Here is a 57,671-nt window from a genome sequence, read left to right as displayed (position 1 = left end):
CGCCGGCCAGTTTCAAGCGCAGATCGAGGGCGCCGAGGTTGAGCGGATCAGTCAGCGTGCCGGCCAGGTCGATGCGAGTGTCGCCGATCTTCGCTTGGGCCTGCAGCGGGAATGGCTTGCGCGCATCCTGCAAGGCGAGCAGCCCGCCGATCTTGCCTTGGCCGGAGAGGTTCTGACCGTGGTATTGGCCTTTGACCTTCAAGGCAAATGCATAATCCTGCGGCGCACCGCCCTTGTCCTGCGCAGTCTTCGCCGCTTTGGCTCCGACGATGTCGCTGTAGGGGATGGGTTTGCCCAGCGGATCGATCAGCACATCAAGATTGGTTTTGAGCGTTTGATCGTCGAGGGTGACATGGCCCTTGTCAAAACCGATGGCGCCGATGTCGACCACCCAGCTCGAGGGTTCAGCGTTCGGATCTTTCGGGTCAAACTTGAACGTCCAGTTGGCGCGGCCATCGGCCAGACGCTGCAACTCGGCATTGGGTTCGCTCAGGTCGATGCGCGGAATCACCACGCGTTGCGCCAGCAATGCCAGCGGCGAGATACGCAGCTCAACGCGTTTGAGCGTGACCATCTGCTGCTTTTTCGACCAGTCCGGGTTGCCCAGGCTCAAATCCTCAGCGACCACGTGCGGCCACGGCACCCAGGCGCGCCAGCCACCCTCGTCCGGCTCGCGCTGCCAGATCACCGCGAGGTTGCCATTAATAGCAAACGGTCGGTGCAGTTCTTCCGAGACTTTGGCGTTGAGCGGCGGTTTGATCCGGTTCCAGTCGAAGAACACGATGATCAACACCAGCACGGCCAGTAACAGCACGAGGATGGCGAAGGTCCAGCTGAAGATTTTTCCAGTGCGCGTCATGCACAAAGCTCCTGATCACGACCGCACGCAAAGACTGCGGCGTACGGCTGAAACGGCGGGCCAAAGCGGCCCTCATGAAGTCTACGACTGGCAAACCAGCCGCAGGTTTAATCGAAAGGCCGATTGGCGCGTAAAAAGTCGCGCGAAATCTGACCAATCAGTCGAACAGTGTTACCGCGACCCGCACGTTTGCGAGGCGCGAGTGAGTCGGAAATACCCACCTCGGTGCAAAACCGTCGCCCGGAAAGCCGCGATCTAGAGCCTCCCGGCAGAACAATCAATTCTGTTGATTATTACCATTGCGTTTATGAACTTTTATATCGACTTATCGAGAGTAGCATTGCCCTCGTACCCACTTTATCGCCCTCCCAAGGAGCAACCCATCATGAAACGCCAATTACTGCTCAGCCTTACCCTGTCGATGCTAGCCAGCACTGCTTTCGCCCTGCCCGCTGCCGATCAGGCTACCCCGCAAGTGAAATCCAGCCACTCGGTATTCAGCCAGACCGTAGCAGCTGATGGTTCGGACCGTACCCCACAAGGCCAGACCCTGGCTGAAGGCGGCCGTGATCGCCTGGAAGAGAAAGGCCTGGTTCAGGACGGCTACGACAAGACCCCACAAGGCCAGACCCTGGCTTCCGACGGCAGCGACCGCACTCCACAAGGCCAAACTCTGGCTTCCGACGGCAGCGACCGCACCCCACAAGGCCAGACTCTGGCTTCCGACGGCAGCGACCGCACCCCACAAGGCCAGACTCTGGCTTCCGACGGTAGCGACCGCACCCCACAAGGTCAGACCCTGGCTGACGACGGTTTCGATAAAACCCCACTGGGTCAAGCACTCGCCGAAGGTGGTGGTGACCGTGTGATCGAACGCAACAGTGCCTTGAGCTAAGCCCATGGCGGCCTCGAAAAAAAGCCCAATCACCGGATTGGGCTTTTGACTTTTCTGGCCGGTGAAATCTTCTGCTCCATGTCCTCTCGTTCGACGCCGACAAAGCCGATTTGCTAGAGTGCGGCGCTTGTCCTGCCAAAGAACACACCCTGCGATGCTGCCCCGCGCCGAACAGAAACAACAGACCCGCAACGCCTTGATGGACGCTGCCCGCCACCTCATGGAAAGCGGCCGAGGATTCGGCAGCCTGAGCCTGCGCGAAGTGACCAAAACCGCCGGGATTGTGCCCACCGGTTTCTACCGGCATTTTGCCGATATGGATGAGCTCGGCCTGGTGCTGGTCAGTGAAGTCGGCCAGACCTTCCGCGAAACCATCCGTCTGGTGCGCCACAACGAATTCGTCATGGGCGGCATCATCGATGCCTCGGTGCGGATCTTCCTCGACGTGGTCAGCGCCAATCGCTCGCAATTCCTGTTTCTCGCCCGTGAACAGTACGGCGGTTCGCTGCCGGTGCGTCAGGCAATCGGCCGGTTGCGCGAGAACATCAGCTCCGACCTGGCGGCCGACCTGACGATGATGCCCAAGCTTCAGCACCTGGACGCCGCCGGTTTGAGCGTGATGGCTGACCTGATCGTCAAATCGGTCTTCGCTACCCTCCCCGACATCATCGATCCGCCGGCCGAAGCCCTGCCGGAGCATCTGACGCCGCAGGCGAAGATCACCCAGCAACTGCGCTTTATCTTTATTGGGCTCAAGCACTGGCAAGGGCTGGGCAGTACCGAATAACTCCCCTCTTCCCGCCACACCACAAATCCCCTGTAGGAGTGAGCCTGCTCGCGATAGCGGTCTACCAGTCAAATAGTTGCTGACTGACACACTGCTATCGCGAGCAGGCTCACTCCTACAAAGGTGCGCCGCGTCAGCCTCCATTTGGTGCATAAAAAAATCTTCACGCACCAAAACCTTCCATATTCCCGCAACATCTTGAAACATCCACTACGCTCCGACAGGGATTTCCTACATCTCGTCCGATTGGCAAGGCCCTTGCTCTAGCCTGAGTATTGTCCATAGTTGGAAGCTTTCCGATGCTGGTGATTCACCGCAGAATCGACCCTCAACCCGTCTGGGCCGCCGAGTTGCACCTGACCTTCGAAGCGCGGAGCAAAAGCCGTTTGCGCTGTTTCAGTGCCGAGGGCGAAGACGTCGGGTTGTTTTTGGAGCGCGGTCAGCCGCCGCTATATGACGGCGAATGCCTACAAGCTGAAGACGGCCGCATCGTCCGCGTCTGCGCCCGCCCCGAGCAATTGCTGCACGTCACCTGCGCCAACGCCTTCGAACTGACCCGCGCCGCCTATCACCTGGGTAACCGCCACGTCGCCCTGCAAGTCGGCGATGGCTGGCTGCGTCTGCTCGACGATTACGTGCTCAAGGCGATGCTCGAACAGCTTGGTGCGCAGGTAGAAGCAATCGAAGCGCCATTCCAGCCCGAGCACGGCGCTTATGGCGGCGGCCATCACCATTCTCGACACGGCGACGAAGACTTCAACTACGCGCCGAAACTCCATCAGTTCGGCGTACGCCTGTGAATCCGGCCTGGGCGCTGCTGCGCCTGGCCAGTCCGCAATTGCCGATTGGCGGCTACAGCTACTCGCAAGGCCTGGAAATGGCCGTGGATAACGGCCGCGTGAACAACCCGGACAGTGCCCGGCGCTGGATCAGCGATCAGTTACTGCTCAACCTCGCCCGGTTCGAGGCGCCACTGCTGCTCGCCCATTGCCAGGCAGCCGCCGATGAACAATGGGCGGAGTTGCTGGGCCTCTGCGAAAGCCATCGGGCCAGCCGCGAGACACGCGAGTTGCATCTGGAGAGCCGGCAGATGGGCTATTCGTTACAGCAACTGCTCAATGGTTTGCCGGAACTCGACACGCACGCCCGCGACTTTCTCGATCAATGCCCCGAACCGCATCTGGCCCTGTGCTGGGCGCTGGCCGCGCGCGCCTGGGGCATCAGCCCGCAAGACGCCCTCGCCGCGTGGCTGTGGAGCTGGCTGGAAAACCAGCTCGCCGTCCTGATGAAAACCCTGCCGCTGGGCCAGCAAGCCGCCCAGCGCCTGACCAGCGAACTGCTGCCACTGCTGCAACAAGCGCAGCAGGACGCGAGCCGAATCAATCCCGACCACATGGGCAGCGCCGCGTTCGGCCTGTCCCTGGCGTGCATGGCCCACGAGCGCCAGTACAGCCGCCTCTTCCGCTCTTAGGAGAAACAACCATGAACACACAACCCCTGCGCGTCGGCATCGGCGGCCCGGTCGGTTCCGGTAAAACCGCGTTGACCCTGGCTCTGTGCCTGGCCCTGCGCGAGCGCTACAACCTCGCCGTGGTCACCAACGATATCTACACCCGCGAAGACGCCGATTTTCTCGTGCGCAACGAAGCCCTCGCACCGGAGCGGATCATCGGCGTGGAAACCGGTGGCTGTCCGCACACCGCGATCCGCGAAGACGCCTCGATCAACCTGGAAGCGGTGGATCAACTGAACCGGCGCTTTCCGGGACTGGATCTGATTCTGGTGGAATCCGGCGGCGACAACCTGTCGGCGACCTTCAGCCCGGAACTGTCCGACCTGACCATCTACGTGATCGACGTCTCAGCGGGCGACAAATTGCCGCGCAAGGGCGGGCCGGGGATCTGCAAATCCGATCTGCTGGTGATCAACAAGATCGATCTGGCGCCACTGGTGGGCGCCTCGCTGGAGATGATGGACAGCGACACAAAACGCATGCGCAACGGCAAGCCGTTCGTCTTCAGCAACCAGAAAACCGGTCAGGGCCTTGAGCAAATCATCGCCTTCATCGAACGCCAGGGCCTGCTGACTGCAGCCTGATTCACTTATCAACAAGGAAGCTTATTCATGACACTCAAACGCATTCTTGGCGCTGTGGCGCTGCTGCTGACTCCGGCATTAGCCTTCGCTCACCCGGGGCATGGCGACAGCGGTCTGGTCGCCGGCATCAGTCACCCGATTGGCGGCCTCGACCATTTGCTGGCGATGCTAGCTGTCGGTTTGTGGGCCGCGCAGCAGCAGGGCGCCGCGCGCTGGGCGCTGCCGTGCACGTTTGTCGGCACCATGCTGATCGGCGGCATGCTCGGTTTTGAAGGGCTGGAATTGCCAGCGCTGGAAAGCGGGATTGCCGCGTCGGTGCTGGCGCTGGGTCTGGCAGTGGCCCTGGCGGTGCGGCCGCCGTTGGTCATGGCAGTAGCGGCGACGGCGCTGTTTGCGTTGTTCCATGGCGTGGCGCATGGTTTGGAACTGCCGGACATGAGCAGTCCTTGGGCGTATGCGGCGGGTTTTGTGGCCGCGACGGCTGCACTGCATGCGGCGGGTTATGGCGTGGTGCGTTTCCTGCCTCAGGCTGCGGCACCGTTGGTGCGCCTTGCAGGTGCTGCCTCAGCAATAACAGGCGCCTGGCTGCTGGCAGGCTAATCTCCATCGCCTGTACCGGCCTCATCGCTGGCAAGCCAGCTCCCACAAGGATATTTGGTGTTCACACAATTGTGGACTTACCCAATCACCTGTGGGAGCTGGCTTGCCAGCGATGACGGCCGATCAGACACCAAGACTCTAACGGCCGCCGCTCTGCTACCATGTCGCGCAATCGCCCCAGCCGTGACGACGTCCGCCCATGCCCCACGCTTCTTGCTCCACCTCCCTGCCCGAATTGACCGCCCTGTTCGGCGCTGTGCAGCAGCATTTCGTCAACGTGATCGTGCCGCTCTGGCAAGGCCCGGGCTGGAACGCCGACATGGCGTTGCCCTACGAGGCGCTGGACGCCGCGCATCAGCCGCTGCCACCGCAGCGCTATCGGGCGATGGCCTGTGCACGGCAGCTGTATCTGTTTTCCAGTCTGATCGGGGTTGTGGATAACGCTGAAGTGCGTGCAGCGGCACTGTTCCGCTCCTTGCAACGGCACTTTCATGATGCCGAGCATGGCGGCTGGTTCTACAGCATCGACGCCCAAGGCAAACCGCTGGACCAGCGCAAGGATCTCTACACCCACGCCTTTATCCTGTTTGCCTGCGCGCATTACTGGGCAAAATTCGGCGATCCGCTGGTCGAGTCGACGTTGAATGCGGCGCTGGAAATCATCGGCCGGCGCTTCGCCACCGGCGATGGCCTGTACGAAGCCTGCCTGGAACGCGACTGGATCACCCTGCAAACCGGTCCACTGCAAAACCCGTTGATGCACCTGGCCGAAGCATTCCTCGCCACCCTTGCCGTGCGCGAAGATGCCCAGACGCAGAAAGCGTTACTGGAGTTATGCACAGCCATGCACAAGCAGTTCGTCGATCCGCAATATGGCGTGTTGATGGAAAAACCGCTCGGGGCTGTGGATAACTGGTATGAGCCGGGGCATCAGTTCGAATGGTATTTCCTGCTCGAATCGTCGCCGTTATTGCGTGGTTCGAAACTGCATGCGGCGCTTGACCGGGCGTTTGCCTTCACCGAGCAATACGGTGTGGTGCAGCCATCCGGCGCAGTACGGGCGATGCTCGATCTGGAAACGGACGGACGCCCGCGAGACTCGACCCAGCGGATCTGGGCGCAGGCGGAATATCTGCGCGCACTGACCTTGCGTCAGGGCAGTGAAGCGGTGGTGCTGCGCCAGTTACAGGCGTTGCAGCAGCGGTTTCTGCATGCCGGTGGCTGGCATGAGTGCCGGGATGAGTTGGGCGAGGTGAGCCGTAAGGACATGCCTTCAACTACGCCGTATCACTTGGCGACTTGCTATAGCGGCCTGGCTGAATATCTGCGCTGACGGATAAATGGCTATCGCGAGCAGGCTCACTCCTACAGAGGAACGCATTCCAAATGTAGGAGCGAGCCTGTTCGCGAATGGCCGTTATAAGGTCGCTATGCGATCCACTTCTTGTCACCGGTAAAGCTGATGGTCAACCAGCGCGCCGCATCCGGCTTGCCCAGCTTCGCCGAGATCTCTTCGCGCAACGCATCCAGCTGTCCGACATTGCTCAGCGCATAATCCGCCGGCAACACCACATGAATCTCGATAAACCGCGCCCGCCCGTGCTTCTGCACGTACGACACGTAATCGTCGAAACCATGCTCGATTTTCGCCGCGTCCATCACCTGTCGCACCTGATCATCCAGCGTGTCCGGCGCGATCCCCAGCACATCGCGTAAGGCCGGGCCAAGGATCTTGAACGCCGGCGGCAACATGGTCAGGGCCAGCACGATCAGGATCAGCGGGTCGACATACACCGCCCACTGCCCATAGCCTTGGGACTTGAGCAGCAGCGCCGCGAGGAAACTGATCAAAAGGCCCACGGACAGCATCGCGTCCACCAACCAACTGATGTTGTCGAACTGGATCAGACTGGATTTGAGCTTGCGATTACGGTGCCGAACGTAGAAGAAGTAGGCGAACTCGACAACGGTAAACACCGCGGCATAAATGATCACCAGTCCTAACTCGATGTCGCGGCCACCGTTGATGATGCCGAACACGCCGTTGAGAAACGCGTAGATCGCGATCAGCATCAGGAAACTGCCTTCGATCAGCAGCACCATCGGCTCCAGATGCCAGAAACCGAACTGGAAACGGTGGTTGCTTTGCTTGGCGATCAGCTTGGCAGTGATCAGCATCAGGACTTTGATGAAGGTTGCGATCAGCGAGAAAAAACCATCAAACAGGATGGATTGGGAACCTGAAACAAAACCGGTGACGATCCCGGCAATCGCCACAGCCAACATCAGAATGGTCGATTGTTTGAGCAGTGCCTGCTCACCTCGGTTACTCACTTTGACTCCTCGAAAAACCTTGAAAACCGCGGGGTGCGGTTGGGTTGTTGCGAGGGGAGTTTACCTTATCGGGATTTATTGCCTGTGCTGGCCTCATCGCTGGCAAGCCAGCTCCCACAAGTACCGAGTCGCTCACAAGATTCGTGTGCACCGATAACCCTGTGGGAGCTGGCTTGCCAGCGATTGGCCGTGACGCGGTGTCAGGCCTTGTTACGCTCAATGGCAAAACCCGCCCAGGTCTGGCTCACCGGCATCAATTCCAGACTGTTGATGTTGATGTGCGCCGGCGCGTTCATCACCCAGAAAATCGTCTCGGCAATGTCCTGCGGCTGGATCGGCTCGGCACCAGCGTAGGTCGCGTTGTAACGCTCCTGATCGCCGGCAAAACGCACCAGCGAGAACTCGCTCTCGCACAGCCCCGGCTCAATGTTACTGACCCGCACGCCCGTGCCTTGCAAGTCGCAACGCAGGTTCAGCGAGAACTGTTTAACGAACGCCTTGGTCGCGCCATACACGTGGCTGCCCGGATACGGATAGTTGCCAGCAATGGAGCCAAGGTTGACGATGCCGGCGCCACGGCCATGGGCGATCAGGCGCGGCAGCAGCAAGCGGGTGGCGTACATCAGGCCTTTGACGTTGGTGTCGACCATGGTGTCCCAATCGTCGAGATCGCACTTCGGCGCCGGATCCACGCCCAGCGCCAGACCTGCGTTGTTGATCAACCCGCGAAGCTTTGCGAACGACGGCGGTAGATTGGCAATCGCCTCCTCCATGGCCTTGCGGTCACGCACATCAAGCACCAGACCGTGCACTTCGGTCTGTTTCGACAATTCGGCGCACAACGCATTGAGGCGTTCTTCACGACGGCCGGTCAGCACCAGTTTCCAGCCAGCCTCGGCAAAACGGCGGGCACAGGCTTCACCAAATCCGGAAGTCGCGCCGGTGATAAACAGGGTGTTGGACATCGTGTTCTCCTTGCTTCGGCCGCCGGGGCAGCCCTTGGAATAGAAAATCAGCAGGCAGCATGCCCGCCCGCGCATTCACGGGCAACACCCACAAGCTGTACAAAAAACAACCAGACATGCCAACGCCATAGCGACCGTGGCCTGTAGCCATGTGCACGCATGTTATCCACAGTCCCTTCCACAGTTTCCGGGGGCAACTGGAAACGCGCAAAGCCGCGCCACACAAGGCTTTGCGGGCGAAATAGAAAGTTTTTTGCTTGACCCTGAAGTGGCGGATGTGCGGGAGATGGCATTTTGCACGAACGGACGTTTAGCACAGTGATTGCGCGAGGCCAGTAATTACGGCGCTCAGCGCGGTCTTTCCAGAGTTTAATCACAGACTTATCCACAGCCTTGTTCACCTGGAACCGGCCGATTGGCAATGTCTAGAAAAAGATTGACAACGACGTCTTCAGCCCTCTCAAAAACGCCTGATCAAAAAACAACCACACACTTGCAAGCCACGGTTTACAAGGCGTCCAGCCAGATACACCCACGTTATTCACAGCCAGCTCCACAGTAACCGGGGACAAGTCAAAACTGTGGAAAAACAGCCATTTGCAGCGTCTATATGTCGCGCTTTGGCAGCTTGGGGAATTTGTTTTCCACAATTCCACGCAACACTTGAAATCACTGATCAATTCCCTGTAGGAGCTGCCGAAGGCTGCGATCTCCTGATCTTTAAAGACAACATCAAAAGATCGCAGCCTTCGGCAGCTCCTACACAGGCGTGCGGTATGTTTGAGGAATGAAAAAGCCCCGGGACTTGCGTCGCCGGGGCTGTGCATAACGTCGAGGAATCAGTGCCCGCCCAGATAGGCGTTACGCACTTCCTCATTCACCAGCAACTCTTTACCCGTGCCCGTCAGGCGAATCTCGCCGTTGACCATCACATATGCGCGGTCCGAAAGCTTCAGCGCATGGTTGGCGTTCTGCTCAACCAGGAAAATGGTCATGCCGGTTTTCGCCAATTCCCGCAGGGTCGCGAAAATCTGCTTCACCACAATCGGCGCCAGGCCCAGGCTCGGCTCATCGAGCAGCAACAACTTTGGTCGGCTCATCAAGGCACGGGCAATGGCGAGCATTTGCTGTTCACCACCAGACATGGTCATCGCCCGTTGGTTACGTCGCTCTTCCAGCCGTGGAAACAGCGTAAACATACGCTGCATGTCCTCTTTGGCGTACTTGTCGCCAATCGGGATGGTGCCCATCAGCAGGTTTTCCTCGACGGTCATGTCGGGGAACACTCGCCGCCCTTCCGGCGATTGCGCGATGCCGTTGGAGGCGATGTAGTGCGAGGACTTGTGGGTAATGTCGACGCCTTGATAAAGGATCTGCCCGCCTGCCGCCCGTGGCTGGCCGAAGATCGACATCAGCAACGTCGATTTGCCGGCACCGTTGGAGCCGATCAGGCTGACGGTTTCCCCTTCGTTGATCTGCAGCGAAACACCTTTGAGGGCCTGGATCGGGCCATAGAAGACGTCGAGGTCTTTGAGTTCGAGGATCGGTTGCGTCATACCAGCTCCTCTTCGTCGGCGCCCAAATAGGCTGCGATCACCTTCGGGTCGTTGCGGATCGCTTCAGGCCCGCCTTCGGCGATGACGATGCCGTGGTCCAGCACCACGATGTGGTCGGAAATGCTCATAACCATGCCCATGTCGTGTTCGATCAGCACCACGGTCAGATCGTGCTCGTCGCGCAGCAGCCGGATCATCGCGCTGAGCGCTTCGGTTTCCTGAGGGTTGAGGCCGGCGGCCGGTTCGTCGAGGCAGATGATCTGCGGCCGCGTGCACATGGCCCGGGCAATTTCCAGACGACGCTGTTGGCCGTAGGAAAGCTCACCGGCGAGCCGGTTGGCGCAGTCCACCAGATCGACCACTTCCAGCCAATAGAACGCGCAATCCAGCGCGTCACTTTCGGCCTTGCGGTAGCCCTTGGTGTTGAGGATGCCGGCCAGCATGTTGCGGTTGACCCACATGTGCTGGGCCACCAGCAGGTTTTCCAGTACCGACATTTCCTTGAACAGGCGAATGTTCTGGAACGTCCGCGCCAGGCCTGCCCGGTTCACCAAGTGCGTACCGCCGAACATTTTGTAGTACATGCGGCTGAGGAAAGATTTCGGCGAAACGAAGTCGGTCGGTTTGAACGACTCGCCGAGCAACTGGATGACGTTGGTCTGCTGGCCGCGCACGTTGAGTTCGATCTTGCCACCCGAGGCCTTGTAGAACCCGGTCAGGCAGTTGAACACAGTGGTCTTGCCAGCACCGTTGGGGCCGATCAGGGCGAAGATCGAGTTGCGTTTGACCTTCAGGCTGACATCGCTCAAGGCCTTGATGCCACCGAAATGCATCATCAGTTTTTCAACAGAGAGTACGACTTCACTCATGGCGCAGTCCTCTCATAGTGAATGGCACCTTTGCGTGGAGTGACCCCGGTCCGGCTGATGCGGATCAGCCCGCGTGGTCGCCAGATCATCATCAACACCATCAGGATGCCGAACAGCAGCACGCGGTATTCAGCGAAGCCGCGCAGCAATTCCGGAGCAACCGTCAGCACGAACGCGGCGATCACCACACCGATGGTCGAGCCCATACCGCCGAGCACGACGATGGCGAGGATCAGCGCCGATTCGAAGAAGGTGAACGAGGTCGGGTTGACGAAGCCTTGATAGGTCGCGAAGAACACACCGGCAAGACCGGCGGTCGATGCACCGATGGTGAACGCCGAGAGCTTGACCAACACGTGGTTGAGGCCCATCGAGCGGCAGGCGATTTCATCTTCACGCAAGGCTTCCCAGGCGCGACCGACCGGCATTTTCACCAGACGATGCTTGATGTACAACACGGCCAACACCACGAGGAACAGCACCGCGTAGATGAAGTAGTACTTCACATCCGGGTTGTAGGCGATGCCGAAGAACTCGTGAAACGGCACCCCGCCATCCTTCGCCCGCTTACCGAACTCCAGACCGAAGAACGTCGGCAATGGCGCCGGCATGCCGTTCGGGCCGCCGGTCAGTGACAACCAGTTGTTGAGGACCAGGCGAATGATTTCACCGAAGCCCAGGGTCACGATTGCCAGGTAGTCGCCGTGCAGGCGCAGCACCGGGAAACCGAGGATGCAGCCGGCCAGCCCGGCCGTGATCGCCGCCAATGGCAACACCGTCCAGAAGCCCAGGCCGAGGTACTGATAACCGAGCGCCAGACCGTAGGCGCCGATGGCGTAGAACGCCACGTAACCGAGGTCGAGCAGACCGGCCAGACCGACCACGATGTTCAGCCCCAGCCCCAGCAGCACGTAGATCAAGCCGAGGATGACCACGCCGAGCAGATAGGAGTTGGAGACAAACGGCACGATGACGGCCAGCACAATCAGCAGCGGGATGATCCAGCGCAGCGAGGATTTGTGATCGGCAGGCAGCACGTGCACCCCAGAGCCAGTACTCTCGAATCCGTCGAGAATTTTCAGGCCCTTGGGCGTTTGCAGGAACAGGCTGAGGGCAAAGCGGCCGATCATGACAATGCCGATGATCCAGGCCACCCGGGTCGGTTCGAGGTTGAAGCTGTAACCCTCGAGCACGACGCCGACAATCGGACCGAAAACGATCAGGGCAATCAGGCCGGCAAGAATCGCCTCAACCAGGCTTTTTTTGATATCGATGGATTTTTGAGTGGTTGAAGACATCGCTTACACCTTCGACACAAGAGGACGGCCCAACAGGCCCTGCGGCCGGAAGACCAGAACAAGTACGAGCAGCGAGAAGCTGAACACGTCTTTGTAGTCGGAGTTGACCAGGCCGGAGAACAGCGACTCGGAGATGCCGAGGATGATCCCGCCGAGCATTGCCCCAGGCAGTGAACCGATCCCGCCAAGCACCGCAGCGGTGAACGCCTTGATGCCGATAATGAAGCCGGCATAGAAGTCGAAAGTGCCGTAGTTCATGGTGATCAGTACGCCGGCCAGCGCCGCCATGGCTGCACCGATGATGAACACATAGGAAATGACCCGATCGGTATTGATGCCGAGGATCGAAGCCATCTTGCGATCTTGCTGGGTCGCACGGCACATGCGTCCGAGCTTGGTGTACTTGATGACGTAGGTCAGCAGGCCCATGCCGACGAATGCGGCCACCAGAATGAAGACTTTGGTGTAGGTGAGTTGCACGAAGCCGGTACCGATTTCAACACGCCACGCACCGCTCAGCAGGGTAGGTACGCCCTGTTGTTTGGCGCCCTGGGCGATCTGTGCATAGTTTTGCAGGATCAGCGAGATACCGATGGCGCTGATCAACGGTGCCAGGCGGGTGGAGTTGCGCAGGGGTTTGTAAGCGACACGCTCGATGACCCAGCCATACACCGCCGTGACGACGATGGTGAAGATCAGCGTGCCGAGCATCAGCAGTGGGAAAGATTCGATACCGAAGTACGCCAGCAGAGCCAGACTGATTGCCGCCAGGTAAGCAGAAATCATGTAAACCTCGCCGTGGGCGAAGTTGATCATGCCGATGATGCCGTAGACCATTGTGTAGCCGATGGCGATCAGGCCATAGACCGACCCGAGGGTCAGGCCGTTGACCAGTTGCTGCAGGAAAATACCATCCATAACGCAATCTCACGCAGTGAGAACCTGCACACCTGTGGAGTGCGGTTCTTCTAGGAAAAATACAGATTTACGTCGGAGCAATGTCAGAGCGCGAACGGTTCGATCACCACAGGACCTTGTGGGAGCTGGCTTGCCAGCGATAGCGGTAGAACATTCAACACAGTTGTCGACTGTCAGGCCGTCATCGCGGGCAAGCCCGCTCCCACAGGGCTTTGCGGAGTTCAAAGGGTCGCGTCAGCCCTTACTTCTGTTTTTCCAGCTGGTGATATTTGCCGTCCTTGTCCCACTGGTAAACCACGTAGTCGGAGACTTTCAGGTCGCCCTTGGAGTCCCAGGTTTTTTCACCCATCACGGTTTTCACCGGATTTTTCTTCAGCCAGGCCGCAGCCTCTTCGCCCTTGTTGGACTTGGCGCCGTTGAACGCGGCAGCCAGGGTTTGCACCGAAGCGTAGGCGTACAGGGTGTAGCCTTCAGGCTCGGTACCGGCCTTGCGGAAAGCGTCCACTACGGTCTTGCTCTCTGGCAACAGACGCGGGTCGGCGCCGAAGGTCATCAGCACGCCATCGGTGAATTGCGGGCCACCGGCGGTGGTCACCAGCTCGTCAGTCACGATGCCGTCATCGGACATGAACTTGACGTCTTTCAGGCCTTGTTCACGCAGTTGGCGAACCAGCGGGCCGGCTTCCGGGTGCAGACCGCCGAAGTAGACGACGTCGGCGCCAGCGCCACGGATCTTGGTAACGATAGTGCTGAAGTCTTTTTCGCCACGGGTCAGGCCTTCGTACAACACAGGCGTCACGCCGCGCTTGACCAGTTGGGCTTTGGTGGCATCCGCCAGGCCTTGGCCGTAGGTGTCTTTGTCGTGCAGTACGACGACTTTCTTGCCCTTGAGCACGTCGACGATGTAGTCGCCGGCCACAATGCCTTGCTGGTCGTCACGCCCGCACATACGGAACATGGCGCTGAGGCCACGCTCGGTGACTTGTGGGTTGGTCGAGCCCGGGGTGATCGCGATGATCCCGGCTTCGTCGTAGATTTCCGACGCTGGAATGGTCGAAGAGGAGCAGAAATGACCGACCACGCCGGCGACTTTCTGGTTGGTGAGGTCCTTGGCGACCGTCACGGCCTGCTTCGGTTCGCAGGCGTCATCGCCTTTGACCAGTACGATTTTCTCCCCGTTGACGCCGCCTGCCGCGTTGACTGCGTCAGCCGCTGCCTGTGCACCCTTCATGTACTGCTCGCCAAATGCCGCGTTGGCGCCCGTCATTGGACCCGCTACACCGATTTTCACATCAGCTTGAGCAAACGCAGAAACACCCAACGCAGTAGCCACTGCGAGGGCCAGAAAGCCTTTCTTGTAAAACGTCTGGGACATGAGGTGGTGCTCCAAGGTTTTTTTTAGTTGGCACTGCGACTTCACTTCACTGATTGCTCTGAGCAAGGGCCGTGCCATCGGTTTTTTATTCTTCAAAAAGTCGCTGCTTTCTTGTTATTTCGACTGTTTCGTTCCCATTTTCATTGGGCGTGCAACCGTCTAAACCGCGGAAGGTGAAACCATTTATTTTTTCAGGCGCAACCCGCACGCGCCATCATTGCAACCGCGGCGCCAAACGACGTGCAACCAGCCTGTAACAACCCGCGTCACCGAACTGCACACTGCTGGTGCGGGACTGCTACAACCCGCACCATTACAGGCTAGTCGCTACGTGAAAAAGCGCCGCGTCCGGCAACATATTTCAACACTCAAATCACAATGCGCAGGCACTGGCCCGCGTGATACAGCGAGAACCCGGCCTCGTACAGGCAACTGCGCAAGCCCACACCGGTCAGGGGCTGCATCGGTGCGAAGGGAATCGGCAGCGCTTGAGGATTTCCGTTACACAGGTAATCAGCGAAAGCCTTGCCGACCACGGTGCCGGTGGTGACGCCACGGCCGTTGTAACCGGTGACGGCCACCAGCCCCGGCGCCGGCTCGAACAGGCGCATGAGGTGATCTGGCGTAAAAGCTATACGCCCGGTCCAGGTGCATTCCCACTCGACCGGTTTCAGATTGGGGAAATAATGCTGCTGCACGCGATCGGCCCAGGCCTTGAGAAACCAGGTCGGTTTTTGATTGCCGTTGCCCAGGCTGCCGAGCAACAACCGCCCTTCTTTGTCACGGCGGATGCTGCTCAGCACCTGCCGCGTATCCCATGAACCCTGCCCGCCCGGGAGAATTTCCTGCGCGGCGTCCTCGGTCAGCGGCACCGAAGCGACCTGATAGTAGTAACCGGGGAAGAAGTTGCGCTTGAGTTCGGTCCAGTCGCCCTCGGTGTAGGCGTTGGAGGCGATGACCACTTGCTCGGCCAGCACTGAACCGTGTTCGGTCTGCACCGACCACTTCGCGCCCTGACGCTCAAGGCGAGTGACCGGCGAATGATCAAACATTTGCCCGCCGAGACCGCTCACCGCGTTGGCCAGCCCGGTGACATAAGCCATCGGGTTGAGCGTGCCGGCGCGGCGATCGAGCAAAGCCGCGGCAATCTTTTGCGTGCCGGTGGCTTGCTCGCAGGCCTTGCCGGTCAGCAGTTCAACCGGTGCGCCGCGACGTTTCCATTGTTGCTCGCGGCTGCGCAAATCCGCCTCGCCCTTGGCGTTGTGCGCCATGTGCAACGTGCCTTCGCGGCGCAACTGGCAATCGATGTTGTACTTGTCCACAAGGCTGAACACCAGCGCCGGTGCGCCCCCGAGCATGCGATTGAGCTGGCTGCCCACCGCTTCGCCGAAACCGGCTTCGATCTCGTCCGGCGGGATCCACATGCCGGCGTTGACCAGTCCGACGTTACGCCCGGAACCACCGTGCCCCGCGCGATGAGCCTCCAGCACGCAGACGCTTTTGCCTTTTTCCAACAGATGCAGCGCCGCCGACAACCCGGTGAACCCGGCGCCGATCACGCAGACATCGACTTTGACTTCGCCTTTGAGCGCGGTTTTATCCGGCCTTTGTGGCGTGAGCTTTTCCCACAGACATTCTTCGCGTAACGGCATTGCCAGACTCCAACAGAAACCTGCCAAACACAGTGCTGATCCTGTGGGAGCGAGCCTGCTCGCGAAAGGGGCGTATCAGCCAACATCAATGTCGACTGACCCACCGTATTCGCGAGCAGGCTCGCTCCCACAAGGAGGGATCTCCACCTGTCAGTCGAATGTGATGCCCTGCGCCAGCGGCAACTCCAGCGAGTAGTTCACGGTGTTGGTCTGCCGGCGCATATAGGCGCGCCACGCGTCCGAGCCGGACTCACGCCCGCCACCGGTCTCTTTCTCGCCACCAAACGCGCCGCCAATTTCGGCACCGCTCGGGCCGATGTTGACGTTGGCGATGCCGCAGTCGCTACCGACTGCCGACATGAACTGCTCGGCCTCGCGCACATCGGTGGTGAAGATGCACGACGACAAACCTTGTGGCACCGCGTTGTTCAGGCGCAGCGCTTCCTGGAAATCGCTGTAGCCGACTACATAAAGAATCGGTGCGAAGGTCTCACTGCAAACCACATCACTTTGCTCGGGCATTTCAACGATCGCCGGCGAAACGTAGTAGGCGTTGGGGAATTGATCCTCAAGCTGACGCTTGCCGCCGAACACACGACCGCCCTCGCTCAACGCCTGCTCCAGCGCGTCCTGCATGTTTTCGAAGCTGTGCTTGTCGATCAGCGGGCCGACCAGATTGCCTTCCAGCGGATTGCCGATGCGCACTTTCGAGTACGCAGCTTTGAGGCGAGTAACGATTTCTTCTTTCACAGATTCGTGGGCAATCAGTCGACGCAGGGTGGTGCAACGCTGCCCGGCAGTACCGACGGCGCTGAACAGAATCGCCCGTACCGCCATGTCCAGATCGGCGCTCGGGCCGAGGATCATCGCGTTGTTACCGCCCAGTTCCAGAATGCTGCGGGCGAAACGCGCGGCGACTTTCGGCGCGACTTCACGGCCCATGCGCGTGCTGCCGGTGGCGCTGATCAGTGCGACACGCGGGTCATCGACCAGCGCTTCGCCGGCATCGCGACCACCGATGATCACTTGGCAAAGGTTCGCTGGCGCATCGGTAAAATTCTTCACCACGCGGTCGAACAATGCCTGGCAGGCCAGTGCGGTCAGCGGGGTTTTCTCCGATGGTTTCCACACCACCGGGTTGCCGCAAACCAGTGCCAGCGTGGTGTTCCATGCCCACACCGCAACCGGGAAGTTGAACGCGCTGATCACCCCGACCACGCCCAGCGGATGCCAGGTTTCACGCATATGGTGGCCCGGACGCTCGGAGGCAATGGTCAAACCGTACAGCTGGCGGGACAGGCCGACGGCAAAATCGCAGATGTCGATCATCTCCTGCACTTCACCCAAGCCTTCCTGAGTGATCTTGCCCGCCTCCCAGGAAACCAGTTCGCCGAGATCAGCCTTGTATTCGCGCAGTACTTCACCGAATTGACGCACCAGCTCGCCACGACGCGGAGCCGGCACCTTGCGCCACTGCTCGAACGCATGATCTGCGCGACTGATGTGCTGCTCGACTTCGGCCGGGCCTTCCCAGTTCACGGCGGCAATGCGGCTGCCGTCGATCGGCGAATGCACCGGCACTTTGCCGTTCTGATAAAGGGCCGGGTTCACACCAAGACGATCAAGCAATGCGGCAACCATGGGTCACTCCTCAAGCAAAAAACTGAATGTGTGCGGACGCTTTTTCGCGACCGGGCAGGCCTTTAGTTGTAGCGTCACAATGGCAAGGCAACAAACGACCTTTACGCGAGATATCATTCCGTTTATTCATGCTGCGCTAGAAAGACAAGAAAAGGATCGGCCATGCTGAACAAACGCCACTTGCCCTCGATCACCGCCCTGCAGTGTTTCGAGGCCGTGACCCGGCACCTCAGTTTCACTCGCGCCGCTGAGGAACTGAATCTGACCCAGAGTGCGGTGAGCAAACAGGTCGCGCAGCTTGAAGAGCTGTTGCAGCATTTATTGTTTCGCCGCGTGCGTCGACGTTTGCAGATGACCCCGGCAGGGGATTTGTACTTGGTTGAAGTACGAAAAATCCTCACACAAGTGGAGATGTCGACGCATTACCTGCGTTCCTACGGCGGCGAGACCGAAGTCCTGCGCGTCTCGACGCCCTCGACCTTCGGCGCGCGCTGGCTGGTGCCGCGCCTGAAAGGCTGGCGGCTACGCCATCCGTCGATTCATCTGGACTTGTGCAACGAGCAGGAAGCGGATGATCTGCTGCAAGGGCGCAGCGATCTGGCGTTCTACTTCGGCCAAGGTTCACGGCCCGGCACTGAATGCCTGAAGTTGTTCGGCGAAGAGTTGGTGCCGGTGTGCGCGCCGGGTAGCCTGCCTGATAAGCCGTTTACTGATCCGACGCAACTCACCGATCTGGTCCTGTTGCAAAATGCCTCGCGCCCGCAGGCCTGGCACGACTGGTTCGACAGTCAGGGTTACCAGACCGAACACAGCTATCACGGGCCGCGTTTCGAAACCTTTTATATGTGCATCCGTGCCGCGCAGGTTGGCTGCGGTGTGGCGTTGTTGCCGCGATTTCTGGTGGAAGAGGAATTAGCCGACGGCAAACTGGTCATTCCTTTTGAGCATGCCATGCCCAGCACCGATGCCTATTACCTGGCATACCCGGAGCATGCGGCAGAAGTGCCGAAGGTACGGGATTTCGTGAAATGGATGCTGGAGCAGATCGATAGCCCGAATGACTGATCCGATTGAAAAATGTGGGAGCGAGCCTGCTCGCGAAGAGGCCGGCACATTCAATACCCATTTCGACTGAAATGACGCCTTCGCGAGCAGGCTCGCTCCCACAAGGGTTCTGCGGTGATCTAAAAAATTGCTGGCAATCTTCGTCCCTGATATGCGCCACTAGCGCCATCGAATGAGACCGCGCACAGGCGCGGCGCACCTGGAGACCCCGTTATGAGCGAGAGCGTGTTTGCCGATCGCATCGTGCAGAACCTGCTCGACACCGACTTCTACAAGCTGACGATGATGCAGGCGGTGCTGCACAACTATCCCAACGTCGAAGTCGAATGGGAGTTTCGTTGCCGTAATAGCGAAGATCTGCGCCCGTATCTGGCCGAGATCCGTTTTCAGATCGAGCGTCTGGCCGAACTGAGCCTGAGCGCCGATCAACTGAGCTTTCTCGAGCGCATCAGTTTCCTCAAGCCGGACTTCCTGCGCTTTCTCGGGCTGTTCCGCTTTAACCTGCGGTATCTGCACACCGGCATCGAAAACGGCGAGCTGTTCATCCGTCTGCGCGGGCCGTGGCTGCATGTGATTCTCTACGAAGTGCCGCTGCTGGCGATCGTCAGCGAAGTGCGCAACCGCTATCGCTACCGCGAAACAGTGCTGGAACAAGCGCGCGAACAGCTCTATCGCAAGTTCGACTGGCTGACCGCCAACGCCTCGGCCGACGAGTTGTCGCAACTGCAGGTCGCCGATTTCGGCACCCGCCGCCGCTTTTCGTATGGCGTGCAGGCTGAAGTGGTGAATGTACTCAAACACGACTTCCCCGGGCGTTTCGTCGGCACCAGCAACGTACACCTGTCCCGCGAGCTGGACATGAAACCGCTGGGCACCATGGCCCACGAGTGGATAATGGCGCACCAGCAACTCGGTCCACGGCTGATCGACAGCCAGATCGCCGCGCTTGATTGCTGGGTTCGCGAATACCGTGGCCTGCTCGGGATCGCGCTCACCGATTGCATCACCACCGATGCGTTCCTCGGCGACTTCGACCTGTTCTTCGCCAAGCTGTTTGACGGCCTGCGCCATGACTCCGGCGATCCTGTGGCGTGGGGCGAAAAATGCATCGCGCACTATCACAAACTCGGCATCGATCCGATGAGCAAGACCCTGGTGTTCTCCGACAGCCTGACCCTGCCCAAGTCGCTGGAGATCTTCCGTGCGCTGCACGGGCGGATCAACGTCAGCTTCGGCATCGGTACCAACCTCACCTGTGACATTCCGGGTGTCGAACCGATGAGCATCGTGCTTAAAATGACCGCCTGCAACGGCCAACCGGTGGCAAAGATCTCCGACGAGCCAGGCAAGACCCACTGTAAAGACCCGAATTTTGTCGCCTATTTGCGGCACGTTTTCCAGGTTCCTGCCGATTCCAGTCTATCTAGCAAGGAGTGAATTCATGCAAGCCGTACAGCGTGAGATTGCTGAACAGCTCAAGGTGCAACCGCCGTTCGCCGACCACAAGGCCCTGCAGGCCGAAGTCGCCCGGCGCATCACCTTTATTCAGGATTGCCTGGTCAATTCCGGGCTCAAGACGCTGGTGCTGGGCATCAGTGGCGGCGTCGATTCGTTGACCGCCGGCCTGCTGGCCCAGCGGGCGATGCGCGAGTTGCGTGACCAGACCGGCGACAACAGCTACAAATTCATCGCCGTGCGTCTGCCTTACGAAACCCAGTTTGACGAACACGACGCCCAGGCCTCGGTGGATTTCATCGCGCCGGACGAGCGCCATACCGTAAATATCGGCCCGGCGGTGAAGTCGCTGGCCAGTGAAGTGGCGGCGTTTGAAGGCAAGCACGCGGTGTCGGTGGATTTCGTACTGGGCAACACCAAGGCGCGGATGCGCATGGTTGCTCAGTACACCATCGCCGGCGCGGCGCACGGTCTGGTGATCGGTACCGATCATGCGGCGGAAGCGGTGATGGGTTTCTTCACCAAGTTCGGTGACGGTGCCTGTGATCTGGCACCGCTCAGTGGTCTGGTGAAAAATCAGGTTCGTGCGATTGCGCGCAGCTTTGGTGCGCCGGAGTCGCTGGTCGAGAAAGTGCCCACGGCGGACCTTGAGGATTTGTCGCCGGGCAAACCTGATGAGGCTTCGCATGGCGTGACGTATGCCGAGATCGATGCGTTCCTGCACGGCGAACCGGTGCGTCAGGAAGCGTTCGACATCATCGTTGCGACCTACAACAAGACCCATCACAAGCGCGTGATGCCGTTTGCGCCGTAAGCGCTGATGGAATGAAAAAGCCCGCTGAGGAGTGATCCTCAGCGGGCTTTTCTTTGGCCCAGACATCAGTTGATGCAGATGGCCCCTTCGCGAGTAGGCTCGCTCCCACATTGACGGCGCAAACCTGTGGGAGCGAGCCTGCTGGCGAAGAACGATAACGCGGTGGTCCTGATTACTTGACAGTAATCGTGCCTTTCATCATCGAGATGTGGCCAGGGAACGAGCAGAAGAAGCCGTAGCCGCCATCAGCAATCTTCGCTACGTCAAAGGTCAGCGAATCGGTTTCCTTGGCGCCGATGATCTTGGTGTGAGCGATGATGCGTGCGTCACCTTCCGGCAGGTAGTTCTTGTCGATACCGGCGGCCAGGCCAGCGGTGGCGATCGGCTGCATGTCAGCTTCTTTGCTGATCACCAGGTTATGGCCCATGACGTTCTTCGGCAGGTTGCCGGAGTGAGTCAGTTCGATAGTGAAAGTCTTGCAGCTCTTGTCGATTTCGATGGCTTTGGTGCTGAAGGACATCTGATCGGTGGAGTCAACGGTGGTTTTGCACTCAGCAGCCATCAATTGGCTGCTGGCCAACGCCAGCAGGGATACCGCAACAACTTTGGAAAACATGGTGAATCTCCAAGGCAGGGTTAACAAAAACACGAATGATGGAAAGACTGCCTGAAATCTTCGCAAGTTCCTATGACTTGAGTCAAAAATTGTATACAACTTTCAGGCTATGACATTCATCGAAACAATCTAACGGCCAGATGCAACGGCCGGCCGTAAGATCGGCGCATCTACTGAGACGGAGTGCCTATCATGTTCTTTAACGGTCTGTTGTGCAGTTTGCTCGCTGCCTACGCCTGTGGCGCCAGCGGTACCTTTGAATCTCCTGAACGCGAAGTTTAGGCCTTGGATCGAGGCTTGCCAGCCATTACCCTGTGACGGATTGACCCAGGAGGAAGGCATGTCTCTGAAATCCGTGTGTGTATTTTGCGGTGCCAACGCCGGCACTGTTCCGGCCTACACCGAAGCCGCCGTCGCCCTTGGCCGGGCCTTGGCCGAACGTAAATTGACCCTGGTCTACGGCGGTGGCGCCGTGGGTTTGATGGGAATTGTCGCCGATGCCGCGCTGGCTGCTGGCGGTGAAGTCATCGGGATCATCCCGCAGAGCCTGATGGACAAGGAAATCGGCCATAAGAGCCTGACGCGCCTGGAAGTGGTCGACGGCATGCACGCGCGCAAGGCACGCATGGCCGAGCTGAGCGACGCCTTCATCGCCCTGCCCGGCGGCCTCGGCACGCTGGAAGAACTATTCGAAGTCTGGACCTGGGGCCAGCTCGGCTACCACGGCAAGCCGTTGGGTTTGCTGGAAGTGAACGGTTTCTACAGCAAACTCACCGCATTTCTTGACCATATCGTCGGCGAAGGCTTCGTTCGCGCGCCACACCGTGACATGCTGCAAGTGAGTGAATCAGCGCAAACGCTGCTCGATGCCCTGGATAACTGGAAGCCGACCGTCACGCCAAAATGGGTCGACCAAAAACCCGGCTAACCACGAGGCACCGATACAAGGCAGAATATGCGCCGCTCAACCTCACCTTCGACCCAAGAGGATCGCCCATGGCCAAACCCAATTACTCCTTCGCCAAACGTCAACGAGACCTGGCAAAGGAACAGAAGAAAGAGGAAAAGCTTCAGCGCAAGAAACAAACCGCTGAGGAAGCGGCACTGAACCCTGACGGTGAAGTGGCGACGCAAGATGATGTTGATGCAACCGAAGCGACTGAAACACCGAAAGATCAGGCGCCCGACGCCTGAACCCCACCGGGTTTGATCATCGAATCAGACCCTGCGGATTTGTGACGGGGCTGGCGGTTCCACTGCCGGCCCTCACAGCCCTTCCCCTCCCCAATACACCAAAATCCCCTGTGGGAGCGAGCCTGCTCGCGAAAGCGGTGTATCAGTGTAAATATTTGCTGCTGACACACCGCTATCGCGAGCAGGCTCACTCCTACAGTTTCATCGTCGTTAATCCAGGGGCATCACGGTGACGCGCACTTCCGGGTCATGATTGCCGCCGCCCAGAATCACCCCGCGCAACGGTGACACATCGGAAAAATCCCTCCCCCACGCCAGCGTGATGTGTTCCTGCGCCGGCTGCACATTGTTGGTCGGATCGAAATCCACCCAGCCCAGCACCGGACAAAACACCGACACCCAGGCGTGCGACGCATCAGCGCCGATCAGGCGTGGTTGCCCCGGCGGTGGCTGGGTCAGCAGATAGCCGCTGATATAACGCGCTGCCAGCCCTCGCGAGCGCACGCACGCCAGCATCAGGTGAGCGAAGTCCTGACAGACCCCGCGCCGCCGTTCCAGCACTTCCACCAGCGGTGTCGCCACCTGGGTCGCCTCGGCATCAAAGGTGAATTCACTGAAGATCTTCTGCATCAAGTCCTGCACACCCAGCAGCAACGGCCTGCCCGGCGGAAAACAACTTTGCGAAAACTCGACGAAGCTGCTTTTCAAATGCACGTAAGGGGACTGGAACCGGTAGCGACAAGCTTCGAGCAACTCAGCGGAAAGCGGTTGACTACTGTAGGTCAGCGCATCGCGGGTCAGCTCCCAGGCGGGCGACTGACTGAAGTCCAGCACCGGCCGCGCCAGCACCTCAACAGTCAGCCGAGCATTGACCTGCAATTCATCGTGAGGCCGTTCGAAGGCCAGCCGGGTCAGCGGATTGCCAAACACGTCGAGTTCATCACGGCGGGCTGTCGGGTCCGGGCTGATCAGCAATTGCTGTTCGGTGCAACGCTGCCAGGCACATTCACGCGGCCACAAGTGCGCCAGTTGCTGCGCCAGGGACACCGGACTGTCGTAGTGGTAACAGGTGTCGTGGAGGATCTGGTAGCGAGCATTCATCAAACGGACACCGTGCGCTGGCTGACATCATCGACATGGGCGAAATGGCGCAGGGCCAGACGATCCGACACCTGCCCGCTGGCCTCGGCAATGTCCTGCAGCAGATCCGCCAGACCATTCAGAGCGGCTCGTACGCTGGATTCCCCGAACAGCGGATTCTCCAGACATCCCAGATCAAACCGCGCCAGACGCTCGACCAGTTGCGACAATGCCGCTTCCCGCGGCGCCGCGAAATCATCGTTCAAACGTTTCAAGGTGCGGGTCACCAGTTTCAACTGAAACAACACCGCGTGCGGGTTCTGCTCGTCCAGCAACAACAGGTCGAGCACCGGAATCAATTGCGCCACGGCCAGATAACGCGAACGGTAGGTGATACTGCTGTTGCCCAGTTCCAGCAGCCATTCGAGGCCCGCTTGATCGAACGCCCCGGCGCCGCGCAGAAATGCCGCCAGACTGCTGCTGAGAAACTGCAGACGCTCAATGCGCCGGCCGATCATCAGAAAGCGCCAGCCTTCGTCGCGGGTCATGTCGTCGAGGGCAAACCCGGAAAGCGCCGCCAGCGACATCACCAGCCGGTTGAGGAAGTCCAGCAGTTCGCCAAAGTCGGGTTCGTCGGTATCCAGTTCCATCGCTTCGCGCTGCAACTCCACCAGCGCCTGCCAGTTCTCCCGCGAAAGCTTGCCACGCACCTGCGAGGCCGCCCACTGCAAACGCTGCAAGTTGGCGCGCAGGCTGAACGACCAGTCTTCACCGAGCAATGCAGCGAGCAAGCGCTCGGGAAGTTCTCCTTCATCCGGCAACAACGTCAACCGCTCACCGAGATCGACCGCCGCCTGCAACGCTTGCGGGTCGTCGCCGTCGACATACCGCGCGAGCATGATGCGCAGCAACCGCGCACTGTCATCACAGCGCTCGCAGTATCGGCCGAACCAGAACAGGTTCTCCACCACCCGTGAGGGCAGATACGGGTCGCGCCGTACCAGATCATGGACCCCAACGCTACGCTGACTCTTCCACTGCTCGCCACTGGGCGGACGATCACCGAGTATCCAAGTGTCTTTGCTCGCCCCACCGCGCTGCATCGACACTACTTCGGCATCAGCCTCGGCGGCCACCCGGGTCAGACCACCGGGCAGCACGCGATAACCGTCAGCACCCGCCACGGCGTACATGCGCATGCCGATCGCCCGTGGTTGCAGTTGACCATTTTCCGCCTGCCAGATCGGTGCCTGGGACAGTTGAGCCAATTCTTGCGCCACATAAGCATAAGGACGCGCCTGCATGCGCTCGGCAAGCGCCTGACGCTGTTTTTCACTCAGATCACGGCCAAAGACCGGCGCGAAGCTCTGCGAAGGAAATGCTGGTTTGATCAGCAGTTCGGGCAGTTTTTCCAGGGCTTGGGCCAACACCGGCGCCTCACCGCACCACCACGTCGCGATCGACGGCAAAATCAGTTCTTCGCCAAACAGGTATTGGTTGATCTTCGGCAGAAAGCCCAGCAATCCCGGCGACTCCAGCACGCCGCTACCCAGCGCATTGGCGACCAGAACGCGCCCTTGGCGTACTGCCTCAAGCAACCCGGGAACGCCGAGTGCCGAGTCCGTGCGCAACTCCAGCGGATCGCAGAAATCATCATCGAGCCGGCGCATGATCGCATGCACCCGACGCAAACCACTGAGGGTTTTCAGGTAGACCGTGGCGTCGCGCACCGTCAGGTCACCGCCCTCGACCAGCGGATAACCAAGTTGCCGAGCCAGATACAAATGTTCGAAATAGCTTTCATTGAAGCGCCCCGGCGTGAGCAACACCACCAGCGGCGCGTCATCGTCACTGGGCGCTTGTCGCGCGAGGGTTTCCTGCAATGTGCGGAAGAAGCCGGCCAGATGCTGCACCTTCAGATCCCGGTACAACTCGGGAAAGGCGCGCGACACGATGGTGCGGTTTTCCAAGGCATAGCCGGCGCCGGATGGCGCTTGCGTACGATCGGCGGTGACCCACCAGCGCCCGTCCGGTGTACGCGCCAGATCCACGGCGTACAGGTGCAGAAACGTCTCTTCCGGCAGCGCGACATGCTGACACGGCCAGAGAAAATTGTTGTGGCCGAACACCAGCTCTGCCGGCAACAAGCCTTCGCAGATCAGCCGCTGCGGCCCATACAAATCGGCCAGCACCGCATTGAGCAGTCGCGCACGCTGGGCGATACCTGCCGACAGTTGCTGCCATTCATCCGCAGCAATCACGTGGGGCAGCAGATCCAGCTCCCACGGCCGATCAGCGCCCTTGGGATCGGCATAGACGTTATAGGTGACGCCGTTTTCCTGAATCTGCCGCGCCAGCAGTGCCTGACGCTGCACCAGTTGCGCCGGCGTGCTGCGCTGCAACTGATCGAACAAACGCCGCCAGTGCGGGCGCACCGCGCCACTGCCGTCGAGCAGTTCGTGATAAGTGCCCGCCGTAAGCGGGTAGCGGTCTAGCAGGTCAGGCATGGAAAGCTCGGCAGACAGCAAGGAACGGTCAGACTAACGCAGCCACATGACGCGCGGATATACGAAAAATCCGCGTGTCGCGTAGGCCTTAGAAACGTCGCAAATCGATTGTCATCGGTAGCTCGTCACTGATTTCTATATTCGGTACAGGAAGTTTCCCCGGCGTGTGTCCGACGCGGAAGAATCGCGCCATCCGCCGGCTCTCGGCTTCGTTGGCATTGACCGGCAACGTCTCGTAATTGCGCCCGCCCGGATGCGCGACGTGGTACTGACAACCGCCCAGCGAGCGGCCCATCCAGGTGTCGAGCAGGTCGAACACCAGCGGTGCGTGCACGGGGATGGTCGGTTGCAAGCAGTTGGCCGGCTGCCATGCGCGGTAACGCACACCCGCGACAAACTCGCCAACCCGTCCGGTCGGATGCAACGGCACGGCGATGCCGTTACAGGTCAGCATATAGCGCTGCGGCGGCAGGCCTTTGAGCTTGACCTGCAAACGCTCCAGCGATGAGTCGACATAACGCACCGTGCCGCCAGCCGCGCCCTCCTCGCCCAGGACATGCCACGGTTCCAGCGCCTGACGCAGCTCCAGTTCGATGCCGTTGACGGCGTAATCGCCGACCTTGGGAAAACGAAACTCCAGATGCGCTGCGAACCATTCCGCGCGCAGCGGATAACCGGCGTTGTTCAGTTCGACGATGACATCGGCGAAATCCTGTTCGATAAAGTGCGGCAGCAGGAAACGGTCGTGCAGTTCAGTGCCCCAGCGCGCCAGTTTCGGCGGCGCATAAGGTTCGCGCCAGAAACGCGCGACCAGCGCCCGCAGCAACAACTGCTGGGCCAGGCTCATGCGCGCATGGGGCGGCATTTCAAAGGCACGCAGCTCAAGCAAGCCGAGACGCCCGGTGGCGCCGTCCGGTGAATACAGTTTGTCGATGCAGAACTCGGCACGGTGCGTATTGCCGGTGACGTCGATCAGCAGGTTGCGCAGCAGTCGATCAACCAGCCACGGCGCGCATTCCTCGCCCGGCTCCGGCATCTGCGCAAAAGCGATTTCCAGTTCATATAAAGCATCATTACGCGCCTCATCGACACGCGGCGCCTGAGACGTCGGGCCAATGAACAAGCCGGAAAACAGATACGACAACGATGGATGGTTGTGCCAGTAACTGATTAGGCTGCGCAGCAGATCCGGGCGGCGCAGAAACGGTGAGTCCGCCGGCGTCGCCCCACCGAGAACGAAATGGTTACCACCGCCGGTGCCGGTGTGACGACCGTCGATCATGAATTTCTCGGTGGTCAGGCGGGTCTGGCGCGCCTCTTCATAGAGAAATTCGGTGCGTTCGACCAACTCGTCCCAAGTCGCCGACGGCTGCACATTGACCTCGATCACACCCGGGTCCGGGGTGATGCGGAAATTGCTCAGACGCGGATCGCTTGGCGGCTCATAGCCTTCCAGCAGCACCGGGCAATGCAGCTCTTCGGCGGTGGCTTCGATGGCGGCCACCAGTTCCAGATAATCCTCAACCCGCTCCAGCGGCGGCATGAACAGGTACAAACGCCCCTCGCGGGCCTCGGCGCAAAACGCGGTGCGGGTCAGCCAGTCGGCGGATTCGTCGATTTTCGGCACGCGTTCGTCTGTCGTGGCAGGTTCGCCATGACTGTTGAGCTGCGCGGTTTCCGGCAACTCAGGGAAGTCTTGATTCGGATCCTGAGGATGAATGAACGGATACTCGGCGGCCTTCACCCACGGCTGCGACCCCAACGGCAGGCGATAGCCCAACGGCGAATCCCCCGGCACCAGTCGGCAATGCTCGTCACGCAGGTACCAGCGCCCGCTCTGCCATTGATCACCCTTGGCGGTGCGCGCCAGCGGCAATACCTGGCCGATCACCTTGTTCAGGCCCTGACTGAACACCTTGCGCAAGCGTGCGCGCTCAAGCGGTTCCTCAAGACGTGAATCTTCGGCGCTGACATTGCTCGGCAACGTGCCCTCGCGCCAGAGGTAGTAGAAATTGTCTTCGTAGGCCGGGAAGACAAAACGTGTAGGCAATTTCAGGCGCTCGGCGACACTGGCGAGGAAGCGTCCGGCCAACTCGCCATCCGCTCCGTAGTCCTGCTGCTCATCGGCGATCAGTGCGTTGTTGTGCCAGATCGGCACACCGTCGCGACGCCAATAGCAATTGAGCGACCAGCGCGGCAGTTGCTCGCCGGGATACCACTTGCCCTGGCCGAAATGCACCAGACCCTGCGGCGCGTAATGCTTGCGCATGCGCTGGAACAGTTCAGCGGAAAGTCGCCGCTTGGCCGGCCCCAGCGCGGCGGTGTTCCACTCGGCGCCATCCGGGTCATCGATGGAAACGAAGGTCGGCTCGCCGCCCATGGTCAGGCGCACGTCATCCGCCAGCAGATCGGCATCGATCTGCCGTCCCAGCGCCTGAATCGCCAGCCACTGCTCGTCGGTGTAGGGCTTGGTGACGCGCGGCGCCTCCCATATCCGCTCCACCGACATTTCATGGCTGAATTCACATTCGCACGGCTCGACCAAGCCACTGATCGGTGCCGCCGAGGACGGATCGGGACTACACGCCAAGGGGATATGCCCTTCGCCGGCGAACAGCCCGGACGTGGCGTCCAGGCCGATCCAGCCAGCGCCAGGCAAATACACCTCGCACCAGGCGTGCAGATCAGTGAAATCGACTTCAGTGCCGGACGGGCCATCGAGGCTTTTCACGTCGGCGGTCAGTTGAATCAGATAACCGGAGACAAACCGCGCGGCCAACCCGAGGTTGCGCAGCAGTTGCACCAGCAACCACGCCGAATCGCGGCAGGAACCGGAGGCGTGTTCAAGGGTGTGTTCCGGGGTCTGCACGCCCGGCTCCATGCGAATCAGGTAGCCGATGTCTTCGCTCAAGCGCTGGTTGAGCGCCACAAGGAAGTCCACCGCCGGCAGCGGCGTGCGGTCGATGGCGTCCAGATAGGCTTTGAATTTCGGCGTCAGCGGCAGGGTTTCGAGGTACGGCGCCAGTTCCTTGCGCTCATCGGCGGCGTAGGAGAAAGGGATTTTCTCGGCGTAGGGTTCGAGGAAGAAGTCGAACGGGTTGAACACCGCCATTTCGGCGAGCAGATCGACCTCGATGCGTAACTCATTGGTTTTCTCGGGAAACACCAATCGCGCGAGGTAGTTGCCCTGCGGGTCTTGCTGCCAGTTGATGAAATGCTGCTCGGGCGAGACTTTCAGGGCATACGACAGAATCCGCGTGCGGCTGTGGGCGGCCGGGCGCAGACGTACGATCTGCGGGCCGAGTTCGACAGCGCGGTCATAGCGGTAATGCGTGACGTGATGCAATGCGACATGAATCGACACGGCGTGCCTCCTGCGAGCCTAAGCGTATTCGAAAGCGCGCAAAACTTATGCCATGCAGAGGCTTGGGCGCTTTCCCGGAATGCTTAGGACAGTACAGCACCAAAATCGGGCGATGCGGGGAAATGGTTTGGGCTGATTGCACGTAAATGTTGCGAAGAGCCCCTCACCCTAACCCTCTCCCAGAGGGAGAGGGGACTGACCGAGTTGACTAAGCGAGCTACACCGACCTGAAACTTCGAGTCGAACTTCGATTTTGAAAAGCACAGCGATCTGCTCCCCTCCCTACCCCTCTCCCGGGGGGGGTAGGGAGGGGTGGCTGTTGGAGATACGCCGACCTGAAAGTCCTGAGTCGAACTCAAGTTTTGAAAAGCATGGAGATCTGCTCCCTTCCCCCTCGCCCCCTTGGGGGAGAGGGTTGGGGTGAGGGGGATGGATCTTGCGACCTGCATAAATCCAACGGCAGAAACGCAAAACGCCAACCCGAAGGTTGGCGTTTTCTTTAGCGCGGTACGACCGGCTTACGGGTCGGCTTCGGCCCTTTGCCTTTCGCGGCGTCTTTACGCTCTTTCGCAGCCTGCTGGTTACGGGCAAACGCCGCCGCCTTGGCCTGCTCCCGCTTGTCCCAAGGGTTACCACCATCACTGGCACGTGGCGGCAAGCCAGTGTGCTGGGTGAGAATCTTGGTGGTCTTCTCTTTAGCGTCCTTCGCCACTTTATGGCTGCCGGCTGGCGTCGAGTTCTTACGACGGGCGCTCTGGTAGCTGTCGGTCGCCGGTTGATGGGTCGGGATCAACTGATCCTTGCCCGAACCGATCAGATCAGCGCGGCCCATGCGGATCAGCGCTTCACGCAGCATCGGCCAGCCTTTCGGGTCGTGATAACGCAAGAACGCCTTGTGCAGACGACGCTGCTCTTCGCTCTTGACGATGGTCACGCCGTCGCTCTTGTAGGTGACCTTGCGCAGCGGGTTCTTGCCCGAGTGGTACATCGCGGTGGCGGTGGCCATCGGCGACGGGTAGAACGCCTGCACCTGGTCGGCGCGGAAGCCGTTCCCCTTGAGCCACAGGGCCAGGTTCATCATGTCTTCGTCGGTGGTGCCTGGGTGGGCGGCGATGAAGTACGGAATCAGGTACTGCTCTTTGCCCGCTTCCTTGGTGTACTTCTCGAACATGCGCTTGAACTTGTCATAGCTGCCGATGCCCGGTTTCATCATCTGATTGAGCGGACCTTCCTCGGTGTGTTCCGGGGCGATCTTCAGGTAGCCACCGACGTGGTGGGTCACCAGCTCTTTGACGTACTCCGGCGATTCGACCGCGAGGTCGTAACGCAGGCCGGAGGCGATCAGGATTTTCTTCACACCCGGCAAAGCACGAGCACTGCGGTACAGCTGAATCAACGACGAGTGGTCGGTGTTCAAGTTCGGGCAGATGCCCGGGAACACGCAGGACGGCTTGCGGCACGCGGATTCGATTTCCGGTGTCTTGCAGGCGATGCGGTACATGTTCGCGGTCGGGCCGCCGAGGTCGGAAATGACGCCGGTGAAACCTGGCACCTTGTCGCGGATCTCTTCGATTTCGCGAATGATCGACTCTTCGGAACGGTTCTGGATGATCCGGCCTTCGTGTTCGGTGATCGAGCAGAAGGTGCAGCCACCGAAGCAGCCACGCATGATGTTCACCGAGAAACGGATCATGTCGTAGGCCGGGATCTTCTCCTTGCCGTACGCCGGGTGCGGGACACGGGCGTAAGGCATGCCGAACACGTAGTCCATTTCTTCAGTAGTCATCGGAATCGGCGGCGGGTTGAACCAGACGTCGACTTCACCGTGCTTCTGCACCAGCGCACGGGCGTTGCCCGGGTTGGTTTCGAGGTGCAGCACGCGGTTGGCGTGGGCATACAGAACGGCGTCGCCGCGCACCTTTTCTACCGATGGCAGGCGAATCACGGTCTTGTCACGGGTCATGCGCGGGCTGGCCAGGATCTGTACGACCTTGGCTTCCTGCGGATCGTCGACCGGACCTTTTTCCTGCTCGATGGCGCAGGCCTGGGTGTCCTGAGTGTTCACGTACGGGTTGATGATCTTGTCGACCTTGCCCGGACGGTCGATACGCGTCGAGTCGACTTCGTACCAGTCTTTCGGCGTATCGCGACGGATGAACGCGGTGCCGCGCACATCGGTGATGTCTTCGATCTTGTGCCCGTAGGACAGGCGCTGGGCGACTTCGACGATCGCGCGCTCGGCGTTGCCGTACAGCAGAATGTCGGCGCTGGCGTCGATCAGGATCGAGTTACGCACGCGATCCTGCCAGTAGTCGTAGTGGGCAATGCGGCGCAGGGACGCTTCGATGCCGCCGAGCACGATCGGCACGTGCTTGTAGGCTTCTTTGCAGCGCTGGCTGTAGACCAGGCTCGCGCGGTCCGGACGCTTGCCGGCCATGCCGCCGGGCGTATAGGCGTCGTCGGAACGGATTTTCTTGTCCGCGGTGTAGCGATTGATCATCGAGTCCATGTTGCCCGCCGCAACCCCGAAGAACAGGTTCGGCTCGCCGAGCTTCATGAAATCGTCTTTGGACTGCCAGTTCGGCTGGGCAATGATCCCGACACGGAAGCCCTGGGACTCCAGCAGCCGGCCAATGATCGCCATGCCAAACGACGGGTGATCGACGTAGGCATCACCGGTAACAATGATGATGTCGCACGAATCCCAGCCAAGCTGATCCATCTCCTCCCTGCTCATCGGCAGGAATGGCGCTGGCCCGAAACATTCGGCCCAATATTTTGGATAGTCAAATAACGGCTTGGCTGCTTGCATGTCGACGACCGGTGTTGAAGTGAAAATTCGCGGGCGCGGAATATAGCACAAAAAATGACCAATTCCGACGGCAATGGTCGGTTTCTCTTACAACCCGCGTCGAGCCTGCCCGATACCCCGTAACAGGCAAAAAAATCATCGTTCAAACTTAACATTCATCAGTCCGGTGCCTGCGCCGACTGATGTGGCAACCCTTCAAGGATGAAGCAATGTCACCCAAACAGCCCGCCAAGGGCAGCATCAAAGTCAAGACCCCAACCAGCCCGGATGCGCCGCAGCAAGGCAATACCGGGCGAGCGCCACGGACGGGGCCTGAACCGTCCCTGCCTGTCTCCTCTGCGACGCGTCCGGGCGGCACTCACGGCACTGCCAGCCCTGAGGTAACAAGACCGTCTCCCGTCGTCATCACGCACACAGCAACCGCCTCGGTGAAAACGGGCGCAACGGGAGCAAAATCGCTGGAGAGTTACCGTATCCCCGCACCTGACCGTTTGCCCCAGGCCAATACCGAGGGCTTGAGGATGTACAAGGGCCGCGAATACGTCGATGTCGCGCACGGCAGCATCGTGATGGTCGGCATCGATCCGCAGACCGGCCTCTACCGCGCCCAACTCGCAGCCGAGCGGGTTGCCACGGGTCCGCTACTGCTGCGCGACACCGACAGCGGTCTGTGGCATTCGCTCAAGGACGGTGACGCCGTGACCTTGATTGACCCTCACCTGCAGACGTTGCGCACGGATCTCGAAATCACACGCGCCAAGGCCGACAGCGACGGGTTATTGCGCCACGAGGGCCGACTGTACCTGTCCCTGCACAACCACGTTTATCAGGTCATGCACGATGTGAGTGCCTCCACGGCGACACAAAAAGCGTGGCGTATCGTCAACCCGAAAGACCCCGTGGCAACCGATATCGCAAATATCTACCGCGCCAGCCGCAGCGGCGAAACGCGGACTGTGCGGCGCGATGAGGGCAATCGCTGGGTTTATCATTTGCCAGAGCTGAAGGGAGGTATTCAGGACGCGGAGATTGCCCGCCTGAGTAAAGACACGTTGTTGCAGATGCATGAGCCTTTTCAAAAGGCCCACACGGAATTGACGAATTCGTCGGAGCGCCACAACACGCTCTGGGCAGAAACCCAGAAACTGCCGCAGGGCAGTGCAGAGCAAAACGCAAAACTGCTGAGCCTGGAAGTGCATTTGCTCAAGCATGTGCAAAAACAGGCGGATTTCGTAGAGTCGCTGGTGCTCAACAGAAAATGGCTGACCCTTGCGAAAGCCAGCGGGCTATTCAAGCAGGAACTGCAGACTTTCCGCATAGAACGCGCCGAATTTCTGAACCGCCTCATGGCGGCCATGGACCTGCGGGTCAAGCCTACCGTCTCCAGTCTGGATGCCGACAGTTGCAAGCGGATCATCCCTCACCTGAACAAGAAGCTGAGGTTTATCGAAGAACGTGAAGTGGTGTTGGCAGAAATCAGAAAAGCCGACCCGGGAGCGGCACCGATACTCGAAGAAATCAGGCAGCAAGTGCCGTCGCCCGAGCGCATCAACTTCAACAAGCTGACCCTCTACGTGCACCTGTATGCGGGCACGCCCGACCATTCGCCCAATACCACCATGCCGTCGCTTTCCTGCGTCGATCTGGTCACCGGAGACCTGAAAAACATTCCGCAACACGAGCACCCCATGACACTGCTTTTGAGCCTGGATCAGATCAGGGCGGACAAATCACGATTTGAAATGCAACTGGCCACCCACGCTGACAGCGATGCCTCTCGGGCCGGGTACCTCAAGGAAATCCTCAGTTTGATCGACCCACTCGAGAGGCGAATCGATAACAGGCTCAGCGACATTCTGGAGTCGATCGGGCGCGACCGCGAACTGCCCAACATCGACCACGATATCGATTTTGACTTCCTTCCAACGCTCCCCGACCCTTCCGAAAGCTCCCGCCCGTTAACGCCCAGGAAAGTTTTCCGGGTCCGCCAACACGGTACTTACCGGGTTCTGGTCGGTGAAACGGAAACGGCTCAGGACGGCAATGTCATCGTCAGGGTTCCGGACCCGTTGCGCCCCGGCTCTCCATCCGCTCGCTACGAAAAAAGACAAGGTGAATGGCTGCCAGTGCGCCCGCCCATCACCAGTACACCCAGACCACAGCTGGTCGTCGAGGCCAACCGGTTACTGGCCGACGTCGAACAACACGTTGCCAAGGCCAGGGTGGACGAGGCGAGAAAAACCAATCCGACCGATATTGTCGAAGACCTGAGTAAAGAGACTGAGCGACTGAACGAGCAGGCAAGGCGCCTGGAAAGCCATGAAGACGCGGACACCGAAATCCTCGACCTGGCTACGCGCTTGCGAAGCGCTGCCGAGTCACTGGACGCGCATGGCCAAAGTGTTCTGGTGCGCATGTACAAGAACAGGGACGTGCTCGACATCATGCGTTTGAACTATCTGATGGATGCCGACGAAGTCAGCGTGAGCAAAACCGTTGATCGCAAGCCATCGGGCAAAGGCAAGGGCAAGTCGTTTCTCGACGTTTATTCGATCACTGATCGCGCCGACGACGCCCCCTTGTGGGAGGCACATTTCCACTACGACCAACACGACGCCGCGCCGCTGAATTTCACCACAAGAGGCGGTCACCTCAAAACCCTCGAACAGAGCCGACGCGGCATCGAGTCTCAGCGCCGCGATGAACAGGCTGGCTTGCCGCACGTGGCCATCTGGCGCCAGACCTTCGATGGCAAGACCGCGAGCAAAATATTTGCACTGGCCAGCCTGGTTGGCGTGCCTTCCAGGCCTGAGTAAAGGACTCAGGGCCACACGATCAATCAGGCAATGACGCCGCCCCTGCCATCAGCTCCCGTTCAGGCGAACTGATGCGCAAACCTGCAAGGATAGAAAGACATGCCCGTTAAATCGCCCCCCAGAGGCAACAATTCCGGCAATCCCCCGGTTCGCCAAAACGCTGTGCCAGACGTGGACACCACGCGCCTCGACCTGCCACCGCGCACAGATTTAGAGGTCTCGATACCCGGAGGGCAAACACCACGACCGGGCCGCTTACCAACGCCAGCCGATATCGACGCGATCGAGCCGGCTCCGAGCATCACCATTCATCGACCCGCGTTGCCGATTGAAAATCCGCGTGCGGCTAGCCAGTCCCTGGAACACTACTGGGTGCCTACGGCGAGCGGTTTGTCGGATCGCAACGCTGACGGCTTGAGAACGCACAAGGGCCGCCAATATGCCGATGTACCCGGCGGCATCGTGCTGCTCGGAAAAGATGCGCAAACAGGACTGTATCGGGCCAGGCTGCCCAGCGAATCCAGTCCCTCGGGGCCCGTGTTGCTGCGTGACTCCAGCGCGGGACTCTGGCATGAGCTGGAACACTTCGAGCCGATCGGTGTGCCATTGTCGAGCAGCCGCCTGGAAGCTTTCCGCACGCCACTGGATTTCAGCGGCATTCAAAGGGGCAGCGATGGCCTTCACCGGCTCAACGGTAAACTCTATGCGGTGATCGACAACCACAGTTATCAGGTTCTGCACGACACCGATGCCTCGACCCCGTCGACAGCGGTGATGCGTATCGTCCGTGCGCAAGATCCGGTGGCCAGCGACAGCACCAATACCTACATCGCTACACGCCCCGGGCGCTCGGAGCCGATCATTTACGATGCTCGCGAAGGCTGGCTGGGAACGGCGGTCGGGGGTGCCGGCGGCATGTTCCGCAGCGAGCCAGGCAGCCCCGCGCATCCTGGCCTGCTGCAACGGTTTGCCAGCGCGATCAATCATTTGCGCACGCCAGAGTCCCGCGCTCGAAAGCTCTTCCCGGCCCTCGACAGCGATGAGATCACCCGGCTTCTGCATTCGCACGGAGATGACGTCCGCGGCTATCTGTCCCAACGCGAGGCCAGTTACAGGGCGCTCAAGGCGGATCTCGCGTCCTGGATCAGGAAGACATCCTCGCAGGCCCCCAACGAAGCTGCACATCCCGCGGTGGAGCGTGCTGTCGAAGAAATAAAACGTTGCTGGAAGCGGCAGACGGGAACGACGCTGAAACTTGATTTGGGAGAGGCAATCCTTGCGCCGCTGACGGCTGATTTCAGCCATGTAAGAACTCTGGAGCTGAAAGCGGTCGCCTGGTCGGACACCGCCGATACCTTCCTTGGCAGTTTTCCCAACCTTGAGAAACTGTCGGTGACTCACTCCACCCTGGATAAGTTGCCGTCCGATATCGCGCCGATGACCGTTCTCAAGGCTCTGGAGCTGAGCTCGAACCGAATCCAGCTCAATGAGCAGGCAGCAGTAAAACTGGGTGCACTCAAGCAGCTTGAACACCTCGACCTGTCGAGCAACCCGCTTGGCAGAGTCCCGGACTTTCGCGGCATGTCGCAACTTCGGTCATTGAACCTGAGCAACACCGGACTGGATCACTGGCCCAGCGGTTTACGCGATCAGGTGGCACTGGACGTGGTCGACTTGCGCCATAACCAACTGCGCGAAATTCCACAGCCGATCCTTGACCCGTCAAACAATGAACTACTGGCGATCGCCCGTATCAACTCGGTCACCCTGATTGAAGGCAACCCCTTCCCGGCCGGTTACTGGCGAACGCTTGAGGTTTATTGGCGCCGCGTAGTGACCGACTATCCGGCGATGCGCACGGGCTCCCGCGCAGACGCGTTCAGACTGGATGGCGATATTCCCGAAGTGGCGATGGTGCGGCGTATGTATCCAGACAAGAATCCGCAAGCCGCCAGGGAATATTTGCTCGCCCTGGGTGATGGCGCCGAAGAGCAGATCGCGCGACGCATTGCCGGTTTCGAGCTACTGGAAACGCAACTGCAGGCCTACATCGCCGACAGCCAACCCGGCCCGGCCCAAGCCATGGGCCCGGAAAGAGTCAACGCCACCCGCCTGGCAAGAATCATCAGAGGCTGCTGGCTGGGCGATTCGGACGGCGAACTGAAACTGCCAGCGCTGTACGGTCCATTACCCCTGCTGACCGTGGACTTCAGTCACATCAAATCCCTCAGTCTCGACTCGGTAATCTGGTCGGACACCGCCAATACGCTTCTGTCCAATTGCCCCAATCTGGAAAGCCTGACCATCGTTAACTCCGGCATCGATAAACTGCCGCAAAAAATCACCGAGATGGACAAACTCAACTATCTGGATCTGAGTTCAAACCAGATAAAACTGGATGAGCAAAGCGCTTTGGCACTCGGTGCATTGCACCAGTTGAAACAGATCGATCTGTCCAACAATCAACTGCGGGCAGTGCCCGACTTTAGCGCCATGTCCGGGTTGCAGGCATTGAACCTGAAAAACACGGGCCTCAGTCAGTGGCCTGCCGGGCTGCTCGACAAAACCGCTTTGAACCACCTGGACCTGCGCGACAATCGCTTGAGCGAGGTTCCCCAGGCCAATTTCAACCCGACACCCGAGACGCTGGCTGTCGTCGCGCGGATCAACAATGTCACGCGCCTTGAAGGCAACGACTTCCCCTCCGTGTACTGGCGAAAATTCGACGGCTACTGGCGACGCCTTAAAGAGTCTCACCCCGAGCTGATGGAGCCGGCCCATCCCGCCGTATTCGATAGCGAAGACTCCAGGGCGCAGCGTTATCGAAACCTGTTCCCGAGCAAAACCATCAAGGAGTGCAGGGAGTTCATCTGGAATCATGACAAAGGCACCGTGGCACCACGCTTGCTCGCGCTGGAACAAGAATTCGATCTTCTGAAAACCCAGCTCGACGACTGGGTCTTTTCCGGGGGCGGCAACCGCCTGCGTTACGTGCGTGCCAATCAGCTGCAAATCAACGCCACCACCCGTAATGACCGCACTGCAGCGCGGGATCGGATCATCAGTTGCTGGCGCCGCGAGACGGCGCAAAAACATGCTTTCGACGGCACACCGATCGGTCTGGAACTGGACTTGAGCGGCCTGACCTTGCCGACCCTGCCGGATCTGAGCATCGACTTCAGCCATGTGGGTTCACTCAGATTGAGCGGCATGAACCTGACGGAGTCACCGGAAGGCTTCCTCACCCGTTTTCGTCATGTGCGCTGGCTGGACATGTCGAACAATCGCCTCAGGGACTTGCCCCCGGCAGTAGGAGAAATGCACGGGATGACGCGCCTGTTCCTGCAGCACAACCAACTTGAACTCAATGCAGAAACGGCGCGGATACTGGCCGGACGCACAACGCTCAGAGCACTCTGGATCGACAACAATCCCCAACTCGGTGTGATGCCAGATTTCAGCCTGATCACCGATATGCGCGAGGTCACCCTGGCGAACACCGGCATCACGCAGTGGCCAACCGGGCTGTTTGATCAACCCCTGCTGACCCGGATCGATCTGAGCAACAATCAGATCACCACGATTCCTGACTTTGTCACTGCTCCGCCCCCGGAGCGCTTAGCGCATTCGGTCCAGGTGAACAGTGGCACGTTACTGACGAATAATCCGATTACCGATGAGACGCGGATACAAATGGGCGTTTATCGCAGACAACTGGACGAAGCCCAAACCGGGCTTCACAACAGATTCAACCTGTTCACAACGTCATTCCCCTTGGCACAACGCCCCATTGCAAGGGCAGCCGCAGACCCCGCTCCGATCTGGACCAGTGGACTACCCGCTGATCAAGCGATCGCCAGAAACACTCAATGGCGCACGTTGCGCGAGCAGCAAGGCTCAGACGGCTTCTTCAACATCCTCGCGAGCCGTGCGCACCATGCCGACTTCCGGCGCCAGGTCTGGGACGTGATCGATGTCATCAGCCAGGACAATCCACAGTCGCGAACCTTGCGTCGAGAACTGTTCGATCGCGCGTGCGAAGCCGGCTGCACTGACCTTGCCGCAGCCACCTTCACCGATCTGCAGGTCCTGGCCATGACTCACAAGGCGCGCATACAGGCCAGGCTCGATATGAATGGCGCCCCCTTGGTGGCGCTGTCCAAAGGATTGTTCCGGCTCAAACAGGTCGACGACATCGCAGCGGCAGAGATCGCTTCAAGCAGGGCGATCATTGACGATCCGGCAACCTCCCGGGAGCTGCGAAACAGCCACAACCTGCGCATACGCGATCCCCATGAAATGACCATGGCCTACCGCTTTGGTCTCAGGGATCGGCTGCAATTGCCGTTTCAGCCACAGGCACTCACGTTTATCGGCATGGCCGGCGTTACCCCGGCAATGCTGGATGCGGCGTATCGCAAAATTTCGACGCTGAATGGCTCGCCTGAAGAGTTTCAGGCGTTGGTGTCGATGAATTTCTGGCAGGACTTCATCATTCACAAATACCAGGCGCAATTCGATGCGAGTCGCCAGCCGTTTCAGGATCGGCAGGAAATTCTCGACAGCCAGTCATCACAAAGACTGCTGAGCGAAGCTCAATACAAATCGCAAACCGATGATGTGACGGCGCAGTTGGCGATCGTCGAAGCGACATTGATCCAAACGCTGACGCGGCAGGAATTGCAGCCTCGAACAACAATCGAGGCGGCTTCTGCCAACGTCACGCCCGCGCAGGAAACCCCGGTCGCGACTGGCGCGACGTTGTAATCGATACAGCGTCGCAGCAGGCCGATGAACTTCGGCCTGCTGTCACTCGTCGTCGTCGAAGTTGTAACTGCCCGGCGCGAGGTTTTCGAAGCGCGTGTATTTGCCGATAAAGGCCAGGCGGATAAAACCGATCGGGCCGTTACGCTGCTTGCCGATGATGATTTCGGCGATGCCTTTGTGTTCGGTTTCCGGGTGATAGACCTCGTCGCGGTACACGAACATGATCACGTCGGCGTCCTGCTCGATCGCTCCGGATTCGCGCAAGTCGGAGTTCACCGGGCGCTTGTTGGGACGCTGTTCGAGGGAGCGGTTGAGCTGCGACAGCGCCACCACCGGGCAGTTGAATTCCTTGGCCAGCGCTTTCAGGGATCGCGAGATTTCGGAAATTTCGTTGGTGCGGTTGTCACCGCTGGAACCGGGGATCTGCATCAGTTGCAGGTAGTCGATCATGATCAGGCCGACATCACCGTGTTCACGCACCAGACGTCGGGTCCGCGCACGCATTTCCGACGGACTGATGCCGGCAGTGTCATCGATGAACAGCTTGCGGTCGTTGAGCAGGTTGACCGCCGAAGTCAGGCGCGGCCAGTCATCGTCTTCCAGTTGGCCGGAACGCACCTTGGTCTGGTCGATGCGACCAAGGGACGAAAGCATACGCATGATCAGCGATTCGCCTGGCATCTCGAGGGAGTACACCAGAACCGCCTTCTCGCTGCGCAACACGGCGTTTTCCACCAGGTTCATCGCGAAGGTGGTTTTACCCATCGACGGACGGCCGGCGACGATGATCAAGTCGGACGGTTGCAGGCCACTGGTCTTCTCGTCGAGGTCGGTGTAGCCGGTGGACAGGCCTGTGATAGCGTTGTCGGTGTTGAACAGGGTGTCGATGCGATCAATGGCCTTGGTAAGCAAGTCATTCACACCTACCGGGCCGCCGGTTTTTGGCCGGGCCTCGGCAATCTGGAAGATCTGGCGTTCGGCTTCGTCGAGAATCTCGGCGGCGGTGCGGCCTTCGGGGTTGAAGGCGCTGTCGGCGATTTCGGTGCTGATGCCGATCAACTGGCGCAACGTCGCTCGCTCACGAACGATCTGCGCATAGGCCTTGATGTTGGCGACGGACGGCGTGTTTTTCGCCAGTTCACCGAGGTAACCGAGGCCACCGACCTGCGAGGTCTGGCCTTCCTTGTCCAGTTGTTCAGACAGGGTCACCACGTCGATCGGCATGTTCTGATCGGCCAGCTTGGCGATCGCACGGAAAATCAGACGGTGGTCATGTCGATAGAAATCGCCGTCGGAGACTTGATCGAGCACGCGTTCCCAGGCGTTGTTGTCCAGCATCAGACCACCGAGTACAGCCTGTTCGGCCTCGATGGAATGCGGCGGCACCTTCAGGGCAGCGGTTTGCAGATCGTATTGCTCGGGAGCGGAGATATCGTTCATGGCCACTTGTGTAATTTGGAAAAACAGGGAGTTCAGAAAGACAAAGGGCACGACCTGTAAACAGGATCGTGCCCGATGTTAACCGTCTGACGGACAAGCCGCCAGCCGATCAGGTGTTACTTAAGCTGCTACCACGACAACGCGTACGGTGGCTTCAACTTCGGCGTGCAGGTGCACAGCCACGTCGAATTCACCCACGTTGCGGATGGTGCCGTTCGGCAGACGAACTTCGCTTTTCGCAACTTCAACGCCGGAGGCGGTCAGTGCGTCAGCGATGTCGTGAGTACCGATCGAACCGAACAGCTTGCCTTCGTCGCCAGCGGTGGCAGTGATGGTCACTTCCAGCTCGGCCAGTTGGGCAGCACGGCTTTCAGCCGATGCTTTACGGTCTGCGGCAGCTTTTTCCAGCTCAGCACGACGCTCTTCAAACGCAGCCAGGTTGGCAGCAGTTGCAGCGGTAGCTTTGCCGAAAGGCAGCAGGTAGTTACGGCCGTAACCGGCCTTAACGTTTACTTTGTCGCCCAGGTTGCCCAGGTTGGCGATTTTTTCCAGAAGGATCAGTTGCATGTGGAAATCCTCTTAACTTTTAACCTTCACCGTTCGCGTTATCGGTGTCTTTCGACACGTGACGACCGCGAAAATCAATCAGGCTGTCGACAATGGCCAGGACCACGAGCAACGGATAGATCAGCTGCATGAACAACAGCAGCGTGACGTACAACCCCACCAGCCAGAAACCGGCCAGTCGCTTCTGCCCGACCAGCCCGTGAATCAGGGCGAGTCCGGCGAACACCAGCGGTACACTGCACAACGGCGTCAACATGGCCATCTGTGCACCGAGATTCGGGCCCAGAAGCATCAACGCCAGCAGCAACATCGCCGGCCCCAGCGGGATCCGGATGGCGCGAAACTCGCGACCAAAACCACCCGGGTTGTACAACAACGCCTGCCAATGCCGCCCGACAATCAGGCTCAGCACGCTGACGATCTGCAACAGCGCCGCAATCAGTCCGGTCAGGACCGGTGCAATCAGGGACGCGAAACGCGCTTGCTCATCGACCGACAATTGCTTGTAGGTTTCACCAAGAAGCGCCGGCATGACCTTTATCAAGGCCTGCGCGAGCATCTCGATCTGGGCCGCAAACGCTGCCCCGAGCACCACCGAAAACACCACTCCAATCACTACGCTGACCAGCAGCGTGCGGACCCAGGATTCACTTGCGCGCAAAACCAACGCAAGCCCCGAAGACCCCAGCAGCACCAGAAGTGCCCGTGGGTCATCGGCATACAGCCACCAGATCAACGCCGGCAGCAGCCCCAGAGACAGAACACCCAGGGCGTCCGTCAGTCCGCGCCGCAGCAGCACAAGGCTCCCCGCGGCAGCACCCAACCAATACAACAACGGCAGTGTTGCACATCCGGCCACCACGAGAGTGGCCTGCATACGGCCTCGCATGATGAACTCAGCTAAGGCACGCATGCATTCAATCCTTTGCTACTTGTCGACTGCCCGGTCTCAGCGGCCGTGGCTGTCGGTGTAGGCCAGCAGGGCCAGGAAGCGGGCGCGCTTGATAGCGGTGGCCAGCTGACGCTGATAACGAGCTTTGGTACCGGTGATGCGGCTTGGAACGATTTTGCCGGTCTCGGATACGTAGGCTTTCAGAGTGTTGAGATCTTTGTAATCGATCTCTTTCACGTCTTCAGCGGTGAAGCGGCAGAATTTACGACGACGGAAGAAACGTGCCATTTGATAGGCTCCTTAATAAGGTCCGTGGATTACTCGTCAGCGTTATCGCTGTTGTCGCTGTCATCACTATCGGTGCCTTCGGCGCCTTCGTGCTCAGGACGGTCGCGACGCTCACGGCGCTCACTGCGGTTTTCTTCAGCCTTGAGCATCTCGGACTGGCCGGTAACGGCTTCGTCGCGACGGATGACCAGGTTACGGATCACTGCATCGTTGTAGCGGAAGTTGTCTTCCAGCTCGGCCAGGGCCTTGCCAGTGCACTCAACGTTCAGCATCACGTAGTGAGCCTTGTGAACATTGTTGATTGCGTAGGCCAGTTGACGACGGCCCCAATCTTCCAGACGGTGGATTTTGCCGCCGTCTTCTTCGATCAGCTTGGTGTAACGCTCAACCATGCCGCCGACTTGCTCGCTTTGATCCGGGTGGACCAAAAAGATGATTTCGTAATGACGCATGAATGCTCCTTACGGGTTGTAGCCTGCCGCTCAAAAACGGTCAGACAAGGAGTGAATGACACTTATGGACTTGCTGGCGCGGGGCACATGCGTGCCTGCCGTCACAGCAAGGGGCGCAATTGTAGAGAAGGGACAGAAGAGGTGCAAGGCAATTGGTGATTATTTGAACAATCACCGATCTTCGCCTTCCCACAAAACAATGTAGGAGTGAGCCTGCTCGCGATGATGGGGCAACATTCAACTTTGATGCTGAATGTTGCACCGCTATCGCGAGCAGGCTCACTCCTACAAGGGATTTGCAGCAGATCAGGATTTCTTGGCAGTAGCCTTGGCTTTTGCACCGCGCTGACGCTGCGCTTCGAACAGGCACACGCCCGTCGCAACCGAGACGTTGAGGCTGCTGACGCTACCGGCCATCGGCAGCTTCACCAGATAGTCGCAGTGCTCGCGGGTCAGGCGACGCATGCCTTTGCCTTCAGCGCCCATGATCAGAATGGTCGGGCCAGTCAGGTCCTGGTCATAAATGCTGACCTCAGCCTCCCCCGCAGTACCGACAATCCACAGACCGCGCTGCTGAAGTTTTTCCAGGGTGCGAGCGAGGTTGGTCACGGCAACCAATGGAATCACTTCCGCCGCGCCGCAAGCGACTTTACGCACGACCGGCGTCAGGGTCGCCGACTTGTCTTTCGGCACGATCACCGCGAGCGCACCGGCCGCATCCGCCGAACGCAGGCAAGCACCAAGGTTGTGCGGATCGGTCACGCCGTCGAGCACCAGTAACAGCGGCGCGCCTTCAGTGCGATCGAGCAGCTCGTCGAGCATGGCTTCGCCCCAGACCTGGCTCGGGCTTACTTCCGCGACCACACCCTGGTGCACGCCTTCAACCCAGGCGTCCATTTCGCGACGCTCGGCCTGGCCGACCTGAACACGGTTTTCGTTGGCCAGCTCAACCAGGGTCTGCACGCGCGGATCGTTGCGGCTTTCCGCCAGCCAGATCTGCTTGACGCGTTTCGGGTGGTGACGCAGCAACGCTTCTACCGCGTGAACGCCGTAGATTTTTTCCAACTGACTCATGACTTCGCCTTCGGTTTACGTGCCCCGCCACTTTTGGCTGGAGCGGAGCCCGCTTTTGGCGGCCCCTTACGGTGTTTGCTCGGTTTCGCTGGCTTGCCGCCGGAGGCCTTTTCAGGCGCCGACCGTCCGGTCTTTCCCCCGGACGCCGCTTTACCACCGTTTTTAGCGTCGGAAAGCAGAGCCTTCTTCATTTCACGGCTTTTGCGCAGCTCGGCGTTTTTCGCCACGGCGTCGCTTGGGCGATAGGCTTCTGCCGCTTTTTCCTTGGCCGGACGACGGCTGGCGGATTTAGCCGGAGCCTTTTCTTCCGAAGCCTTGGCAGCAGGCGCAGCGGTTTCAGCACCACGCTTTTTGCGACCGATCGGCGCGCTGATGGTTTTTTCAGCCATCTCGAAGTCAATCTTGCGCTCGTCGAGGTCAACGCGCATCACGCGCACTTCAACGGTATCGCCAAGACGGAAGCTGCGACCGGTGCGCTCGCCCGCCAGGCGGTGATGCACAGGATCGAAGTGGTAGTAATCGCCCGGCAGCGCCGTGACGTGGACCAGACCTTCGACGTAGATATCGGTCAGCTCAACGAACAGGCCAAAACCGGTGACCGCTGTGATCACACCCGGGAACGACTCGCCCACGCGGTCTTTCATGAACTCGCACTTGAGCCAGTTCACCACATCGCGGGTGGCTTCATCGGCACGGCGCTCGCTCATCGAGCACTGCTCGCCGAGCTGCTCCAGCGCCGCCTCGTCGTACGGATAGATGCGCGCCTTCGGAATGGTCATCGCCCCGGCACGGCGAACGTGCGGAGTGTCCTGTTTCGAATGGATCACGCTGCGGATCGCGCGGTGCGTCAGCAGGTCCGGGTAACGACGGATCGGCGAAGTGAAGTGGGTATAGGCTTCATAATTCAGGCCGAAGTGGCCCTGATTATCAGCGCTGTACACCGCCTGACTCAGCGAGCGCAGCATCACGGTCTGGATCAGGTGGAAATCCGGACGATCCTTGATGCTTGCCAGCAACGCCTGATAATCCTTCGGCGACGGACCGTCCTTGCCTTTGTGCAGGGACAGGCCGAGTTCGCCAAGGAAGGCACGGAGTTTTTCCAGACGCTCCGGTGGCGGACCATCGTGGACGCGGTACAGCGCAGGAATTTCGTGCTTCTTGAGGAATTCGGCGGTGGCCACGTTGGCCGCCAGCATGCATTCCTCGATCAGCTTGTGCGCGTCGTTACGGGTGGTCGGACGGATTTCGGCAATCTTGCGCTCGGTACCGAAGATGATTCGGGTTTCCTGCGTTTCGAAATCGATCGCGCCACGTACGTGACGAGCAGCCAGCAGCACCTTGTACAGCGCATAAAGCTGTTTGAGGTGCGGCAGAACGTCGTTGTACTCACCGCGAAGCTGACGCGCTTCGGTGATTTTCGGTGTTTCCAGCATCGCACTGACTTTGTTGTAGGTCAGACGCGCGTGGGAATGGATCACCGCTTCATAGAAGCAGTAGTCGGTCATTTCGCCGGACTTGGAGATGGTCATCTCGCAAACCATGGCCAGACGATCAACATGCGGATTCAGCGAGCACAGGCCGTTGGACAGCTGCTCAGGCAGCATTGGCACCACGCGCTCAGGGAAGTACACCGAGTTGCCGCGTACCTGGGCTTCGTTGTCCAGCGCCGAGCCGATCTTCACGTAGCTGGAAACGTCAGCAATCGCCACGTACAACTTCCAGCCGCCGGAGAACAGGCGCAGCTTGCCCGGCTTGGCTTCGCAATAAACAGCATCGTCGAAGTCGCGGGCGTCTTCGCCGTCAATGGTGACGAACGGCAAATGGCGCAGGTCGACGCGTTTCTCTTTGTCTTTTTCTTCGACTTCCGGCTTGAGCTTGGCCGCTTCTTTCAGAACGGCTTCGGGCCAGACGTGCGGAATGTCGTAGGTGCGCAGGGCGACATCGATTTCCATGCCCGGCGCCATATAGTTGCCGACCACTTCAACCACGTCGCCTTGCGGCTGGAAGCGCGGCGTCGGCCAGTGGGTGATTTTCACCTCGACGAACTGACCGATCTGCGCGTTGGCGTTGCGGCCCGGGGTGACCAGCACTTCCTGCTGGATCTTCGGGTTGTCCGCGACGACGAAGCCGATGCCGCCCTCTTCGAAGTAGCGGCCGACGATGGTTTCGTGAGCACGGGACACCACTTCAACGATCACGCCTTCACGGCGACCGCGACGGTCGAGACCGGACACACGCGCCAGCGCACGGTCGCCATCGAACACCAGACGCATTTGCGCGGGGCTCATGAACAGGTCGTCGCTGCCGTCATCCGGCACCAGGAAGCCAAAACCGTCACGGTGACCGCTGATGCGGCCGAGGATCAGGTCGAGCTTGTCGACCGGCGCGTAAGTGCCACGGCGGGTGTAGATCAGTTGGGCGTCGCGCTCCATGGCGCGAAGGCGGCGGCGCAGGGCTTCGATCTGGTCTTCTGTGGTCAGACCAAACTCTTCGACCAGTTGCTCGCGGGCAGCAGGCGAACCCCGATCGGCGAGGTGCGCCAGGATCAGTTCGCGGCTAGGAATAGGGTTTTCATATTTTTCCGCTTCACGAGCGGCCTCGGGATCGAGGGACTGCCAATCGGCCATTAGAGAGTTTTCACCTTGTCTATATGCGGGTTAGTTTGGCATAGGCGCCATGAAACGGGAAATTTCCGACTATATAAGGCCCTTATGAGGGTCTGTATCGTCGCTTGAAAGCCGTTTTGAACACCGCCGGTAAAAAAAATCATATTTTTTGCTGACAGGGGTTTACAGTTAAAAAGACGCTCCGTATAGTGCGCGCCATCGACGACGCACAAGCGTTAACGATACTGCCCAGATGGTGAAATTGGTAGACACGCCAGCTTCAGGTGCTGGTGACCTTACGGTCGTGGAAGTTCGAGTCTTCTTCTGGGCACCAATTTCGAGTTTGAGACTAGATCAGTTTCAAGGCTCACACAAAACCCGCGAAAGCGGGTTTTTTGCATTCTAAGCCCGGCTTTTCTTAAAACTGATTTATTAAAATTAAATCAGGGGTTTACAGATCAAAACGCGCTCCGTATAGTGCGCCACATCAACAGCGGCAACGCTAGCGATGATTGCCCAGATGGTGAAATTGGTAGACACGCCAGCTTCAGGTGCTGGTGACCTTACGGTCGTGGAAGTTCGAGTCTTCTTCTGGGCACCAATTCAAATTCAAGGTTACGACCTTGGATTTCACAAAAACCCGCGAAAGCGGGTTTTTGCGTTTCTGGCTTCCCGAAACCCCATCACCATCGCACCTATCAAAACGCCAGTCCCACCGCAAGGCGCACTTGAGAAACAATATCGTTTATCATTGTTGCAAGTTTTTGCAATGCGACAGTGAGGAACCCCGCGAATGACGTTTCGAAATACCCTGCGCCGAGGCCTGACCTTCACCCTCCTCGGCCTGGCGCTCGCCACTCCCCTCACCCAGGCTGCCGATACGGTTTCCCTGACTCTCTATAACGGCCAGCACAAGGAAGTCGGCGACGCGATCGCCAAAGCCTTCGAAGCCAAGACCGGCATTCACGTCAACGTGCGCAAAGGCAGCAGCAATCAGCTCGCCAGCCAGATCATCGAAGAAGGCGACCGCTCCCCTGCCGACGTGATCTACACCGAAGAGTCACCACCACTGAACAATCTCGGCGAACTGGGCTTGCTGGCCAAAACCGATGACGCCACTCTGGCCGTACTACCAGAAAAATATGTCGCCGGTAACGGCACCTGGATCGGCGTGACAGCGCGGGTTCGCGTGGTTGCCTACAACCCGAAACTGGTCGACGAAAAAGACCTGCCGAAATCGGTAATGGAATTCTCCGATCCGAAGTGGCAAGGCAAAGTCGGCTTCGTACCGACCAGCGGCGCGTTTCAGGAACAAGCCGTGGCCATCATCAAGATGCACGGTCGTGACGCCGCCGAGGAGTGGCTGACCGGCCTGCGCGCGTTCGGCAAGACCTACAGCAACAACATGGTCGCCCTCAAAGCCGTGGAAAACGGCGAAGTCGCCACCGTGCTGGTGAACAACTACTACTGGTTCGCCCTGCAACGCGAGAAAGGCAAACTGGATTCGAAACTGCATTACTTCACCGGTGGCGACGTCGGCGGCTTGATCACCGTGTCCAGCGCTGCCGTGCTGAAATCCAGCAAACATCCAAAAGAAGCCCAGCAATTCCTCGCCTATATGGCCAGCGAAGAAGGTCAGCGCGTGATCACTCAGACCACCGCCGAGTATCCGCTGCATAAAGGCATGGAATCGGATCGCGGGCTCAAGCCGTTCAGCGAACTGGAAGCGCCAAACGTCACTCCTGCCGATCTGGGCAATGCCGAAGAAGCGTTGGAACTGGAACGTGAAGTTGGCTTGAACTGATGACCGCATCGTTATCCGCCCCCGCCGCGCGCGGGGGTTACGTACCAAAGCGCAAGCGGCCATCAATCTGGCTGGTGCTGCCAGTGTTGTTGCTGGTGGTGCTGAGCCTGTTGCCGCTGGCCTATGTCGGGCTCAAGGCCTGGCAGGCCGGCTGGGCCGAGGCGTTGCACTTGTTGTGGCGCCCGTATGTGTTCGGCCTGTTGCGCAACACGTTGGCGTTGATGGTTGGCGTAACCCTCACCTGCGGCGTGATTGGTCTGTCGCTGGCCTGGCTGCTGGAACGCAGCAATTTGCCAGGGCGTCGCCTATGGGGCGTGATCCTGTGCCTGCCGTTCGCGGTGCCGGCGTTTGTCAGCAGCTTCACCTGGGTTTCGCTGAGCGCGCAGTTCGAAGGGCTTGGCGGGGCGATTCTGGTGATGAGCCTGTCGAAGTATCCGCTTATCTTCCTGCCGGTGGCGGCAAATCTGCGCAATCTCGACCCCTCCCTTGAAGAGTCGGCACGCACCCTTGGGCAGAATCGCTGGGGCGTATTTTTCCGCGTGACCCTGCCGCTGCTCTGGCCTTCGCTATTGGCCGGCTCGCTATTGATTGCCTTGCACATGCTGGTGGAGTTCGGCGCACTGTCGATCATCGGCCTGCAAACCTTCACCACGGCGATCTATCAGCAATTCGAACTGGAGTTCAGTAACGCCAACGCGGCGATGCTTTCCGCCGTGCTGCTGGCGCTGTGTCTGGTGTTGTTGTGGCTGGAGCTGCGCGTACGCGGCAAAGGCCGGCATGTGCGCACCGGACAAGGTGCCGCGCGCCAAGCTGAACAGGTTCGGCTAGGATCATGGGCCACGGTCGGTCAGCTGTATTGCCTGATGCTGGCAATTGTCGGCAGCGGGATTCCGTTGGGGATGTTGGCGTATTGGCTGGCGGTCGGTTCATCCGCAGCATTCCCGGTGGCAGCGATCACTGAAGCCCTGCTTTCTTCTCTGGCACTTTCTCTTGGCGGAGCTGCGCTGTGTCTAGTGCTGGCCGTGCCGGTCGGCTTGTTGGTGGTGCGTTACAAAGGCCAACTGGCAATCTGGGCCGAGCGCTTGCCGTATCTGCTGCATGCGCTGCCGGGCCTGGTGATTGCGCTGACGCTGGTGTATTTCGCCCTGCACTACGTGCCGGCGCTGTACCAGACTTCGGGGTTGCTGCTGATCGCTTATGCGCTGCTGTTTCTGCCATTGGCGCAGGCGCCGATTCGCACGGCACTGAACAAGGCGGCACCGCAACTGGAAGAGGCTGCGCGCACACTGGGCGCTTCGTCGTTCACGGCGTTTTGTCGGGTGACGCTGCCGATTATCTTCCCGGCATTGGGCGCAGCGTTTGCGCTGGTGTTTCTGGATGCGATGAAGGAATTGACGGCGACGTTGCTGCTGAGTCCGACCGGACTGAACACTTTGGCGACCGAGGTCTGGGCGCATACTGCGAATGTCGAGTTTGCGGCGGCGGCGCCTTATGCGGCGTTGTTGATTTTGGTGTCGGGGCTGCCGGTTTATTTACTGACGACCCGGATGTATCTGAGCCGCTGATAGCGCTTTCGCGAGCAGGCTCGCTCCCACATGTTGACCGAGCTCCATCAGAGGAACGCGATCTAATGTGGGAGCGAGCCTGCTCGCGAAGAGGCCCGCCCAGACAACCTCAAGCTCTGAACTGCCCCAGACTAGCCTTGAGCTGCGCTGCCAAACCATCCAGCACCTTGCCACTCGCGGTGGTCTCCACCACCGCCTGCGCCGCTTTCTCGGCTTGCGCATGAATTGTCTCGACGCGGCCACGTACAGCCTGCGCTCCCTGCGCCTGATGCGCAGCCGCCTGCGTTGCCAAGCCAATCGCCGCATGCACCTGCTCGACCGAGACCTGTACCGACTGCTGCAAGCGCGCACTGTCACGCAGCACCAGTAAACCTTCGCTGGCCTGACGCCCGGCCTGGCCGATCGCCTCGACCGCCTCACGCGCGCCCTGCTGCAACGCGACGATGTGCGCCTGAATATCGCCGGTAGAGCTTTGTGTCTTGCTCGCCAACGCACGCACCTCGTCGGCAACAACGGCGAATCCACGCCCGGTCTCGCCAGCACGTGCCGCTTCAATCGCCGCGTTGAGCGCCAGCAAATTGGTCTGCTCGGCAATCCCGTGAATCACCGTCAGCACCACCTCAATCTGTTCACTCTGCTGAGCCAGCCGCTCGATGACTTTCGCTCCGGTATCGACCTGCCCCGCCAGCGCCTCGATCAGGCTGCCGACCTTGGCGGACGTCCGGGTGTTTTCGTCGGTGGCCTGGCGAATATCCACAACCTGCTTCAAAGCCGCTTGCATCGCATGGCTTTCCGACTGCGCCTCATCAGCCATTTGCGACAGTGCGCGCAGGCTTTCCGCTACCTCATCACGCTGCATGCCGGCAGCCGCATCGGCACCGGCATTGCGCAGGGTCATCGCGCCAATCTCGACGCCAGTACGCTGCGCGACATCGCCCGCTTCGCGCACGATTGGCTGCAACTTATCCACAAAGCGGTTGACCGCCGAGGCCATGTCGCCGATTTCGTCTTTGCTGTTGATCTGTACACGCTTGGTCAGGTCGCCCTCGCCCGCAGCCAAGTCATCCATCGCAGCGTTGAGCATCTTCAGGCGATTGACCACGCGATGGCCGAGCACGACGGCCAATAACAGAAGCACGCCAAAACCGACCAACGCCAGGCCCATGCCGATCCGCCAGCGCAGGGTAGCTGCCGCCTCTTGAACAGTATTGGCGGTGTTGGCTTTCATCTCGACGGCGGTTGACTGCGCCGATTGCAGGCGCGCCTGCATGGCTTTGGCACTGTCCGCTGCAGCGCCCTTGAGGCTGTCGCCGACCAGTTGATCACTGCTCGCGATCAACGCTGAGAAGCGCTTGTCCAGTGCCGCCAGATCGGTTTCCACCGACGCCGTGGAAACACCCATCAACACCTTGCCGATTTCCACACCATTGGGATTGATCGAGGCTTCAAGGTAGTAAACCGATGAATCGTTTTTCGCCGCATCCAGCACTTTATCCAATGCACGCTCGCCCTGGCCCTTTTCCAGCAAGGCCTTGTTGATCGGGTTTTCGCGATTGAGATAGCGGGTCAGGTGCTGGCCGGTGGCGTCGTCGTAGACCACGAATAGAACGTTGGGATTGCGCTGGGCACGGCGGGCGAACTCGGACAGGGTCGGTACGTCGCTGTCCCACATGGCACGCGGGGCTACGGAGGCCAGTAACTGCGCCATGTCATTGGCCGAATCTTTCAGATCCTTTTCCAGCGTCGCACGCAGTTGCGCCTGCTCTTCTTTCAGGCGCGAGGACAGGCCGGCGGTAAGCCGCTGACGAGTACTGGCGGACAAGGCATCGAGGCTCGAGGTGACTTCACGCCCGGCCTGCTCCAGTTCACCGGAGAGCTTCTGGCTGTCGGCGCCGAGGCGCACCGCCAAGTCAGCTTCCAGCGCCGTGACGGTGCTCCGCGTCAGGGCAACGGCCACCAACACCTGCACCAAAAGGGCGATACCAAGGGTAACGAACACGGGGCGCAACAAACGGCTTTGTAACAGTGAGAGAACGGCCGACACTGTGAATACCTCTACTTCTGACGCCATTAATTTGATGGCACTCTTGTAGACAGATTCACAGCAAAGGTCATGCCGTCCAACAGGCATAAACGACAAAGGCCCCGAAGAAGGGGCCTTTGTGTTTTTACATCAACGACTTATCAAGCAAACGGATGACGCAGAACGATGGTTTCGTTGCGGTCCGGGCCCGTCGAAATAATGTCGATCGGCGCGCCGATCAGCTCTTCAACGCGTTTGATGTAGGCGCGAGCGTTAGCCGGCAGCTCTTCCAGGGTTTTTGCACCCACGGTCGATTCGGTCCAGCCCGGCACTTCTTCGTACACAGGCTGCAGGCCTACGTAGCTGTCAGCGTCGGTCGGAGCAACGGCGTTGCCTTCGGCGTCTTTGTAGCCAACGCAGATGTTGATGGTTTCCAGACCGTCGAGTACGTCCAGCTTGGTCAGGCAGATGCCCGAAATGCTGTTCACATCGATAGCGCGACGCAGGATAACGGCGTCGAACCAGCCACAACGACGGGCACGGCCGGTGGTCGCACCGAACTCGTGACCTTGTTTAGCCAGATGCGCGCCGACGTCGTCGAACAGCTCAGTCGGGAATGGACCCGAACCGACGCGAGTGGTGTAAGCCTTGGTGATGCCCAGGATGTAGTCGAGGAACATCGGGCCAACGCCGGAACCGGTCGCTACGCCACCGGCAGTGGTGTTGGAACTGGTCACGTACGGGTAGGTACCGTGGTCGATGTCGAGCAACGAACCCTGAGCGCCTTCGAACATGATGTCTTTGCCGGCGCGACGCAGGTCGTGCAGCTCAGCGGTGACGTCGAGCATCAGCGGCTTGAGCAGCTCAGCGTATTCCTTGCACTCGGCCAGGGTTTTCTCGAACTCGATGGCCGGCTCTTTGTAGTAACCGACCAGCATGAAGTTGTGGTAATCCACCAGTTCACGCAGCTTGTCTTCGAAGCGCGGCATGTTCAGCAGGTCGCCAACACGCAGGCCACGACGAGCAACCTTGTCTTCGTAAGCCGGGCCGATGCCGCGACCGGTAGTACCGATCTTCAGCTCGCCACGGGCCTTTTCACGGGCCTGGTCCAGCGCCACGTGGAAGGACAGGATCAGCGGGCAGGACGGGCTGATACGCAGACGCTCACGCACCGGTACGCCTTTCTCTTCCAGCTTGGTGATCTCGCGCAGCAGGGCGTCAGGTGCAACCACCACGCCGTTGCCGATCAGGCACTGCACGCCTTCGCGCAGCACGCCCGACGGGATCAGGTGCAGGACGGTTTTCTCGCCGTCGATCACCAGTGTGTGGCCAGCGTTGTGGCCACCTTGGTAGCGCACTACGGCTGCAGCATGTTCGGTCAGCAGATCAACGATCTTGCCTTTGCCCTCATCACCCCATTGGGTGCCCAGGACTACGACATTCTTACCCATAACACTTGTCCTCATTCGCGCAAACTTGGTGCCGGCGATGGCCGGCAGGAAAACTCAAGAAGCCAGTGGCGATACTTGCCAAAGCCCGTTCTGCTGAATCAATTGCCGGTCGCAGTCCGCATCACGGGCGGCGGCCAAAGGTTGCCCAGGCAAAGCCTGAACGACACGCTGACCCTCACTGCGCAACTGGCAAACCTGCTGCCAGAGTGCCGCATCCGTACTGTCAGGCATCCAGATACCGCCAGACGGTAGCTCGATCTCAGCACGCCCCAGGGTCACCAGGGTTTTCAAATCGGTGGAAAAACCAGTCGCCGGACGCGCGCGACCAAAATCCGCGCCGATGTCGTCGTAGCGACCGCCCTGAGCGATGGACTGGCCAACGCCCGGCACGAACACCGCGAACACCACACCGGTGTGGTAGTGGTAGCCACGTAGCTCGCCCAGGTCGAAGTACAACGGCAGGTCCGGGAAACGCGCCGATAGGCGCTCGGCGATTGCCAGCAAATCTTCGAGTGCTGCCAAAACCGGCGCCGGTGCATTGGCCAGTCGTTCGCGGGCAGCGCTCAACACTTCACGCCCGCCACACAGGTCGACCAGCGCCCGCAGCATGCCGGACAAGTCGGCCGGCAAGCCTTCAGTCAAGGTAATGACCTCGTCGATGGCCTTGCGTTGCAGCGCATCGAACAAGTGCTGTTCGACTTCACCGGACAGACCGGCGGCACGCGCCAGACCACGGTAGATGCCAACATGACCAAGGTCCATGTGCACATCCGGCACATCGGCCAGTTGCAGCATGGCCAGCATCAGGCTGATCACTTCAACGTCGCTGCTCGGGCTGGCGTCGCCGTACAGCTCGGCGCCCAACTGGATCGGGCTGCGCGAGGACGACAATGCACGCGGCTGAGCATGCAGCACGCTGCCGGCGTAGCACAGACGGCTCGGACCTTCGCGACGCAGGGTGTGCGCATCGATACGCGCCACTTGCGGCGTGATGTCGGCACGGAAACCCATCTGCCGGCCCGATTGCGGGTCAATGACCTTGAAGGTACGCAGATCCAGGTCCTGGCCCGCGCCGGTCAGCAGGGATTCCAGGTACTCGATATGGGGAGTCACGACAAACTCGTAACCCCAGCTCTGGAACAGATCCAACACCTGACGACGCGCGACTTCAATGCGCGCCGCTTCCGGTGGCAGTACTTCTTCGATGCCATCTGGCAGCAGCCAGCGGTCTACCGTTGCCATTACGCCATTCCCCTTTGATCCGGGCGGCCAGCCTGCGGGCGAGCCTTGAGTGAAGCAGAAAATGACCGAACCGTTCAAAACGCACGCGCATGAACGACGCGGCGAAAGGCCTGTTAGCGGCTTCGCCCATCACTTTCCTCGAAATACTCTCGGGCCATTCAACCCGATGCCTGCAACAAAAAACAGCAATCAAACGTGCAGACGCAAAAAAGCCGGGAATTTCCCGGCTGCCGCATCATACACACGTTTTCCCAAAGGATCACCCCGCCCGAGGTTTTAGCCGCCGGGCGGAATGATTCAGGTCAACGGCGTATCAAGGCTTGGCCTTTTCCAGGTAGTGGAAAAAGTCGCTGCTTGGGTCAAGGACCAATACGTCGGATTTGTTCGCGAAGCTTTCACGGTAGGCGCGCAGGCTACGATAGAAACTGTAGAACTCCTGATCCTGACCGTAGGCCTTGGAGTAGATCGCAGCGGCCTGGGCATCACCATCACCGCGAACCTCTTCGGATTCACGATAGGCTTCAGCCAGCAGCACGCGGCGTTGACGATCGGCGTCGGCACGGATGCCTTCCGCTAGCTCGTTACCCTTGGCGCGGTGCTCGCGAGCTTCACGCTCGCGCTCGGTGCTCATACGCTCGAACACACTGCGGTTCACTTCTTTCGGCAGGTCGATGGTCTTGACCCGGACATCGACAACTTCGATACCCAGCTCCTTTTCCGCCATTTTGTTCAGCGATGCGGTGATGTCAGCCATCAACGCGTCACGCTCACCCGACACTACTTCGTGCAGAGTGCGCTTACCGAACTGGTCACGCAGACCGGATTCAAGACGACGGGAAAGACGCTCGTCGGCGATTTGCTTGAGGCCGGAAGTTGCGGTGTAGAAGCGCTCGGCATCTTTCACGCGCCACTTGGCGTAGGCATCGACCATCACGGCTTTCTTTTCCAGGGTCAGGAAACGCTGTGTCGGTGCATCCAGCGTCATCAGACGTGCGTCGAATTTACGCACCTGGTTAACGTAAGGCACTTTCACATGCAGGCCTGGCTGAACATCGGCCTGAACCACGCGGCCGAATTGCAGCAGCACCGCACGCTCGGTCTGAGCGACGATGTAGAAGCAGTTCCAGCCCACCAGTACCACAACAACGCCAACGATCAGGGCGATCAGCGATTTATTGCTCATCAGCGGGTCTCCCTTGTGCGCGACTGCGGCAGGTCAGTGACATGCGGCGTGACGTCCGTGTTGTTGCTGGCGGCAGCCGAACCGGTGACCGGTGCATTGCTGCCCGAACTGTTCTGAATCATTTTGTCCAACGGCAGGTAAAGCAGATTGCTCTGGCCGTTCTTGTTGCCGGTCACGAGTACCTTGCTGGTATTGCTGAAGACTTCCTGCATGGTGTCCAGGTACAGACGCTGGCGGGTAACCTCAGGTGCCTTGCGGTACTCGGCGACCAGCTTGGTAAAGCGATCGGCTTCACCCTTGGCGCGCGAGACCGTTTCGTCACGGTAACCGTTGGCATCCTCGAGGATGCGCTGGGCCTGACCACGGGCTTCCGGCACGACGCCGTTGGCGTAGGTTTCAGCCTGGTTGCGCGAACGCTGCTCGTCTTCACGGGCGCGGATCACGTCATCGAAGGCTTCCTGCACTTCACGCGGTGCCGCTGCGCTCTGTACGTTGACCTGAGTGACGGTGATACCGGTGCGATAGGTATCGAGGAAGCGTTGCAGACGCTCCTTGATTTCGCTGGCCATCAATTCACGACCTTCGGTCAGCACCTGGTCCATGGCGGTGGAACCCACCACGTGGCGCAGGGCACTGTCAGTCGCATGCTGCAGACTGATTTCCGGCTGATCGACGTTCAGCACGAAGTCCTGCAGGTTGCTGATCTTGTACTGCACGGTCAGCGGCACTTCGACGATGTTCTCGTCTT

General features: G+C 59.6%; 43 protein-coding genes and 2 tRNA genes (2 of these 45 cut by a window edge). 18 read left to right on the top strand and 27 right to left on the bottom strand.

The features are described 5' to 3' along the window. A protein-coding gene (locus CKW26_RS02240; RefSeq protein WP_095047321.1) for an AsmA family protein crosses the window boundary here: on the bottom strand, positions 1 to 859 show its 5' end (the start). Its footprint begins 1,217 nt before the window's first position; the window shows 859 of its 2,076 coding nt (coding positions 1-859); its start codon is at positions 857 to 859; its stop codon lies beyond the left edge, outside the window. Positions 860 to 1,244: 385 nt separating this feature from the next. Here CKW26_RS02240 and CKW26_RS02235 point away from each other — a divergent pair, with 385 nt between their 5' ends. From CKW26_RS02235 to CKW26_RS02205, 7 genes are all read left to right on the top strand, one after another. Then, entirely contained in the window at positions 1,245 to 1,754 is a 510-nt protein-coding gene (locus CKW26_RS02235; RefSeq protein ID WP_095047320.1) for a hypothetical protein, read from the top strand. Positions 1,755 to 1,908: 154 nt separating this feature from the next. Next, entirely contained in the window at positions 1,909 to 2,541 is a 633-nt protein-coding gene (locus CKW26_RS02230) for a TetR family transcriptional regulator (RefSeq protein WP_007915913.1), read from the top strand. Positions 2,542 to 2,840: 299 nt separating this feature from the next. Continuing rightward, entirely contained in the window at positions 2,841 to 3,341 is a 501-nt protein-coding gene (gene ureE / locus CKW26_RS02225; RefSeq protein ID WP_008087160.1) for an urease accessory protein UreE, read from the top strand. After that, complete coding sequence (locus tag CKW26_RS02220) at positions 3,338 to 4,012, top strand: urease accessory protein UreF (protein WP_095047319.1); 675 nt, start codon at positions 3,338 to 3,340, stop codon at positions 4,010 to 4,012. The genes ureE and CKW26_RS02220 overlap by 4 nt, the downstream gene beginning before the upstream one ends. A gap of 11 nt (positions 4,013 to 4,023) precedes the next feature. After that, positions 4,024 to 4,638 (top strand): urease accessory protein UreG, encoded by a 615-nt coding sequence (gene ureG, locus CKW26_RS02215; RefSeq protein ID WP_007915910.1) that lies wholly within the window; start codon positions 4,024 to 4,026, stop codon positions 4,636 to 4,638. Between the two features lie 27 nt (positions 4,639 to 4,665). Then, positions 4,666 to 5,238, top strand: a complete 573-nt coding sequence (locus CKW26_RS02210; RefSeq protein ID WP_095047318.1) for a HupE/UreJ family protein — start codon at positions 4,666 to 4,668, stop codon at positions 5,236 to 5,238. 199 nt (positions 5,239 to 5,437) lie between these two features. Continuing rightward, positions 5,438 to 6,571, top strand: coding sequence for an AGE family epimerase/isomerase (locus tag CKW26_RS02205; protein WP_095047317.1), 1,134 nt, complete (start codon positions 5,438 to 5,440; stop codon positions 6,569 to 6,571). A 95-nt stretch (positions 6,572 to 6,666) separates the two neighbouring features. On the opposite strand, the gene CKW26_RS02200 is transcribed toward CKW26_RS02205, so the two are convergent. From CKW26_RS02200 to CKW26_RS02155, 9 genes are all read right to left on the bottom strand, one after another. Further along, positions 6,667 to 7,572 carry a cation diffusion facilitator family transporter gene (locus CKW26_RS02200; RefSeq protein ID WP_095047316.1) on the bottom strand — a complete coding sequence of 302 codons (906 nt, stop codon included), beginning with the start codon at positions 7,570 to 7,572 and terminating at the stop codon, positions 6,667 to 6,669. Between the two features lie 200 nt (positions 7,573 to 7,772). Continuing rightward, a complete protein-coding gene (locus CKW26_RS02195; protein ID WP_007915905.1) occupies positions 7,773 to 8,537 on the bottom strand; it encodes an SDR family oxidoreductase in 765 nt (254 codons plus the stop codon). Positions 8,538 to 9,376: 839 nt separating this feature from the next. After that, positions 9,377 to 10,093 carry an ABC transporter ATP-binding protein gene (locus CKW26_RS02185; RefSeq protein WP_007915900.1) on the bottom strand — a complete coding sequence of 239 codons (717 nt, stop codon included), beginning with the start codon at positions 10,091 to 10,093 and terminating at the stop codon, positions 9,377 to 9,379. Continuing rightward, complete coding sequence (locus tag CKW26_RS02180; protein WP_016985385.1) at positions 10,090 to 10,962, bottom strand: ABC transporter ATP-binding protein; 873 nt, start codon at positions 10,960 to 10,962, stop codon at positions 10,090 to 10,092. The genes CKW26_RS02185 and CKW26_RS02180 overlap by 4 nt, the downstream gene beginning before the upstream one ends. Next, a complete protein-coding gene (gene livM, locus CKW26_RS02175; protein ID WP_095047315.1) occupies positions 10,959 to 12,260 on the bottom strand; it encodes a high-affinity branched-chain amino acid ABC transporter permease LivM in 1,302 nt (433 codons plus the stop codon). Before livM ends, CKW26_RS02180 begins: the two co-directional genes overlap by 4 nt. A 3-nt stretch (positions 12,261 to 12,263) precedes the next feature. After that, on the bottom strand, positions 12,264 to 13,178 hold the full coding sequence (locus CKW26_RS02170; protein WP_095047314.1) for a branched-chain amino acid ABC transporter permease LivH: 915 nt from the start codon (positions 13,176 to 13,178) through the stop codon (positions 12,264 to 12,266). 241 nt (positions 13,179 to 13,419) lie between these two features. Then, positions 13,420 to 14,553 carry an ABC transporter substrate-binding protein gene (locus CKW26_RS02165; RefSeq protein WP_038360427.1) on the bottom strand — a complete coding sequence of 378 codons (1,134 nt, stop codon included), beginning with the start codon at positions 14,551 to 14,553 and terminating at the stop codon, positions 13,420 to 13,422. A 368-nt stretch (positions 14,554 to 14,921) separates the two neighbouring features. Then, positions 14,922 to 16,205, bottom strand: a complete 1,284-nt coding sequence (locus tag CKW26_RS02160; protein WP_095047313.1) for an FAD-binding oxidoreductase — start codon at positions 16,203 to 16,205, stop codon at positions 14,922 to 14,924. A gap of 150 nt (positions 16,206 to 16,355) precedes the next feature. Then, a complete protein-coding gene (locus tag CKW26_RS02155) occupies positions 16,356 to 17,846 on the bottom strand; it encodes an aldehyde dehydrogenase family protein (RefSeq protein ID WP_007915887.1) in 1,491 nt (496 codons plus the stop codon). Between the two features lie 162 nt (positions 17,847 to 18,008). Here CKW26_RS02155 and CKW26_RS02150 point away from each other — a divergent pair, with 162 nt between their 5' ends. The 3 genes from CKW26_RS02150 to nadE all read left to right on the top strand — a co-directional run bounded on the left by CKW26_RS02150 (position 18,009) and on the right by nadE (position 21,180). After that, positions 18,009 to 18,911 carry a LysR family transcriptional regulator gene (locus tag CKW26_RS02150; protein WP_095047312.1) on the top strand — a complete coding sequence of 301 codons (903 nt, stop codon included), beginning with the start codon at positions 18,009 to 18,011 and terminating at the stop codon, positions 18,909 to 18,911. Between the two features lie 213 nt (positions 18,912 to 19,124). After that, positions 19,125 to 20,348, top strand: coding sequence for a nicotinate phosphoribosyltransferase (gene pncB, locus CKW26_RS02145; protein ID WP_093430192.1), 1,224 nt, complete (start codon positions 19,125 to 19,127; stop codon positions 20,346 to 20,348). Between the two features lie 4 nt (positions 20,349 to 20,352). Further along, on the top strand, positions 20,353 to 21,180 hold the full coding sequence (gene nadE / locus CKW26_RS02140) for an ammonia-dependent NAD(+) synthetase (RefSeq protein WP_093430191.1): 828 nt from the start codon (positions 20,353 to 20,355) through the stop codon (positions 21,178 to 21,180). Positions 21,181 to 21,352: 172 nt separating this feature from the next. On the opposite strand, the gene azu is transcribed toward nadE, so the two are convergent. After that, entirely contained in the window at positions 21,353 to 21,796 is a 444-nt protein-coding gene (gene azu, locus CKW26_RS02135; RefSeq protein ID WP_095047311.1) for an azurin, read from the bottom strand. Positions 21,797 to 22,136: 340 nt separating this feature from the next. On the opposite strand from azu, the gene CKW26_RS02130 reads away from it, so the two are divergent. Further along, a complete protein-coding gene (locus CKW26_RS02130; RefSeq protein ID WP_093430190.1) occupies positions 22,137 to 22,724 on the top strand; it encodes a TIGR00730 family Rossman fold protein in 588 nt (195 codons plus the stop codon). 68 nt (positions 22,725 to 22,792) lie between these two features. After that, complete coding sequence (locus CKW26_RS02125) at positions 22,793 to 22,990, top strand: hypothetical protein (protein ID WP_095047310.1); 198 nt, start codon at positions 22,793 to 22,795, stop codon at positions 22,988 to 22,990. A gap of 210 nt (positions 22,991 to 23,200) precedes the next feature. Here the strand turns inward: CKW26_RS02125 and CKW26_RS02120 are convergent, their stop codons facing one another. From CKW26_RS02120 to CKW26_RS02105, 4 genes are all read right to left on the bottom strand, one after another. Further along, positions 23,201 to 24,091, bottom strand: coding sequence for a transglutaminase family protein (locus tag CKW26_RS02120; protein ID WP_095047309.1), 891 nt, complete (start codon positions 24,089 to 24,091; stop codon positions 23,201 to 23,203). Continuing rightward, a complete protein-coding gene (locus CKW26_RS02115; RefSeq protein WP_095047308.1) occupies positions 24,091 to 26,577 on the bottom strand; it encodes a circularly permuted type 2 ATP-grasp protein in 2,487 nt (828 codons plus the stop codon). The genes CKW26_RS02120 and CKW26_RS02115 overlap by 1 nt, the downstream gene beginning before the upstream one ends. Positions 26,578 to 26,665: 88 nt before the next feature. Further along, entirely contained in the window at positions 26,666 to 29,941 is a 3,276-nt protein-coding gene (locus CKW26_RS02110) for a DUF2126 domain-containing protein (RefSeq protein ID WP_095047307.1), read from the bottom strand. Between the two features lie 499 nt (positions 29,942 to 30,440). After that, entirely contained in the window at positions 30,441 to 32,753 is a 2,313-nt protein-coding gene (locus tag CKW26_RS02105) for a YgiQ family radical SAM protein (RefSeq protein WP_095047306.1), read from the bottom strand. A gap of 209 nt (positions 32,754 to 32,962) precedes the next feature. Between CKW26_RS02105 and CKW26_RS02100 the strand changes: the two genes are divergently transcribed. After that, complete coding sequence (locus CKW26_RS02100; RefSeq protein WP_256579860.1) at positions 32,963 to 35,569, top strand: hypothetical protein; 2,607 nt, start codon at positions 32,963 to 32,965, stop codon at positions 35,567 to 35,569. A 99-nt stretch (positions 35,570 to 35,668) separates the two neighbouring features. Beyond that, entirely contained in the window at positions 35,669 to 40,336 is a 4,668-nt protein-coding gene (locus CKW26_RS02095) for an NEL-type E3 ubiquitin ligase domain-containing protein (protein ID WP_256579859.1), read from the top strand. Positions 40,337 to 40,378: 42 nt separating this feature from the next. Here the strand turns inward: CKW26_RS02095 and dnaB are convergent, their stop codons facing one another. The 7 genes from dnaB to rnr form a co-directional block, all read right to left on the bottom strand. Then, complete coding sequence (gene dnaB / locus CKW26_RS02090; RefSeq protein WP_007915846.1) at positions 40,379 to 41,776, bottom strand: replicative DNA helicase; 1,398 nt, start codon at positions 41,774 to 41,776, stop codon at positions 40,379 to 40,381. A gap of 120 nt (positions 41,777 to 41,896) precedes the next feature. After that, positions 41,897 to 42,343, bottom strand: coding sequence for a 50S ribosomal protein L9 (gene rplI / locus CKW26_RS02085; RefSeq protein ID WP_003186385.1), 447 nt, complete (start codon positions 42,341 to 42,343; stop codon positions 41,897 to 41,899). 19 nt (positions 42,344 to 42,362) lie between these two features. Next, on the bottom strand, positions 42,363 to 43,256 hold the full coding sequence (locus CKW26_RS02080; RefSeq protein WP_016983782.1) for a hypothetical protein: 894 nt from the start codon (positions 43,254 to 43,256) through the stop codon (positions 42,363 to 42,365). 36 nt (positions 43,257 to 43,292) lie between these two features. Then, complete coding sequence (rpsR, locus tag CKW26_RS02075; RefSeq protein ID WP_002551829.1) at positions 43,293 to 43,523, bottom strand: 30S ribosomal protein S18; 231 nt, start codon at positions 43,521 to 43,523, stop codon at positions 43,293 to 43,295. 29 nt (positions 43,524 to 43,552) lie between these two features. Further along, positions 43,553 to 43,975, bottom strand: coding sequence for a 30S ribosomal protein S6 (gene rpsF, locus CKW26_RS02070; protein WP_016771938.1), 423 nt, complete (start codon positions 43,973 to 43,975; stop codon positions 43,553 to 43,555). A 306-nt stretch (positions 43,976 to 44,281) separates the two neighbouring features. Continuing rightward, the gene (rlmB, locus tag CKW26_RS02065; RefSeq protein ID WP_095047304.1) at positions 44,282 to 45,049 is read right to left on the bottom strand and encodes a 23S rRNA (guanosine(2251)-2'-O)-methyltransferase RlmB; all 768 of its coding nucleotides are present in this window, start codon (positions 45,047 to 45,049) and stop codon (positions 44,282 to 44,284) included. Beyond that, a complete protein-coding gene (gene rnr / locus CKW26_RS02060) occupies positions 45,046 to 47,676 on the bottom strand; it encodes a ribonuclease R (RefSeq protein ID WP_095047303.1) in 2,631 nt (876 codons plus the stop codon). The genes rlmB and rnr overlap by 4 nt, the downstream gene beginning before the upstream one ends. A 226-nt stretch (positions 47,677 to 47,902) precedes the next feature. On the opposite strand from rnr, the gene CKW26_RS02055 reads away from it, so the two are divergent. The 4 genes from CKW26_RS02055 to CKW26_RS02040 all read left to right on the top strand — a co-directional run bounded on the left by CKW26_RS02055 (position 47,903) and on the right by CKW26_RS02040 (position 51,024). Further along, positions 47,903 to 47,989 (top strand) — tRNA-Leu (locus CKW26_RS02055). A 180-nt stretch (positions 47,990 to 48,169) separates the two neighbouring features. Then, positions 48,170 to 48,256, top strand: a tRNA-Leu gene (locus CKW26_RS02050). Between the two features lie 192 nt (positions 48,257 to 48,448). After that, a complete protein-coding gene (locus CKW26_RS02045; protein ID WP_095047302.1) occupies positions 48,449 to 49,459 on the top strand; it encodes an extracellular solute-binding protein in 1,011 nt (336 codons plus the stop codon). Further along, positions 49,459 to 51,024, top strand: a complete 1,566-nt coding sequence (locus CKW26_RS02040) for an iron ABC transporter permease (protein ID WP_095047301.1) — start codon at positions 49,459 to 49,461, stop codon at positions 51,022 to 51,024. Before CKW26_RS02045 ends, CKW26_RS02040 begins: the two co-directional genes overlap by 1 nt. A gap of 109 nt (positions 51,025 to 51,133) precedes the next feature. On the opposite strand, the gene CKW26_RS02035 is transcribed toward CKW26_RS02040, so the two are convergent. From CKW26_RS02035 to hflK, 5 genes are all read right to left on the bottom strand, one after another. Continuing rightward, positions 51,134 to 53,068, bottom strand: coding sequence for a methyl-accepting chemotaxis protein (locus CKW26_RS02035; RefSeq protein ID WP_095047412.1), 1,935 nt, complete (start codon positions 53,066 to 53,068; stop codon positions 51,134 to 51,136). A 140-nt stretch (positions 53,069 to 53,208) separates the two neighbouring features. Continuing rightward, complete coding sequence (locus CKW26_RS02030; RefSeq protein WP_007915835.1) at positions 53,209 to 54,498, bottom strand: adenylosuccinate synthase; 1,290 nt, start codon at positions 54,496 to 54,498, stop codon at positions 53,209 to 53,211. A 54-nt stretch (positions 54,499 to 54,552) separates the two neighbouring features. Beyond that, positions 54,553 to 55,740 carry an ATP phosphoribosyltransferase regulatory subunit gene (locus CKW26_RS02025; protein ID WP_095047300.1) on the bottom strand — a complete coding sequence of 396 codons (1,188 nt, stop codon included), beginning with the start codon at positions 55,738 to 55,740 and terminating at the stop codon, positions 54,553 to 54,555. Positions 55,741 to 56,053: 313 nt separating this feature from the next. Further along, positions 56,054 to 56,923, bottom strand: coding sequence for a protease modulator HflC (gene hflC / locus CKW26_RS02020; protein ID WP_007915830.1), 870 nt, complete (start codon positions 56,921 to 56,923; stop codon positions 56,054 to 56,056). Next, positions 56,923 to 57,671, bottom strand: partial view of an FtsH protease activity modulator HflK gene (gene hflK, locus CKW26_RS02015; RefSeq protein WP_016984785.1) — the 3' portion only. 427 nt of this gene lie beyond the right edge of the window; 749 of the gene's 1,176 nt are visible here — the last part of the coding sequence; the start codon falls outside the window, past its right edge; the stop codon is at positions 56,923 to 56,925. Before hflK ends, hflC begins: the two co-directional genes overlap by 1 nt.

The organism is Pseudomonas sp. Irchel s3h9 (assembly GCF_900187475.1).
Taxonomy (GTDB): Bacteria; Pseudomonadota; Gammaproteobacteria; order Pseudomonadales; family Pseudomonadaceae; genus Aquipseudomonas; species Aquipseudomonas neuropathica.
This window is presented reverse-complemented; position numbering and strand designations above follow the sequence as displayed.

Coding starts and splice junctions, on each gene's coding strand:
- CKW26_RS02165 (WP_038360427.1), bottom strand. CDS start 14,553: ATGTCCCAGACGTTTTACAAGAAAGGCTTTCTGGCCCTCGCAGTGGCT.
- CKW26_RS02080 (WP_016983782.1), bottom strand. CDS start 43,256: ATGCGTGCCTTAGCTGAGTTCATCATGCGAGGCCGTATGCAGGCCACT.
- livM (WP_095047315.1), bottom strand. CDS start 12,260: ATGTCTTCAACCACTCAAAAATCCATCGATATCAAAAAAAGCCTGGTT.
- CKW26_RS02235 (WP_095047320.1), top strand. CDS start 1,245: ATGAAACGCCAATTACTGCTCAGCCTTACCCTGTCGATGCTAGCCAGC.
- CKW26_RS02185 (WP_007915900.1), bottom strand. CDS start 10,093: ATGACGCAACCGATCCTCGAACTCAAAGACCTCGACGTCTTCTATGGC.
- CKW26_RS02120 (WP_095047309.1), bottom strand. CDS start 24,091: ATGAATGCTCGCTACCAGATCCTCCACGACACCTGTTACCACTACGAC.
- CKW26_RS02100 (WP_256579860.1), top strand. CDS start 32,963: ATGTCACCCAAACAGCCCGCCAAGGGCAGCATCAAAGTCAAGACCCCA.
- CKW26_RS02160 (WP_095047313.1), bottom strand. CDS start 16,205: ATGCCGTTACGCGAAGAATGTCTGTGGGAAAAGCTCACGCCACAAAGG.
- CKW26_RS02210 (WP_095047318.1), top strand. CDS start 4,666: ATGACACTCAAACGCATTCTTGGCGCTGTGGCGCTGCTGCTGACTCCG.
- ureG (WP_007915910.1), top strand. CDS start 4,024: ATGAACACACAACCCCTGCGCGTCGGCATCGGCGGCCCGGTCGGTTCC.
- CKW26_RS02125 (WP_095047310.1), top strand. CDS start 22,793: ATGGCCAAACCCAATTACTCCTTCGCCAAACGTCAACGAGACCTGGCA.
- CKW26_RS02115 (WP_095047308.1), bottom strand. CDS start 26,577: ATGCCTGACCTGCTAGACCGCTACCCGCTTACGGCGGGCACTTATCAC.
- CKW26_RS02040 (WP_095047301.1), top strand. CDS start 49,459: ATGACCGCATCGTTATCCGCCCCCGCCGCGCGCGGGGGTTACGTACCA.
- rpsF (WP_016771938.1), bottom strand. CDS start 43,975: ATGCGTCATTACGAAATCATCTTTTTGGTCCACCCGGATCAAAGCGAG.
- CKW26_RS02095 (WP_256579859.1), top strand. CDS start 35,669: ATGCCCGTTAAATCGCCCCCCAGAGGCAACAATTCCGGCAATCCCCCG.
- CKW26_RS02025 (WP_095047300.1), bottom strand. CDS start 55,740: ATGGCAACGGTAGACCGCTGGCTGCTGCCAGATGGCATCGAAGAAGTA.
- CKW26_RS02230 (WP_007915913.1), top strand. CDS start 1,909: ATGCTGCCCCGCGCCGAACAGAAACAACAGACCCGCAACGCCTTGATG.
- CKW26_RS02130 (WP_093430190.1), top strand. CDS start 22,137: ATGTCTCTGAAATCCGTGTGTGTATTTTGCGGTGCCAACGCCGGCACT.
- dnaB (WP_007915846.1), bottom strand. CDS start 41,776: ATGAACGATATCTCCGCTCCCGAGCAATACGATCTGCAAACCGCTGCC.
- nadE (WP_093430191.1), top strand. CDS start 20,353: ATGCAAGCCGTACAGCGTGAGATTGCTGAACAGCTCAAGGTGCAACCG.
- rplI (WP_003186385.1), bottom strand. CDS start 42,343: ATGCAACTGATCCTTCTGGAAAAAATCGCCAACCTGGGCAACCTGGGC.
- CKW26_RS02180 (WP_016985385.1), bottom strand. CDS start 10,962: ATGAGTGAAGTCGTACTCTCTGTTGAAAAACTGATGATGCATTTCGGT.
- rlmB (WP_095047304.1), bottom strand. CDS start 45,049: ATGAGTCAGTTGGAAAAAATCTACGGCGTTCACGCGGTAGAAGCGTTG.
- CKW26_RS02205 (WP_095047317.1), top strand. CDS start 5,438: ATGCCCCACGCTTCTTGCTCCACCTCCCTGCCCGAATTGACCGCCCTG.
- CKW26_RS02170 (WP_095047314.1), bottom strand. CDS start 13,178: ATGGATGGTATTTTCCTGCAGCAACTGGTCAACGGCCTGACCCTCGGG.
- CKW26_RS02195 (WP_007915905.1), bottom strand. CDS start 8,537: ATGTCCAACACCCTGTTTATCACCGGCGCGACTTCCGGATTTGGTGAA.
- CKW26_RS02030 (WP_007915835.1), bottom strand. CDS start 54,498: ATGGGTAAGAATGTCGTAGTCCTGGGCACCCAATGGGGTGATGAGGGC.
- rnr (WP_095047303.1), bottom strand. CDS start 47,676: ATGGCCGATTGGCAGTCCCTCGATCCCGAGGCCGCTCGTGAAGCGGAA.
- CKW26_RS02045 (WP_095047302.1), top strand. CDS start 48,449: ATGACGTTTCGAAATACCCTGCGCCGAGGCCTGACCTTCACCCTCCTC.
- hflC (WP_007915830.1), bottom strand. CDS start 56,923: ATGAGCAATAAATCGCTGATCGCCCTGATCGTTGGCGTTGTTGTGGTA.
- CKW26_RS02155 (WP_007915887.1), bottom strand. CDS start 17,846: ATGGTTGCCGCATTGCTTGATCGTCTTGGTGTGAACCCGGCCCTTTAT.
- ureE (WP_008087160.1), top strand. CDS start 2,841: ATGCTGGTGATTCACCGCAGAATCGACCCTCAACCCGTCTGGGCCGCC.
- rpsR (WP_002551829.1), bottom strand. CDS start 43,523: ATGGCACGTTTCTTCCGTCGTCGTAAATTCTGCCGCTTCACCGCTGAA.
- CKW26_RS02150 (WP_095047312.1), top strand. CDS start 18,009: ATGCTGAACAAACGCCACTTGCCCTCGATCACCGCCCTGCAGTGTTTC.
- azu (WP_095047311.1), bottom strand. CDS start 21,796: ATGTTTTCCAAAGTTGTTGCGGTATCCCTGCTGGCGTTGGCCAGCAGC.
- CKW26_RS02105 (WP_095047306.1), bottom strand. CDS start 32,753: ATGCAAGCAGCCAAGCCGTTATTTGACTATCCAAAATATTGGGCCGAA.
- pncB (WP_093430192.1), top strand. CDS start 19,125: ATGAGCGAGAGCGTGTTTGCCGATCGCATCGTGCAGAACCTGCTCGAC.